At 55.2% G+C, this 54,939-nt stretch carries 58 protein-coding genes, 1 other RNA gene and 1 pseudogene; 19 read left to right on the top strand and 41 right to left on the bottom strand.

The features are described from left to right. A pseudogene (locus tag BIS10_RS01360) lies at nucleotides 1-105 on the top strand (acyltransferase); the annotation flags it as partial. Nucleotides 106-203: 98 nt separating this feature from the next. Here the strand turns inward: BIS10_RS01360 and BIS10_RS01365 are convergent. The 4 genes from BIS10_RS01365 to BIS10_RS01380 form a co-directional block, all read right to left on the bottom strand. Next, on the bottom strand, nucleotides 204-1,160 hold the full coding sequence (locus BIS10_RS01365) for a Nudix family hydrolase (RefSeq protein ID WP_174524459.1): 957 nt from the start codon (nucleotides 1,158-1,160) through the stop codon (nucleotides 204-206). Nucleotides 1,161-1,237: 77 nt separating this feature from the next. Beyond that, nucleotides 1,238-2,467, bottom strand: coding sequence for a bifunctional glutamate N-acetyltransferase/amino-acid acetyltransferase ArgJ (argJ, locus tag BIS10_RS01370; RefSeq protein ID WP_253501690.1), 1,230 nt, complete (start codon nucleotides 2,465-2,467; stop codon nucleotides 1,238-1,240). 36 nt (nucleotides 2,468-2,503) lie between these two features. After that, complete coding sequence (gene secA, locus BIS10_RS01375) at nucleotides 2,504-5,227, bottom strand: preprotein translocase subunit SecA (RefSeq protein WP_253501693.1); 2,724 nt, start codon at nucleotides 5,225-5,227, stop codon at nucleotides 2,504-2,506. 67 nt (nucleotides 5,228-5,294) lie between these two features. After that, a complete protein-coding gene (locus BIS10_RS01380) occupies nucleotides 5,295-5,486 on the bottom strand; it encodes a hypothetical protein (RefSeq protein WP_253501696.1) in 192 nt (63 codons plus the stop codon). A gap of 288 nt (nucleotides 5,487-5,774) precedes the next feature. Between BIS10_RS01380 and BIS10_RS01385 the strand changes: the two genes are divergently transcribed. Next, on the top strand, nucleotides 5,775-6,245 hold the full coding sequence (locus BIS10_RS01385) for a DUF721 domain-containing protein (RefSeq protein WP_253501699.1): 471 nt from the start codon (nucleotides 5,775-5,777) through the stop codon (nucleotides 6,243-6,245). A gap of 108 nt (nucleotides 6,246-6,353) precedes the next feature. Here BIS10_RS01385 and lpxC read toward each other — a convergent pair whose 3' ends face one another. The 17 genes from lpxC to rsmI form a co-directional block, all read right to left on the bottom strand. Continuing rightward, complete coding sequence (gene lpxC, locus BIS10_RS01390) at nucleotides 6,354-7,265, bottom strand: UDP-3-O-acyl-N-acetylglucosamine deacetylase (RefSeq protein WP_253501701.1); 912 nt, start codon at nucleotides 7,263-7,265, stop codon at nucleotides 6,354-6,356. Between the two features lie 158 nt (nucleotides 7,266-7,423). Further along, nucleotides 7,424-8,605: a cell division protein FtsZ gene (gene ftsZ / locus BIS10_RS01395; RefSeq protein ID WP_253501704.1), complete on the bottom strand. Its 1,182-nt coding sequence runs from the start codon at nucleotides 8,603-8,605 to the stop codon at nucleotides 7,424-7,426. A gap of 34 nt (nucleotides 8,606-8,639) precedes the next feature. Beyond that, nucleotides 8,640-9,929, bottom strand: a complete 1,290-nt coding sequence (ftsA, locus tag BIS10_RS01400; RefSeq protein WP_253501707.1) for a cell division protein FtsA — start codon at nucleotides 9,927-9,929, stop codon at nucleotides 8,640-8,642. Between the two features lie 310 nt (nucleotides 9,930-10,239). After that, a complete protein-coding gene (locus BIS10_RS01405) occupies nucleotides 10,240-10,968 on the bottom strand; it encodes a cell division protein FtsQ/DivIB (RefSeq protein WP_062360042.1) in 729 nt (242 codons plus the stop codon). A 25-nt stretch (nucleotides 10,969-10,993) separates the two neighbouring features. Beyond that, nucleotides 10,994-11,929 carry a D-alanine--D-alanine ligase gene (locus tag BIS10_RS01410; protein ID WP_253501710.1) on the bottom strand — a complete coding sequence of 312 codons (936 nt, stop codon included), beginning with the start codon at nucleotides 11,927-11,929 and terminating at the stop codon, nucleotides 10,994-10,996. Then, nucleotides 11,926-13,374 carry a UDP-N-acetylmuramate--L-alanine ligase gene (gene murC, locus BIS10_RS01415; protein ID WP_128082401.1) on the bottom strand — a complete coding sequence of 483 codons (1,449 nt, stop codon included), beginning with the start codon at nucleotides 13,372-13,374 and terminating at the stop codon, nucleotides 11,926-11,928. The genes BIS10_RS01410 and murC overlap by 4 nt, the downstream gene beginning before the upstream one ends. 17 nt (nucleotides 13,375-13,391) lie before the next feature. Then, nucleotides 13,392-14,489: an undecaprenyldiphospho-muramoylpentapeptide beta-N-acetylglucosaminyltransferase gene (gene murG, locus BIS10_RS01420; protein ID WP_392567142.1), complete on the bottom strand. Its 1,098-nt coding sequence runs from the start codon at nucleotides 14,487-14,489 to the stop codon at nucleotides 13,392-13,394. A gap of 18 nt (nucleotides 14,490-14,507) precedes the next feature. Next, nucleotides 14,508-15,704 (bottom strand): putative lipid II flippase FtsW, encoded by a 1,197-nt coding sequence (ftsW, locus tag BIS10_RS01425; RefSeq protein ID WP_253501714.1) that lies wholly within the window; start codon nucleotides 15,702-15,704, stop codon nucleotides 14,508-14,510. Beyond that, entirely contained in the window at nucleotides 15,701-17,080 is a 1,380-nt protein-coding gene (gene murD, locus BIS10_RS01430) for a UDP-N-acetylmuramoyl-L-alanine--D-glutamate ligase (RefSeq protein WP_253501717.1), read from the bottom strand. Before murD ends, ftsW begins: the two co-directional genes overlap by 4 nt. Nucleotides 17,081-17,137: 57 nt before the next feature. Further along, complete coding sequence (gene mraY, locus BIS10_RS01435) at nucleotides 17,138-18,220, bottom strand: phospho-N-acetylmuramoyl-pentapeptide-transferase (RefSeq protein WP_253501720.1); 1,083 nt, start codon at nucleotides 18,218-18,220, stop codon at nucleotides 17,138-17,140. Nucleotides 18,221-18,229: 9 nt separating this feature from the next. After that, entirely contained in the window at nucleotides 18,230-19,585 is a 1,356-nt protein-coding gene (gene murF, locus BIS10_RS01440; RefSeq protein WP_253501723.1) for a UDP-N-acetylmuramoyl-tripeptide--D-alanyl-D-alanine ligase, read from the bottom strand. Then, complete coding sequence (locus tag BIS10_RS01445; protein ID WP_253501726.1) at nucleotides 19,585-21,075, bottom strand: UDP-N-acetylmuramoyl-L-alanyl-D-glutamate--2,6-diaminopimelate ligase; 1,491 nt, start codon at nucleotides 21,073-21,075, stop codon at nucleotides 19,585-19,587. The genes murF and BIS10_RS01445 overlap by 1 nt, the downstream gene beginning before the upstream one ends. Before the next feature lie 16 nt (nucleotides 21,076-21,091). Continuing rightward, on the bottom strand, nucleotides 21,092-22,798 hold the full coding sequence (locus BIS10_RS01450; RefSeq protein WP_253501729.1) for a penicillin-binding protein 2: 1,707 nt from the start codon (nucleotides 22,796-22,798) through the stop codon (nucleotides 21,092-21,094). Beyond that, nucleotides 22,795-23,130 carry a cell division protein FtsL gene (gene ftsL / locus BIS10_RS01455; RefSeq protein WP_044629182.1) on the bottom strand — a complete coding sequence of 112 codons (336 nt, stop codon included), beginning with the start codon at nucleotides 23,128-23,130 and terminating at the stop codon, nucleotides 22,795-22,797. The genes BIS10_RS01450 and ftsL overlap by 4 nt, the downstream gene beginning before the upstream one ends. 2 nt (nucleotides 23,131-23,132) lie before the next feature. After that, nucleotides 23,133-24,086, bottom strand: a complete 954-nt coding sequence (gene rsmH / locus BIS10_RS01460; protein ID WP_253501733.1) for a 16S rRNA (cytosine(1402)-N(4))-methyltransferase RsmH — start codon at nucleotides 24,084-24,086, stop codon at nucleotides 23,133-23,135. A 52-nt stretch (nucleotides 24,087-24,138) separates the two neighbouring features. Continuing rightward, an RNA gene (gene rnpB, locus BIS10_RS01465) (RNase P RNA component class A) lies at nucleotides 24,139-24,498 on the bottom strand. Nucleotides 24,499-24,530: 32 nt separating this feature from the next. Beyond that, the gene (gene rsmI, locus BIS10_RS01470) at nucleotides 24,531-25,388 is read right to left on the bottom strand and encodes a 16S rRNA (cytidine(1402)-2'-O)-methyltransferase (RefSeq protein ID WP_253501736.1); all 858 of its coding nucleotides are present in this window, start codon (nucleotides 25,386-25,388) and stop codon (nucleotides 24,531-24,533) included. Between the two features lie 112 nt (nucleotides 25,389-25,500). On the opposite strand from rsmI, the gene BIS10_RS01475 reads away from it, so the two are divergent. The 4 genes from BIS10_RS01475 to BIS10_RS01490 are packed head-to-tail and all read left to right on the top strand — an operon-like array spanning nucleotide 25,501 to nucleotide 28,603. Continuing rightward, the gene (locus BIS10_RS01475) at nucleotides 25,501-27,009 is read left to right on the top strand and encodes a penicillin-binding protein activator (protein WP_253501740.1); all 1,509 of its coding nucleotides are present in this window, start codon (nucleotides 25,501-25,503) and stop codon (nucleotides 27,007-27,009) included. Continuing rightward, the gene (locus BIS10_RS01480) at nucleotides 26,999-27,370 is read left to right on the top strand and encodes a YraN family protein (protein WP_253501743.1); all 372 of its coding nucleotides are present in this window, start codon (nucleotides 26,999-27,001) and stop codon (nucleotides 27,368-27,370) included. Before BIS10_RS01475 ends, BIS10_RS01480 begins: the two co-directional genes overlap by 11 nt. Before the next feature lie 22 nt (nucleotides 27,371-27,392). Continuing rightward, nucleotides 27,393-27,986 carry a phosphoheptose isomerase gene (locus BIS10_RS01485; protein ID WP_054641051.1) on the top strand — a complete coding sequence of 198 codons (594 nt, stop codon included), beginning with the start codon at nucleotides 27,393-27,395 and terminating at the stop codon, nucleotides 27,984-27,986. A 44-nt stretch (nucleotides 27,987-28,030) separates the two neighbouring features. Further along, nucleotides 28,031-28,603 carry a BON domain-containing protein gene (locus BIS10_RS01490; RefSeq protein WP_044629176.1) on the top strand — a complete coding sequence of 191 codons (573 nt, stop codon included), beginning with the start codon at nucleotides 28,031-28,033 and terminating at the stop codon, nucleotides 28,601-28,603. A gap of 82 nt (nucleotides 28,604-28,685) precedes the next feature. Here BIS10_RS01490 and BIS10_RS01495 read toward each other — a convergent pair whose 3' ends face one another. From BIS10_RS01495 to zapE, 8 genes are all read right to left on the bottom strand, one after another. After that, entirely contained in the window at nucleotides 28,686-29,183 is a 498-nt protein-coding gene (locus tag BIS10_RS01495; RefSeq protein WP_253501745.1) for a ClpXP protease specificity-enhancing factor, read from the bottom strand. Nucleotides 29,184-29,244: 61 nt separating this feature from the next. Continuing rightward, on the bottom strand, nucleotides 29,245-29,871 hold the full coding sequence (sspA, locus tag BIS10_RS01500) for a stringent starvation protein SspA (RefSeq protein WP_253501747.1): 627 nt from the start codon (nucleotides 29,869-29,871) through the stop codon (nucleotides 29,245-29,247). A 150-nt stretch (nucleotides 29,872-30,021) separates the two neighbouring features. Further along, nucleotides 30,022-30,789, bottom strand: a complete 768-nt coding sequence (locus BIS10_RS01505; RefSeq protein ID WP_253501749.1) for a cytochrome c1 — start codon at nucleotides 30,787-30,789, stop codon at nucleotides 30,022-30,024. Continuing rightward, nucleotides 30,789-32,048, bottom strand: a complete 1,260-nt coding sequence (locus tag BIS10_RS01510; protein ID WP_253501752.1) for a cytochrome bc complex cytochrome b subunit — start codon at nucleotides 32,046-32,048, stop codon at nucleotides 30,789-30,791. Before BIS10_RS01510 ends, BIS10_RS01505 begins: the two co-directional genes overlap by 1 nt. Next, nucleotides 32,048-32,647 carry a ubiquinol-cytochrome c reductase iron-sulfur subunit gene (gene petA, locus BIS10_RS01515; RefSeq protein WP_253501755.1) on the bottom strand — a complete coding sequence of 200 codons (600 nt, stop codon included), beginning with the start codon at nucleotides 32,645-32,647 and terminating at the stop codon, nucleotides 32,048-32,050. Before petA ends, BIS10_RS01510 begins: the two co-directional genes overlap by 1 nt. Before the next feature lie 208 nt (nucleotides 32,648-32,855). Then, entirely contained in the window at nucleotides 32,856-33,245 is a 390-nt protein-coding gene (rpsI, locus tag BIS10_RS01520; RefSeq protein ID WP_044629966.1) for a 30S ribosomal protein S9, read from the bottom strand. A gap of 13 nt (nucleotides 33,246-33,258) precedes the next feature. Next, the gene (gene rplM, locus BIS10_RS01525; RefSeq protein WP_044629965.1) at nucleotides 33,259-33,687 is read right to left on the bottom strand and encodes a 50S ribosomal protein L13; all 429 of its coding nucleotides are present in this window, start codon (nucleotides 33,685-33,687) and stop codon (nucleotides 33,259-33,261) included. A 176-nt stretch (nucleotides 33,688-33,863) separates the two neighbouring features. Then, nucleotides 33,864-35,045: a cell division protein ZapE gene (zapE, locus tag BIS10_RS01530; RefSeq protein ID WP_253501758.1), complete on the bottom strand. Its 1,182-nt coding sequence runs from the start codon at nucleotides 35,043-35,045 to the stop codon at nucleotides 33,864-33,866. A 214-nt stretch (nucleotides 35,046-35,259) separates the two neighbouring features. Here zapE and BIS10_RS01535 point away from each other — a divergent pair, with 214 nt between their 5' ends. Then, nucleotides 35,260-35,703 (top strand): ZapG family protein, encoded by a 444-nt coding sequence (locus BIS10_RS01535; protein ID WP_054641297.1) that lies wholly within the window; start codon nucleotides 35,260-35,262, stop codon nucleotides 35,701-35,703. Between the two features lie 78 nt (nucleotides 35,704-35,781). Here BIS10_RS01535 and BIS10_RS01540 read toward each other — a convergent pair whose 3' ends face one another. After that, nucleotides 35,782-36,546, bottom strand: a complete 765-nt coding sequence (locus tag BIS10_RS01540; RefSeq protein WP_392567143.1) for a Nif3-like dinuclear metal center hexameric protein — start codon at nucleotides 36,544-36,546, stop codon at nucleotides 35,782-35,784. 138 nt (nucleotides 36,547-36,684) lie between these two features. Between BIS10_RS01540 and BIS10_RS01545 the strand changes: the two genes are divergently transcribed. Beyond that, on the top strand, nucleotides 36,685-37,932 hold the full coding sequence (locus tag BIS10_RS01545) for a Do family serine endopeptidase (RefSeq protein WP_044629961.1): 1,248 nt from the start codon (nucleotides 36,685-36,687) through the stop codon (nucleotides 37,930-37,932). A 31-nt stretch (nucleotides 37,933-37,963) separates the two neighbouring features. On the opposite strand, the gene hisD is transcribed toward BIS10_RS01545, so the two are convergent. From hisD to BIS10_RS01590, 9 genes are all read right to left on the bottom strand, one after another. After that, nucleotides 37,964-39,280 (bottom strand): histidinol dehydrogenase, encoded by a 1,317-nt coding sequence (gene hisD, locus BIS10_RS01550; protein WP_253501760.1) that lies wholly within the window; start codon nucleotides 39,278-39,280, stop codon nucleotides 37,964-37,966. A 13-nt stretch (nucleotides 39,281-39,293) separates the two neighbouring features. Then, nucleotides 39,294-39,947 carry an ATP phosphoribosyltransferase gene (gene hisG / locus BIS10_RS01555; RefSeq protein ID WP_253501762.1) on the bottom strand — a complete coding sequence of 218 codons (654 nt, stop codon included), beginning with the start codon at nucleotides 39,945-39,947 and terminating at the stop codon, nucleotides 39,294-39,296. 28 nt (nucleotides 39,948-39,975) lie between these two features. Beyond that, nucleotides 39,976-41,238 carry a UDP-N-acetylglucosamine 1-carboxyvinyltransferase gene (gene murA / locus BIS10_RS01560; RefSeq protein WP_253501764.1) on the bottom strand — a complete coding sequence of 421 codons (1,263 nt, stop codon included), beginning with the start codon at nucleotides 41,236-41,238 and terminating at the stop codon, nucleotides 39,976-39,978. A gap of 10 nt (nucleotides 41,239-41,248) precedes the next feature. Further along, nucleotides 41,249-41,500 carry a BolA family protein gene (locus tag BIS10_RS01565; RefSeq protein WP_044629957.1) on the bottom strand — a complete coding sequence of 84 codons (252 nt, stop codon included), beginning with the start codon at nucleotides 41,498-41,500 and terminating at the stop codon, nucleotides 41,249-41,251. Between the two features lie 138 nt (nucleotides 41,501-41,638). Continuing rightward, nucleotides 41,639-41,968, bottom strand: a complete 330-nt coding sequence (locus BIS10_RS01570) for an STAS domain-containing protein (protein WP_044629956.1) — start codon at nucleotides 41,966-41,968, stop codon at nucleotides 41,639-41,641. After that, nucleotides 41,965-42,618: a phospholipid-binding protein MlaC gene (locus tag BIS10_RS01575; RefSeq protein ID WP_392567144.1), complete on the bottom strand. Its 654-nt coding sequence runs from the start codon at nucleotides 42,616-42,618 to the stop codon at nucleotides 41,965-41,967. The genes BIS10_RS01570 and BIS10_RS01575 overlap by 4 nt, the downstream gene beginning before the upstream one ends. A gap of 36 nt (nucleotides 42,619-42,654) precedes the next feature. Beyond that, a complete protein-coding gene (gene mlaD, locus BIS10_RS01580; protein WP_253501768.1) occupies nucleotides 42,655-43,119 on the bottom strand; it encodes an outer membrane lipid asymmetry maintenance protein MlaD in 465 nt (154 codons plus the stop codon). 15 nt (nucleotides 43,120-43,134) lie between these two features. Then, nucleotides 43,135-43,935, bottom strand: coding sequence for a lipid asymmetry maintenance ABC transporter permease subunit MlaE (mlaE, locus tag BIS10_RS01585; RefSeq protein WP_044629953.1), 801 nt, complete (start codon nucleotides 43,933-43,935; stop codon nucleotides 43,135-43,137). Further along, the gene (locus BIS10_RS01590; RefSeq protein ID WP_062373478.1) at nucleotides 43,936-44,757 is read right to left on the bottom strand and encodes an ATP-binding cassette domain-containing protein; all 822 of its coding nucleotides are present in this window, start codon (nucleotides 44,755-44,757) and stop codon (nucleotides 43,936-43,938) included. 269 nt (nucleotides 44,758-45,026) lie between these two features. Between BIS10_RS01590 and BIS10_RS01595 the strand changes: the two genes are divergently transcribed. From BIS10_RS01595 to BIS10_RS01640, 10 genes are all read left to right on the top strand, one after another. After that, nucleotides 45,027-46,013: a KpsF/GutQ family sugar-phosphate isomerase gene (locus tag BIS10_RS01595; RefSeq protein ID WP_253501770.1), complete on the top strand. Its 987-nt coding sequence runs from the start codon at nucleotides 45,027-45,029 to the stop codon at nucleotides 46,011-46,013. Between the two features lie 42 nt (nucleotides 46,014-46,055). Continuing rightward, nucleotides 46,056-46,598, top strand: coding sequence for an HAD family hydrolase (locus BIS10_RS01600; protein WP_253501772.1), 543 nt, complete (start codon nucleotides 46,056-46,058; stop codon nucleotides 46,596-46,598). Next, the gene (lptC, locus tag BIS10_RS01605; protein WP_253501775.1) at nucleotides 46,598-47,170 is read left to right on the top strand and encodes an LPS export ABC transporter periplasmic protein LptC; all 573 of its coding nucleotides are present in this window, start codon (nucleotides 46,598-46,600) and stop codon (nucleotides 47,168-47,170) included. The genes BIS10_RS01600 and lptC overlap by 1 nt, the downstream gene beginning before the upstream one ends. A gap of 8 nt (nucleotides 47,171-47,178) precedes the next feature. Beyond that, entirely contained in the window at nucleotides 47,179-47,682 is a 504-nt protein-coding gene (gene lptA, locus BIS10_RS01610) for a lipopolysaccharide transport periplasmic protein LptA (protein WP_253501777.1), read from the top strand. A gap of 11 nt (nucleotides 47,683-47,693) precedes the next feature. Further along, the gene (gene lptB / locus BIS10_RS01615) at nucleotides 47,694-48,452 is read left to right on the top strand and encodes an LPS export ABC transporter ATP-binding protein (RefSeq protein WP_253501780.1); all 759 of its coding nucleotides are present in this window, start codon (nucleotides 47,694-47,696) and stop codon (nucleotides 48,450-48,452) included. Nucleotides 48,453-48,557: 105 nt separating this feature from the next. After that, nucleotides 48,558-49,973: an RNA polymerase factor sigma-54 gene (locus BIS10_RS01620; protein ID WP_044629947.1), complete on the top strand. Its 1,416-nt coding sequence runs from the start codon at nucleotides 48,558-48,560 to the stop codon at nucleotides 49,971-49,973. Nucleotides 49,974-50,070: 97 nt separating this feature from the next. After that, nucleotides 50,071-50,379: a ribosome hibernation-promoting factor, HPF/YfiA family gene (gene hpf, locus BIS10_RS01625; RefSeq protein WP_027335376.1), complete on the top strand. Its 309-nt coding sequence runs from the start codon at nucleotides 50,071-50,073 to the stop codon at nucleotides 50,377-50,379. Nucleotides 50,380-50,383: 4 nt separating this feature from the next. Further along, entirely contained in the window at nucleotides 50,384-50,851 is a 468-nt protein-coding gene (gene ptsN, locus BIS10_RS01630) for a PTS IIA-like nitrogen regulatory protein PtsN (protein ID WP_044629945.1), read from the top strand. 65 nt (nucleotides 50,852-50,916) lie between these two features. Continuing rightward, on the top strand, nucleotides 50,917-51,840 hold the full coding sequence (gene rapZ / locus BIS10_RS01635; protein WP_253501782.1) for an RNase adapter RapZ: 924 nt from the start codon (nucleotides 50,917-50,919) through the stop codon (nucleotides 51,838-51,840). 93 nt (nucleotides 51,841-51,933) lie between these two features. Next, on the top strand, nucleotides 51,934-52,203 hold the full coding sequence (locus BIS10_RS01640; RefSeq protein WP_253501784.1) for an HPr family phosphocarrier protein: 270 nt from the start codon (nucleotides 51,934-51,936) through the stop codon (nucleotides 52,201-52,203). Between the two features lie 26 nt (nucleotides 52,204-52,229). Here BIS10_RS01640 and pmbA read toward each other — a convergent pair whose 3' ends face one another. Continuing rightward, the gene (pmbA, locus tag BIS10_RS01645) at nucleotides 52,230-53,570 is read right to left on the bottom strand and encodes a metalloprotease PmbA (protein ID WP_253501787.1); all 1,341 of its coding nucleotides are present in this window, start codon (nucleotides 53,568-53,570) and stop codon (nucleotides 52,230-52,232) included. 95 nt (nucleotides 53,571-53,665) lie between these two features. Here pmbA and yjgA point away from each other — a divergent pair, with 95 nt between their 5' ends. Beyond that, entirely contained in the window at nucleotides 53,666-54,187 is a 522-nt protein-coding gene (gene yjgA, locus BIS10_RS01650) for a ribosome biogenesis factor YjgA (protein ID WP_044629941.1), read from the top strand. Between the two features lie 9 nt (nucleotides 54,188-54,196). Here yjgA and BIS10_RS01655 read toward each other — a convergent pair. Continuing rightward, on the bottom strand, nucleotides 54,197-54,939 hold a 743-nt coding region (locus BIS10_RS01655; protein ID WP_253501790.1), incomplete at its 5' end, for a metallopeptidase TldD-related protein.

Consider the following 54,939-nt stretch of genomic DNA (forward strand, 5'->3'; position numbering starts at 1 on the left):
AGCCTGGATATGGCGCGTAGCGAAAACACCCGCCGTATTTGGCCCTACCTGCGCGATCGCCGTGTCGACGCTTATGGCGACCTAACCCGCCGCTACCGCGATTAAGCTTATTCGAGCATCTGAAAATCAAAAACGCCTGCTCAGTTATCAGAGCAGGCGTTTTGCTATCAGCACTTAAGCCGACATCGTTTATTTCCCGGCACTTATTTCCAGAAATCGCGAATCGACGCAATACCCTGAGCACCCACCGCGCGAGCGTGGTTGGCGTCAAAGCGGGTCATACCGCCCAGCGCGAATACCGGCATACCGGCACGTTCCACCAGCTGTTGGAAGTCGTGCCAGCCCATCGGAGCCACTTCCGGGTGTGATGGCGTGGTGCGCAGCGGAGAAAGCGTGACAAAATCACAGCCCAGCACTGCCGCTTGGGAAAGCTGCTTTTGATCATGCGTGGAGGCGGACAGCCACTTGTTTTCCGCAATCGGGCGTCGGTCCAGCTGCATTAAGCGCGCACTGGTCAGATGAATACCATCCGCATCGACCCGATCCAGCAGCGTTGGCTCACCGTTGAGCAGCAACTTCGCACCGTATTCACGGCAAAGCTTGAGCGCTCGCTCAGCACGGGCAACGTAGGCCGCGTCATCTAAGCTTTTGGCACGCAGTTGCACAAGGCGAATGCTGTCTTCGCGCAGAGCGCGCTCCAGCAACGACGCGAAGCGCTCATCGTCAGGCTCTTCACCGGTAATCAAGTACTCGGTGGGTAGCATCACCGCACGCAGAATGGGCAGATTCGCCGCTGGGAACGGGTAGTTCACCAACTCATTCATCGGCACCCAGCGCACCGCCTGGCCTTCACGACCAAACGGTTCGCCAGCAAACTCATGCACCTGCCACACATCGAGCAGAATGTGCTTATCAGGATACTCATGGTGAACGCGAATGAGCGGTTGGGCACGAACAATCTCAACGCCTAACTCTTCATGCAACTCACGTTTAAGGCCTTCCAGCCCAGTTTCATAAGGGGCTAGCTTGCCACCGGGAAACTCCCAAAGACCGCCGTGATCGACGTTGGAAGGCCGGCGCGCGATCAGCACGTGCTTTTGATCGGCGCTGATCATCGCAGCTGCCGCGACATGAACCCGTCGTTTTACCATTACACTCATTACGTCTTATCCACTTTGTGCGCGCCGCCTTTATATTGCACGGCGCTATCTCGCTGCGTTAGCACGTTGCCGCAGCCTTAGCTGCGGTAATCCGCGTTGATGGACACATAGTCATGGGAGAGATCCGAGGTCCACACGGTAGCGGCCTCGTCACCACGCCCCAAATTAATGCGAATTGTGATCTCTTCCTCGGCCATTACGGCACTGCCAGCCGCTTCGGTATAGCTACCGGCGCGGCCACCGTTCTCCACTAGGCGCACATCGCCTAAGTCAATCACGACCCGGCTGACGTCAAACGCCTCAACCGGCGCTCGACCCACCGCCGCCAAAATACGCCCCCAATTAGCATCCGAGGCGTAGAGCGCGGTTTTTACTAAAGGCGAGTGAGCTACAGTAAACGCTACATCCAGCGCCTCTTGGCGAGTACTAGCCTCATTCACCTGTAGTGTGATGAATTTGGTCGCCCCTTCGCCATCGCGAATAATCGCCTGGGCGAGCTCGGTCATCACCCGCTGCAGAGCGTTACGGAAAACGGCAATGTGCTCGTCGCTTTCAATACGCGCGCCCGTGCCGGTCGCCGCTAACATGCAGGCATCGTTAGTAGAGGTATCGCTATCCACAGTGATGCAGTTGAACGAGCGATCCACCGTTTCTCGCAGCAGCGTGGCGAGCAAGGGCTGCTCAATCGCCGCATCGGTGACCACAAACCCCAACATGGTGGCCATGTTGGGTTTAATCATGCCCGAGCCTTTGGTAATCCCGTTGATGGTGACCTGCTGGTCGCCAATATCAACGGTCACCGTGGCTCCCTTTGCGCGGGTGTCGGTGGTTAGAATACCTTCACCTGCCTGCTGCCACGCTTGGCTTGAGTCGGCCAGCGTATCAAACGCACCAGGCAAGCCCGCCAGCAGGCGATCCATGGGCAGCGGCTCACCTATCACGCCCGTTGAGAACGGTAGCACCTGGGCTGTCTCAACGCCCGCCTGCTCTGCCACGGCCGCACAGCTTGCATAGGCATCCTGCAGGCCCGTCTCGCCCGTTCCCGCATTGGCATTGCCGGTATTGATCAGCCAGTACCGGGGCGCAAGGCTGTTGTTAGCGCACGCATCCAGATGCGCTTTAGCGACGACCACTGGAGCAGCACAAAAGGCATTCCGAGTGAATACGCCTGCCACGGTGGCAGTCTCTGGTAGCTCGATCACTACCATGTCACGGCGATCCGGCTTCTTGATGCCCGCCATTGCAGTGCCTAGGCGCACCCCGTTAAGGGGTGGCAATTCCGGAAAGGGAAGGTTTCCCACCGCCATGTTTCTCTCCTCTACGTTCGCTTACGCCATACGTGATTAGCTTAATTTGCCGCAGCACTGCTTATATTTTTTACCCGAGCCACACACACAGGGGTCGTTGCGGCCAACTTTCGGGTTTTCCCGACGCAACGGACGGCCATCAGCCCCGGGCGCTGTCTCGCTAGTACCGGCATCAGGCGCATCGTGGCGGCTGGCGGCAGTCGCTTTTTCACGAGCAAGCTCTTCACGGCGTTTCTGTTCTAGGGCATCCACTTCTTCTGGCTGACGCACCTGAACGTGGCTGAGAATACGCGTGACATCGGCTTTGATGTTGGTCAGCAGATGTTGGAACAGCTCGAAGGATTCGCGCTTGTACTCCTGCTTGGGGTTCTTCTGTGCATAACCACGCAGGTGGATACCGCGACGCAAGTGATCCATGGACTGCAGGTGCTCTTTCCAGCGGGTATCCAGCACTTGGAGCATCACCTGCTTCTCGAAGCGGCGAATCAGTGCCGCACCTGCGGACTCGATTTTAGCCTCATAGGCCTCGCGGTGCATGGTTTGCAGACGTTCACGCAGCTTCTCTTCGCTAAAGCGCTCGTCTTCCTCGGCCCACTGCATCACTGGCGCGTCGAGATTGAACTCGGTTTTCAAGTGGGCTTCCAAGCCAGGCAGGTCCCACTGCTCAGCCAGGCTCTGGGGCGGCACGTACTCGCTAATCGCGTCTTCCATCACCTCTTCACGAATACCCACCACCGCGGCGGAGACATCGTCAGACGCTAGAATTTCGTTACGCTGCTCGTAAATCACGCGGCGCTGGTCGTTGGCCACGTCGTCGTACTCAAGCAGCTGCTTGCGAATATCGAAGTTACGCCCTTCCACTTTCTTCTGAGCGCGCTCTACTGCATTGGAGACCATTTTGTGTTCAATGGCTTCACCACGCTCAAGGCCCAGCGCCTGCATTAAGCGCTTCACTCGATCGGAGCCGAATAGGCGCATCAGGCTATCTTCCAAAGAGAGGAAGAAGCGTGTGGAACCCGGATCGCCCTGGCGGCCTGCACGGCCACGAAGCTGGTTATCGATACGGCGGGATTCGTGTCGCTCAGAGCCCACCACGTGCAAGCCACCGGCTTCCAGCACCGCGTCGTGGCGCTTTTGCCATTCGGCTTTTAGCGCATCAAGCTGTGCTTGGCTAGGGTTTTGCAGCTTCGCGGCTTCGGCTTCCCAGTTACCGCCCAACATAATGTCAGTACCGCGACCCGCCATGTTGGTAGCGATGGTAATCGCACCGGGCCTGCCAGCTTGAGCAATAATTTCTGCCTCACTCTGGTGCTGCTTGGCGTTTAGGACGTTGAATTTAAGCCCAGCCTCACGCATTAGGCGCGCCAGATACTCAGACGTTTCGATAGAGGCGGTACCCACCAGCACTGGGCGGCCCGCTTCGGTCTCTGTTTTCACGTCTTTGATGATGGCTTCGTACTTCTCTTCCGCGCTCAGGTACACAAGGTCGTTGAGATCTTTACGCGCCAGCGGGCGGTTGGTGGGAATGACGATCACATCAAGACCGTAAATCTGACGGAATTCGAAGGCTTCGGTATCCGCCGTGCCCGTCATGCCCGATAGCTTTTCATACAGGCGGAAGTAGTTCTGGAAGGTGGTAGACGCCAGCGTTTGGCTTTCACGCTGAACCGTAACGCCCTCTTTAGCTTCCACGGCCTGGTGCAGACCTTCAGACCAACGGCGCCCCGGCATGGTACGGCCGGTGTGCTCGTCGACAATCACCACCTGCCCTTCGGCAACGATGTAATCAACGTCCAGATGATAGAGATGGCGAGCGCGCAGCGCCGAGTGCATATGCTGTAGCAGGTTGAGGTTTTGCGCTGCGTAGAGCGATTCGCCCTCACCCAGCAGCCCTTCGGCCCGCATGAGCTCTTCGACTTTATTGTGACCCTGTTCGGTCAGCTCCACCTGCTTCTGCTTTTCGTCGAGCACGAAATCGCCGCTCACCGGTGCTTCGTCATCTTCGGAGACTTCACCCTGCTCGAGCTGTTGGGCGAGGCGGTTCACGATGCCGTAGAGGTCGGTGTTCTCGTCTACCGCGCCGGAGATAATCAACGGCGTACGTGCTTCATCAATTAGGATGGAGTCGACTTCGTCCACAATCGCGTAGTGCAGGCCGCGTTGGACTTTATCTTCCAGCGAGAACGCCATGTTGTCGCGAAGATAGTCAAAGCCAAACTCATTGTTGGTGCCGTAGGTAATGTCGCACTGATAAGCATAGCGCTTCTCTTCGCCGGTCTGCCCTGCAAAGATAACGCCTACCGTTAGCCCTAAGAATTCATAAAGCGGGCGCATCCATTCCGCATCACGGCGGGCGAGGTAGTCATTCACCGTCACCACGTGAACGCCTTTACGGGTCAATGCGTTCAAGTAGACTGACAGTGTGGCAACTAGGGTTTTACCTTCACCGGTTTTCATTTCCGCGATACGGCCACGGTGCAGGGTCATACCACCGACCATCTGCACATCAAAGTGGCGCATGCCCATTACTCGCTTACTGGACTCACGAACGACAGCAAAGGCTTCTGGAAGCAAGCTATCCAGCGTCGCTCCATCGTCTAACCGCTGACGCAGCTCAGTGGTTTTCGCTTGAAGTTCCGCATCGCTTAGGCCCGCCAGGGTCTCTTCTAACGCATTAACGCTCTGCACGCTTTTATGCATGCGCTTTACTTCACGGTCGTTTTTAGAGCCGACCACTTTACGTAACAAGTTATTAATCATGAAATTTCCAGATCATCGTGAGCGACCCATCCAGGTGCGCCCTTATATAAGGCAAATAGGCGTAATGTTAACCAATGCGTTGTTCGGCGGGCGGGCCACGAGGGGTCACTACATCGCTGGCAGCAACAAGTCGAAGCGTGATCAGCGGTAGCAATAGAGGACGGCTGCAAACGCTGGGCAATCGGTGCGTTTGGCGACTAACCCAGCGACGAAGCGCACGGCGCTTCTTGGCAATCCAGTGCGATTGAGCCCGTAGCATCGCAGGCACCCAAAAGCAGATGCAGACATTGCGGCCACTGCTTCTCAATGCATCTGAAGGGTGTAAACTAGCGGGCAATAAGCAGCTCACCAACAGGCCAGCCAGCCACCAACGCGCTAAGCCATAGCGTCGTTGACGCCTTGGAGAAGCAGATACTATCTCTGACGTTGATGACATGCTGTGGACTGGCTCCCGAGCGTGTTAGGCTCTTTTCATTGGCGGTCAATCACAGGCGCTGTTTGTATTCGCCAGTACGACGTCACTAGCAACACCCTAGGAATTAAGTTGATGAGTATAAAGGTTAAGCGTTCTCGCGCACAGCCCATTGCCCAACTGCTGACCAAGTCTGGCGGCGTTGGAAAGCTAATGCGCCAATCACGCTTAATTGATCAAGCGCAACGCCACCTTCGCGCCCATTTGCCTGAAGAGATGCGCGAGCACATTTTCGTCGGCGGCTTCAGCAACGGACGCCTTACGCTGATCAGCGGACAAGCCAGCTGGTTAACGTGGCTACGCTACGAGCAGTCGCGGCTACTGTCACTGCTTCACCAATTACCGGGCTTTGAAGGCGTGACAGGGTTTACGCTCAAAGTTCGTCCAGTGCGCCCGATCGAGTCACCTAAGCGTTACACGCGCACACTGTCAGATGATGCGGGCAAAACCCTGGCCGAATGCGCCAAAGACACCGACAACCCCGCGTTAAAAAACGCTCTGGAGCGGCTTGCTTCTCACGCGCGCTCTACAGAACCAAAACCTTAGCAACGCGAGCCCTTAAACGCATAAAGCACCGCCTTAGCGATGCTTTATAAAGTGGGGGGCCGTTTCGTTATTTCAACTCAACTCCCCAACATTTTGCCTTATGCCTAATTACGCCATGGCAGGAGCGGCATAGGAAATAGGCGCCACTGCTTTCTCTTCTTCAAACGTAACGATTTCATACGAATCGGGCTGTGCCATCAGCTCCCGGCAAAGCTGGTTATTCAGCGCATGGCCGGATTTAACACCTCGGAACTCGCCAATCAGGCTGTAACCAAGCTGATAAAGGTCACCAATGGCGTCTAGCACTTTATGCTTAACGAATTCGTCTTCGTAACGTAACCCACCTTCGTTCACAATACGGTAGTCATCCACCACAATGGCGTTTTCTAAGCTACCGCCCAGCGCCAGATTGTTCGAGCGAAGATACTCTAAATCGCGCATAAAACCGAAGGTTCGTGCACGAGAGACTTCTTTCACGAACGATGTGGTCGAGAAATCGATCAGCGCCGTTTGCTTCTGCTGTTCAAAGACCGGGTGGTCAAAGTCGATAGCAAATGACACCTTGAAGCCTTGGTGAGGCAAAAAGGTAGCCTCTTTATCACCATCGGTAACGCTAACCCGACGCTTAATGCGGATAAATTTCTTCGCTGCCTCCTGCTCCAAAATGCCCGCTGATTGAATCAGAAACACAAAGGGGCTGGCACTGCCGTCCATAATCGGCACTTCGGGCGCACTGATATCGACGTAGGCGTTATCAATCCCCAAACCGGCAAAGGCTGACATCAAGTGCTCAACGGTCGCGACTTTGACGCCTTCATGGGAGAGCGCGGTGCATAGCATGGTGTCTTCCACCAATTCGGCACGGGCAGGCACGTGTACCACTGGGTCCAGATCGGTTCTGACAAACACAATGCCGGTGTTGGCCGGCGCCGGGCGCAAAGCCATGTGGACTTTTTTGCCAGAGTGCAGACCCACTCCAGTGGCGCGGATGACGTTTTGTAATGTGCGTTGTCTGATCATGGGTAGTGGTCAAGCTCTGATGACGGCGGCTCGTAGCCTAACGCTACAAAGTCCGCAGGGGGAAAGAAAGTTATCAAACAGTGTTCACTTTAACAGCAAACGAGCGTTTTAACCAATAAAACTCTCGTTTGCTGCCTCAATGAGCCTGATAGCGCGGTTTAATCCGCCTGGCGGCGCAAAAATGCGGGGATATCGAGATAGTCATCAGCATCCGCTGAACGACGTTTTTCTGGACGCGGCTTTGGCGCTGCTTCCGGCGCTTCTGCGCGTGCAGCGGCCTGCTGACGCATGACCGTCGGCTGCTGCAGCTTGCGGTAGTCGGAAGAGGAGGCATCTGCCGCAGAGCGACGCGCAGGTTCGCGAGCTGCTGCTTTTGATTTGCTGCCATCTAGCCCTGCTGCCACTACCGTCACACGCAGCTCGTCGGACATTTCCATATCGATTGAAGTACCGACCACAATCGTCGCTTCTTGAGAGGCGAACTCTTGTACCGTCGCCCCCACATCGTTGAATTCGCCAATGGAGAGATCCGGCCCAGCCGTGATATTGACCAGGATACCGCGAGCGCCATGTAGATCGATATCTTCCAGCAGCGGGCTGCGGATGGCTTTTTCTGCCGCCTCACGTGCACGGTTCTCACCCGTCGCGCCGCCTGTACCCATCATCGCCATGCCCATTTCGGACATCACGGTGCGTACGTCAGCAAAGTCGACGTTGATGATACCTGGGCTGGTGATCAGCTCTGCGATGCCCTGTACCGCACCTAGAAGCACATCGTTAGCTGCGCTAAAAGCCGTCAGCAGCGTGGCATTCTTGCCCAGCACCGATAGCAGCTTTTCATTGGGAATAGTGATCAAGGAATCAACGTGCTCAGAGAGCTCTTTCATGCCCTCTTCCGCAGCGCGCATACGCTTGGGCCCTTCAAACGGGAACGGACGCGTAACGACCGCAACAGTCAGAATACCCAACTCCTTAGCCACCTGAGCCACCACCGGAGCGCCGCCCGTGCCTGTACCACCACCCATACCGGCAGTAATAAAGACCATATCGGCGCCGTTTAACAGCTCAGCAATGCGCTCGCGATCTTCCATCGCGGCTTGACGACCCACCTCTGGGTTAGCGCCAGCACCAAGACCCTTGGTGATTTCGCTACCTAGCTGCAGCACCGTTTTCGCGGATACACGTTTAAGTGCCTGAGCATCCGTATTGGCGCAGATAAATTCAACGCCTTCGATATTGCTCTCGACCATGTGGTTGACAGCATTACCGCCGCCACCGCCAACACCGACTACTTTGATGACCGCACTGCTCGAGGGTGCGTTATCTACCAATTCGAACATAAGCCCCGTCTCCTGAACCGCGCTTGCGGCCCTATCAGAAATTTCCTTTGAACCAGCCTTTGATTCTTGCCAGCGCCGAATGGCCATCCTTGATATCACGCCGGGCTAACTCATTACGTCCTTTATGGGCCGCAACGACTCCCCCGTGGCTTTCTAGGCCTTGCCCATGACGAGTTTCCTGCAGTGCATAATGCAGTAAACCAACGCCCGTCGCATAGATAGGATTGCGAACCACATCTGCCAAGCCTCTGACATTTTGCGGGCAGGCAATACGAACCGGCATATGGAAAATTTCTTCCGCCAGTTCGCTTACACCTTCCATGCGCGAGGTGCCGCCGGTGAGCACCACACCCGCAGCCACCATATCTTCATAGCCGCTGCGACGTAATTCGTCTCTTACTAACGTAAAGAGTTCCTCGTAACGAGGTTCGACCACTTCCGCTAGCGCCTGACGCGATAGATCTCTGGCTGGGCGATCACCCACGCTAGGCACTTTAATCATCTCATCACTTGCAGCAAGCTGGGTTAATGCGCAAGCGTATTTCACCTTGATTTCTTCAGCGTGCTGGGTCGGCGTTCGCAGTGCCATCGCGATGTCATTGGTGACTTGGTCACCTGCAATGGGGATCACCGCTGTATGGCGAATGGCACCTTCTGTGAAAATCGCCATATCGGTGGTACCACCACCGATATCCACCATACATACCCCGAGCTCACGCTCATCTTCAGTCAGCACGGCCATACTAGAGGCCAACTGTTCCAAAATAATGGCATCCACATCTAAACCGCAGCGCCGCACACACTTTTCAATGTTTTGCACAGCATTCAGGGCCGCCGTTACTAAGTGCACTTGTGCTTCAAGTCTTACCCCTGACATCCCCAGCGGCTCACGGATGCCGCCTTGGGTATCAATGGAAAACTCTTGAGGTAACACATGTAACACTCGCTGGCCTTCTGAAATCGCTCGTGCGCGGGCCGAGTCGATCACCCGTTCAATGTCTGAAGGTGTTACTTCACGCTCCTTAATCGCGACAACGCCGTCGGAATTCATGGAGCTAATATGGCTGCCCGCCACGCCCACATAAACCGAGTGGATGTCGCATCCTGCCATCAGTTCGGCTTCTTCCACCGCACGCTGAATGGACAGAACCGTTGACTCAATATTAATCACAACGCCGCGCTTCATACCGCGCGAGGGGTGGGAACCGATACCGGCAATCTCAATCCCCCCATCATCGGTGGGTTGACCGACTATCGCGACGACCTTGGACGTTCCGATGTCCAGCCCGACAACCATATTGGATGCGTTGGGTGAGCCTGCCATGAGTCGGTAAATCTCCTTGCCGTCATTTTAATAGGGTAGGTATTGCCAATTGGCATTAAAACGCCAACGCAATAACCAATTTGCGTTTAATAACTTTAACTAGAACACTATCTAACCAAGCTAACCGCTGACAGGATAATAAAACTCATCCACATCACCGCTAGGGACATAGTATAGAAACAATAGTCGCAATACGACTAGCGCACACCCACGATAATTGGACTGGATGGCAATTTAAACCCCATTCATGGGTTTTTCGGCGTTGGCAACCACTCACATTTACCTACTTTTTGCACATTGCCACGAGCGGTTACTCATTGACCTCTTGCTGTTCACGCTCTTGAAAATCCGTTTCACCATGCCAAGCCACCGCAACACCATTAGGATAGCGTAAATCAATATAGCGGATATGCTCACTAAAGCTTGCAAGTTCGCGCTGCCAAGAAGCAGATAACCGTGCCAAACGCTCTCCATGCTGACGTCTACCTAGCATGACCCAGGCCCCGTCTCCCAGCTGTAAGCGCCAAGCACCGCGAGGCTCTAAGCGTAGCTGAGAAAGCGATAGCGACAAACTGGCAAAATGGGGAGTCAACCGCTGGTAATACGCCAACACCTCTTCACTGTTGCCCGCTGGCCCTGAGAGGTCGGGCAACCCTTCAGGTGCATCTAACGGCGCAAATGCAAACGGCTCCCCTTCAGGATTAAGCAGGAAATCATCGTTCCAACGCGCTACAGGCACCTGCTCCACTAGCTCAAACACCAAAGCGTTAGGCCACTCGCGGGAAATTCGCACTTCATTCAGCCAGCCAATACGTAGCGCACGCTGGCGTAGCTCGCCTAGATCTGCCGATAGCCACGTTGCATCCTGCACAAGCGGCGCTAACTGCGTACGCAGGTAATCAGCACTAACGTACTCCCATTCGCCACGAATCGACACGCGCTCAATGGGACGATCAAGCCATAGCCACAGTGCACGGCCACCCGCACCTAGTAGCAGCGCCAGCAGCACAACGCCCAGCCATGCGTTGCGTTTTTTCATAACGCTCCTATTGCCCAGCTACTCATTACGGCATGCTCGGCTGAACGGCGGTCTGTAAAATACGCATGACCAACTGATCAAAATCGATCCCGGCGTAGGCGGCTGCCTGCGGTACCAGGCTGTGGTCGGTCATGCCGGGCACGGTGTTAACCTCTATCAGCCAACACTTACCAGCTGCGTCACGCATTACATCAATACGCCCCCACCCTTCGCCACCTACCGCTAAAAAGGCCTCTTTACATAGTGCTGCCAGCGCTTGCTCATCTTGCTCAGACAAACCACAGGGCAGATGGTACTGCGTGGTGTTAGCAATGTACTTGGCTTCGTAGTCATAGAGTCCACCCGGCACTTCAACGCGAATAGCGGGCAGCACGTCATCACCCAGGAGCGCGACCGTGTATTCATCCCCGACAATAAACCGCTCAGCCATTACCCGCGCATCAAACTTTGAGGCAGCCGTGTAGGCGGCTTTTAATTCATCCCGGCTTTTGACAATACTGATGCCCAAGGTGGAGCCTTCATGGACTGGCTTGACCATCATAGGCAGCCCAAGCTGGTTTACTACGGCCGCCCAATCAGCGTTTTCACTTAGCATGATGCTTTCAGGGGTAGGCAAGCCAACGGCCTGCCACACCTGTTTAGTGCGCTGTTTATCCATGCCCAATGCAGATGCCAGTACGCCGCTGCCGGTATAGGGCACGCCGAGCAGCTCTAACGCGCCCTGAAACGTGCCGTCTTCTCCACCACGCCCATGTAGCGCCACAAACACGGCGCTAGGCGCCAGACGCTCAAGCCCTGCTAGACCACCCTCTTTAGGGTCGTAGCCGAGCGCATCCACACCTTGACGTTTTAAAGCGGCAAGAATAGCGGCGCCGCTTTTCAGGGAAACATCCCGCTCAGCCGATGTGCCACCGTAAACCACTACGACGCGGTCTAGAGAACCGGTTTGCCCGCTGTTCATAGCGCCACCTCATCCATCTCAAGTTTTGCCTGAGCAAGGCGCAGCGAAATACCGCCAACGTCGCCGGCCCCTTGAGTAATCAAAATATCTCCAGGCCGTAGCACATTATTCAACAAGGCAGGCAGCTCCTGCTTGTGCTCGACAAACAGCGGATCGACTTCACCACGCTGTCGAATAGAGCCCGCCAGCGTTTTCCCTTCGGCTCCCGGCAGCACGGCCTCACCTGCGCTGTATACATCCAGTAGCACCAGGGTATCCACCTGAGAAAGCACACGCACAAAATCCTCAAAAAGATCCCGCGTACGGCTGTAACGGTGGGGTTGGTAAAGCATCACAAGGCGTCGATCAGGCCAACCTGCTCGCACCGCCTGGATTACCATATCGACTTCACGAGGATGGTGACCGTAGTCATCCACTAGCATGATATCGCCACCGCCGGAAGGTGCTGGAAAGTGTCCATGCACTTGAAAGCGTCGCCCTACCCCGGCGAACCCAGTTAGCCCGCGCTGGATCGCATCATCACTTACGCCTGCGTCAGTGGCCACAACGATAGCCGCCATCGCATTGAGGGCGTTATGACGGCCCGGCATAGCGAGCCGAATGGCCAGCGGTGCCGCATCACCAGGGCGCAGAGCGGTAAACGAGACTTCTCCCGCCTGTTGAGAAAAATCAACGATGCGGTAGTCGGCATCTTCATCAAAGCCGTAAGTGACAAACTGGCGTTTAACTTGGTCACACAGCCCACGCACATGAGGATCGTCAATACACAGCACCGCAAGACCATAAAACGGTAGATTGTGCAAAAATTCGATGAAAGTGCTTTTCAGGCGCTCAAAATCGCCGCCATAAGTCGCCATGTGGTCAGCATCGATATTGGTAACAATCGATACCATGGGCTGAAGGTGAAGGAACGAGGCATCGGATTCATCAGCTTCAGCGACTAAGTAATCACCTTCACCTAAACGAGCATTGGCGCCTGCGCTCGTCAGTTTTCCGCCAATCACAAATGTGGGGTCCAGGCCACCCTCGGCCAATAGTGTTGCTGTCAAGCTAGTGGTGGTTGTTTTACCGTGAGTCCCCGCGACGGCAATACCGTGACGGAAGCGCATCAGTTCTGCCAGCATTTCGGCACGGCGCACTACCGGCACGCGGTGCTCATGTGCCCAGCGTATTTCAGGGTTGGTTTCATCGATTGCGCTGGAGACAACAACCACGTCGGCCCCCTGCACATGCTCTTCAGCATGACCAATGGCCACGCTTACTCCGCACTGGCGCAGCCGCTCAACCACGGCGGAGGCTTTCATGTCGCTACCGCTAACTTGGTAGCCCTGGTTGGCTAATACTTCGGCAATACCGCACATGCCTGCACCACCGATACCTACAAAATGCAGCCGCTTAATACGACGCATACCGGGGCCAGTTGGGCGAGCCCCCTGCGGCGACATGTTAGTCACTGAATCGGTCACGCAGTTTCTCCTTGCTTCACTAATCCCAAACAGCCTGCTGCAAGACGCTCGGTGGCATCTAAATAAGCGGCTTGGCGCGCTTTAGACGCCATTTCCGCCAGCCTGTCGGGATGAAGTAATTCGTCTAATAATTGAGTTAAGCGCTCAGGCGTGAGGGCTGATTGGATGACACACTGAGCCGCTCCCGCCTTCACCAGCACATCAGCATTGACTCGCTGATGGTCATCTACTGCAAATGGAAATGGCACTAACAGCGCAGGCTTTGCCGCTGCAGCCAACTCGGCAACCGTTAACGCACCAGCGCGACAAACCACAAGATCCGCCCATGAATAGGCGGCCGCCATATCATCGATAAAGGGGCTAACATCGGCCACAATGCCAAGTTCTGTATATGCCTGGGCGGTGGCTACGTCGCGCTCTTTACCGGCTTGATGGCGCACATCCGGGCGCCGCTCTGGTGGTAGCGCGGCAAGCGCTGGCGGCAGTCGCTCGTTTAGTGCTACAGCACCGAGCGAGCCACCCACAACCAGCAGCCTAAGCGGCCTATTAGACAGCTCAGCCACCTGCTTAGGGCTCTCGCCTAGCGCCGCAATATCTTCACGCACGGGGTTACCAATAACTACTGCACGACTGCCAAACGCATCCTCAAAGGCGGCGTAAGTACGCGTCGCCAAGCGCGAAAGCACTTTATTGGTGAGGCCTGCGACGGCATTCTGTTCATGAATGACCAGCGGCACACCCGACAGCCGCGCCGCCAGCCCACCCGGGCCACTGGCAAAGCCCCCCAGGCCGACCACAACATCAGGTTTAAAGCGTTTAATGATGCGTCGCGCCTGCATCACCGCTCGGGAAAGATTGATGGGCGCTTTGCACCAGCCTGCCAGCCCTTTGCCCCTCAGCCCTTCAATGGCAATCGTGTGTAGCATAATGCCAGCATTAGGCACTAGCCGATTTTCGATACCACGCGGGCTTCCCAGCCATTCAACGTCGACACCCTTGGCCTGTAAAGCATGCGCCAAAGAGAGCGCAGGAATAACGTGCCCACCGGTTCCACCGGCCATAATCAATATCCGTCGACGCGAGTTCGTCGCCACAAACGACTCCTTGAATAATTACGATAAACGCGGTTCTCGGCGTGCTCGGTAGGGGGTGGGCGTACGCCGGGGGCGGTGCCGAGTCTCAGCATCCACACGCAGCAGTAGCCCAATCATCATCCCCGTCACTAACAGACTTGAGCCGCCATAGCTGATTAGTGGCAGAGTAAGCCCTTTTGTGGGCAGCAACCCAGAGCTTACGGCCATGTTAATGAACGCCTGAGCCGCCACAATAAATCCAATGCCGTAGCTAACGTAGGCGCCAAACAGGTGTCCTGCCAGCTCCGCGCGGCGGCCGACCCACATGGCGCGTACAATAAATAGGGTAAACAGTAGCACCACTAAAATGGCACCAATCATCCCTAGCTCTTCGGCCACTACGGCAAAAATAAAGTCGGTGTGGGCTTCCGGCAGGTAGTGAAGCTTTTGAACGCTATTGCCAAGACCGGTACCTGTTACATGCCCACGACCAAACGCAATCAACGCCTGGGTTAACTGATAGCCGGTGGCAAATTGATCGGCCCAGGGGTCAAGAAAGCTTGTCCAGCGGGCCAAGCGGTAGGGCTCCATCACGACCATCATCACCGCCCCAACCCCCAGCACGCTTCCACTGCCGAGCAGTAAGGTCAGCGAGGCGCCGCTCATCATTAACATGCCAATGACACATACGGTGTAAACCACCATGCCACCGAAATCTGGAGCTAAGAACAGCAGGCTCGCGGGCACGGCAAGCACGGCCAATGGCCGCCACATGGTAAACGCCCGCCGCCGCAGCTCGTAGGTAAAGCGCGACATAAATGCCGCCATGTAAAAAATAAGGCCCACTTTCGCCAGTTCCGACACCTGCAAACTCGGCAGCGGCCCAGGCAGTGAAATCCAACGCTTACTGCCGTTCACCTCTTGGCCAATAACTAGCACCACCACCAGCATAAAAATGCTGACGAGTAGAATAAGCGCTGCGTTCTGCCGCCACAGCTCCAAAGGCACGCATAACATAAACAGGCAGGCAACAATGGCTAATAATAGAAAGATGCCGTGCTGACGGGAGTAGTGGTAGCTGTTTTCCAGCAGCCCCACCGACGCAGAGCTGACCATAATCCAGCCAAGCCCCGCCAACGCCACCACCGCAACAATCAGCCAGATATCACAAGGCAGGTGCTGGGTCGTTAAGGCAGCGCGCAGGCGCTGTACTCTACTGAGAGATTCATCGCTCATGGCGTCAACTCGCTGCGTTTGTGCTCAACCCAGTGACGAAAGGCGTCACCGCGTGCCTGATAGTTGGCGAATTGATCCAAACTGGCACAGGCGGGTGACAGCAGCACGCAATCACCGGGTTTGGCCATGGCGAAAGCAACCTCCATGGCTTGCGTTAAGTGTTCTACACGCTCAACCGGAATCGCCTCATTAAGCGCTTCGGCAAGGCGCGGCGCATCGGCCCCAAACACAATAGCAGTGCGAGCGCTATTCGCTAGCGGCGCAGCCAACGGAGAAAAATCCGCACCCTTACCAACGCCGCCTGCCAAAAGAAGCAGCTTTCCTTGCAGGGTGGTGCCAATCCCGTTGATGGCAGCCAGCGTCGCGCCCACATTGGTACCTTTGGAATCATTGACCCAGCGAACGCCGTTTAGCTCGGCAATGGTTTCACTGCGGTGCGGCAAGCCTACAAACGCTTTTAGGGCACCGCACATACTGGCTTTATCAAAGCCTAGTGCGCGCCCCATCGCCAGCGCCGCTAACGCATTGGCGTAATTATGCTGCCCAGTTATACGCAGTTCATCGGCCAGCAGCCATGGCGTTTTGCCCTGCATTAGCCACCAATGGCCCTGTTGCTCGACCAGTCCCCACGCAGCATCACGGGGAGCATGTACCCCAAAGTGCTCGATATGCTCTAGCGGCTGATCCGGCCATGTTTGCGGATCGTCAGCATTCACCACGGCGTGCTCTGCGCCGATAAAAATACGCTGCTTGGCCTGTCGATAGCCCTCTAGATCGCCGTGGCGATCAAGATGGTCATCGCAGAGATTTAAGAAGGCCGCCGAGGCCGCGCCTAAAGAGGGCGTGGTTTCCAACTGAAAGCTGGATAGCTCTAGGATGTATAGGTCGGCATCTGGCTGTTGCGCCAGAAGATCAAGCGCGGGCGTACCTAGATTGCCGCCCACGGCGGCATTAATGCCAGATGCGGCAGCCATCTCGCCAAGTAGCGTCGTCACTGTGGACTTAGCATTGGAGCCCGTAATGGCCGCAATGGGTGCTTTCACGGCACGCTTGAACAGCGCGATTTCGCCTACCAGCATGGGCTCGCCAGTGGCAGGGTTATGGCGCTCAAGCAGCCCCTCCAAACCAGCCGTGCGAGGATCTACACCTGGGCTAATCACGACCTCGTAGGCCCGACAAAAATCCAAAGCAGCCAGAGAGCCACAATGCACCTGAACATCCGGGTACGTTTGGCGAAAAGCCTCCACCCCTGGAGGCGCTGCACGGGTATCAGCCACCATAAACGGCCTACCCAGCTGGGTAAGATGGCGGCAAATCGCCTGACCAGAGAGCCCTAGCCCAACGACTACCGTAAATCCGTTCGGTACCTGCACCATGTGGCTCCTTCTGCCATACGCCAAAGGCGGCCTGTGCGCCGCCTACTATTTCTTTGATTAACGAACTTTGAGCGTGGCCAAGCCTAGCAGCACAAGTACCACGGTAATTATCCAGAACCGCACGATAACCCGCGGCTCTGGCCACCCTTTCAGCTCGTAGTGGTGATGTAGCGGTGCCATGCGGAAGATGCGGCGTCCAGTTAGTTTGTAGGAGCCTACCTGGAGGATCACCGAGACGGTTTCCAGTACAAAAATACCGCCCATGATAAAGAGCACGATCTCTTGACGGACAATGACCGCAACTACCCCTAACGCAGCCCCTAGGGCAAGGGCACCTACGTCGCCCATAAATACCTGGGCGGGATAGGTGTTAAACCATAAAAAACCAAGACCTGCACCCGCGATGGTGGCACAAAATACTGCCAACTCGCCGGTGCCGTGGATAAAAGGGATATGCAGGTAGTTGGCAAACACCGCATTACCGCTGGCATAAGCAAATACAGAGAGCCCCATCGCCACCAGCACAGTGGGCATAATCGCCAAGCCATCCAAACCGTCGGTAAGGTTGACGGCGTTGGAGCTGCCAACAATAACGAAATAGCTCAGTACGATGTAGAAAACGCCCAGCGGCAGAGCGACATCTTTAAACATCGGAATTAGCAGGCTGGTTTCCGCAGGCGTGGTCGCCGTGGCATAAAGCACTACTGCGGCACCAATACCAACCACCGACTGCCAGAAATACTTCCAACGGGCAGGTAGGCCGCGCGGGTTCTTCTCGACGACCTTGCGGTAATCATCCACCCAGCCGATAGCACCAAAGCCCAGCGTTACCAGCAAAACCACCCACACGTAGTGATTGGTTAAATCTCCCCATACCAGCGTGCTAATCGCAATCGCCAGAAGAATCATCGCCCCACCCATGGTAGGCGTGCCTGCTTTAGAGAGATGCGACTGCGGGCCATCATCGCGTACCGCCTGACCAATTTGGCCTTCCACCAAGCGGCGGATCACCCATGGGCCTAACCAAAGACAGAGCATCAGCGCAGTGAGCGCTGCTAAAATAACGCGCAGTGTCAGATAGTTAAAAACTTGAAACACAGACTGGTATTGGGCTAAAAAATTCGCCAAGTGAAGTAACATGAACGGCGCTTACCTTGTTTCATCCGCACGCAGCGCAGCAATGACCGTTTCCATGCCTGCACTACGTGACCCTTTCACCAGCAGAGTGGTGTTAGGCGGAAGAGTATTAATAACATGACGCACAAGCGTCTCGTGGTCGTCAAAGTGTTGCCCGCGACCAAAGGCACTTGAGGCCGCGCGCGCCGCCTCGCCAAACGTTAATAGCGTATCGATACCTAACGACGCGGCGTAGCGGCCAATCTCTGCATGTAAAGCTTGGGACTCGCTGCCCAACTCACCCATTGCCCCGAGTGCACACCAGCGTGGCGCTGGGAAGCTAGCAAGCGCATCCAAGGCAGCTTTAACCGCCCCTGGGTTTGCATTGTAAGTGTCATCCAACAACGTTGCATTGCGTAACCCTGGCACCACGCTTAGCCGCCCGGAAAGCGAGGTTAAACCGCTTAATCCTGTCACGACGTGCTCTGGGGTTACTCCTAGCGCTAGCGCTGCTGCCGATGCGGCCAAGGCATTACTGACATTATGTTTGCCGATAAGCGGCAACTGCACTTCACCCATGATTTGGCCGTGCGCAACAAGCGTGAAAGCATACCGCCCCTGGGGGTCGCAGGAAAGTGCCCTCGCGTGAACGTCCGCATCGTCATGTAAGCCATAACTTACAATTTGCCGAGGGGCAGCACAGGCGGCCCAAAAAGCGTAGTAGCGGTCATCCCTATTAATGACGGCAGTACCATGACCGCTAAGACCCGAGAAAATTTCACTCTTCGCCTGAGCAATTTGGCCCATGCCGCCAAACTCGCCCACATGAGCGCCAGTCACGTTAGTGATAATAGCGACCTGCGGTGCAGTGAGCTGGCTAGTCCAGGCGATCTCGCCTAAATGATTAGCGCCTAGCTCAATAACGCCCGCTTGATGTTCGCTCGATAAGCGCAGCAGGGTTAACGGCGCACCAATATCGTTATTCAAGTTGCCTGCTGTCGCCAACACGCAACCTAGCGGTGCTAGCAGCGCAGCAGTCATCTCTTTTACCGTGGTTTTACCGCTATTACCCGTCACCGCCACCAGCGGCAGGATAAAGCGCTGACGCCAAGCCCGCGCGACCAGCCCAAGTCCTAACCGCGTATCGGCGCACACCAACTGAGGTAGAGCGCTATCCACCTCACGCTCTACCAGGGCTGCTGCGGCCCCTTGCTCTTTGGCATGCTCTACAAACTCATGGCCATCAAAGCGCGGCCCTTTTAGCGCGATAAATAGACAGCCCGGCACAATTTTACGCGTGTCGGTCACTACCGCTGAAATGGGCAAGCTGGCGCTCTCAGACGAGATATCGCAGCCAAGGGCGGCGGCTACTTCTGCCAACGCCCACATTAGGGGGTTCCCCGTGTGGCAAGGGCGTGGAGCACCTGCTCGTCATCTTGATAAGGGTGGCGAACTCCGTCTATCTCTTGATAGGTTTCATGACCTTTTCCTGCGACGAGAATCACATCGTCAGGAGCGGCTTGATGAACCGCGTGAAGAATAGCTTGTCGGCGGTCACCTCTATCATCTACTGGCACACCACCGGCAAAGCCTGCGTGGATTTGCTGACGAATCTGCTCGGCAGACTCACTGCGTGGGTTGTCATCGGTGACGACCACGTGATCAGCCAGTTGCTCTGCTACTTTCGCCATTTCAGCGCGCTTCCCTGTATCCCGCTCACCGCCGCAGCCAAACAGGCACCATAGCTTGCCTTGACTGCCCAAATGGGCACGCAAAGCACCCAACGCACTCTGCAGTGCATCTGGCGTGTGGGCATAATCTACCACCACGCTAGGGGCGTTATCACCACCGTAGCAGGCCATGCGTCCCGGCACAGGAGAAAGCGCTGCTGCTGCTTCAAAGATCGCATCCAGCGGCTCACCTAATCCGTAAAGTACGGCCATGGCAAGTAGTACATTATCCAAGTTGAAACGCCCCACAAGCCCTAGCTGCAGGGCTTTTTCGCCTTCTGGGGTGGCTATCAGCGCCTGCTGCCCAAGGGCATGGGGCTGCCAATCCAGAACGCGCAGCGTCACGGCTTCATCACTGCCAGTGGCCAATACACGTACGTTCTCGTCGCATCCTGCCAACATTAAACGCGCCAAGGGGTCATCACCATTAACGACCGCAAGGGCTAATTCTGTACGGCGAAATAGCTTGGCCTTTGCCGCCGCGTAGGCCGCCATGCTGCCGTGATAGTCCAGATGATCTCGGGTGAGGTTGGTAAAGACGCCCACATTCACATTCACAGCATCTAAGCGCTGCTGATCTAGTGCATGGGACGAGGCTTCAAGCGCGACGCGCTTTACACCTTGGCGAGCCAGCTCGCCAAGTGTCGCCTGCAGCGCCAGCGGGCCTGGCGTCGTTAAACCGCTTTCCAAAAGTTTACCCGGACGGCCGACGCCTAAGGTGCCAATCACGCCAGCAGCGGTACCCAACTGCTCACTTAGCTCCGCAATGTAGTGAGTCACAGAGCTCTTTCCGTTGGTGCCCGTGACCGCAATAATTTCCAGGCCGCTTGGTACATCAAATAGCGTTCGGCCTAGCTCACCTAGGCGTAGCGAAAGATGCGGCAGGAACAGCACCTGTCCTTCTAATCGCACGTCACTCTCTTTGGTGTGGGCCAGTACCAACGAGGCACCGCTCGCTAATGCCTGCTCGATATACTCTCGCCCATCACGCTGGCTGCCGGGGACGGCGACAAACACATCACCTTCCGTCAGCTTGCGAGAATCAGTGATCAAGTTGAGCTGCTGAGGAAGGTCAGGTAAGGCTGGCAAACTGGCGCTTGGCCATACGTGGTGCAACGCTTTCCGTAACTGTTCTGGGCATATGGTCATGCCATCTCCTTAAACACTATTCGACCTCGTAGTCAGGCGGCACATCCAGTAGCCGCAACGCATTACCGGTGACACTAGAGAACACCGGCGCTGCCACCGCTCCACCATAAAATTCGCCTGCTTTGGGATGGTCAATCATCACCACCGTCACGATACGCGGGTCCGAAATGGGCGCAATACCCGCAAAGACGCTGCGATAGGCATCAGTGGCGTAGCCTTGCTGGCCCGTTTTACGCACGGTGCCGGTTTTTCCGCCAACGCGATACCCTTCTACACGGGCACGTCGCCCACCTGTATAGGCGCCAACCGAGGTTTCTAAGATTTCTAGTAAGTCGTTGGCAACACTCGGCTCAATGGCCGGGATACCTTGGGGCGGCTCTGACAACCTTAACAGCGAAGGGGGTAAGCGTTCACCATTATTAGCCAACGCAGTATAAGCACTGGCTAGCTGAACGGCCGTTACCGATAAACCATACCCATAAGAGAGAGCTGCTCGCTCACTTCTAGACCACTGAATCCGAGCCGGTAGATTGCCCGTAGACTCCCCTGGGAAGCCTGTTCCAGGGCTTTGCCCCAGGCCGAGCTGGTTATACTTCTCCCAAATAGCCGTATCGCTTAGCTGCAGAGCCAAGCGAGACATCCCAATGTTAGAAGATTTTTCAAGAATACCCGCGAGATCCAGTTCACCATAGTTACGGAAGTCTCGGATCGTAAATTGATCAAGCCTCATCCATCCAGGCGATGTATCTACCACAGCATCACGGCCAACAATACCGCTTTCAAGCACCGCTGCCATGGCTAACGGCTTCATGACCGAACCAGGCTCGAATACATCCACCAGCGCTTGATTACGCAAACCACGAGGATCTAAGCCCGCTCGGTTATTGGGGTTGTAAGACGGCAGATTGGCCATTGCCAGGACTTCACCTGTACGGGCATCCATCATGACCAAAACACCACCATCTGCTTGATGTTCAGCCACTGCAGCGCGCAATTCGCGATATGCCATGTACTGGATACGCTGATCAATCGCCAGGGTCAGCTCTCCGCCTGGCTGCGCTTCACGAATCACGCCCAGCTCTCGCACCAGCCGACCACGACGATCTTTAATCACACGGCGCTGCCCAGGATGACCCGCTAGATAGGGCTGGTAAGAGAGTTCCAACCCCTCCTGACCTACATCATCAACGTTGGTCACACCCAACAGTTGGGCGGCTACTTCACCAGCGGGGTAGTAGCGCTTGTACTCGCGCTGGGGGTAGACACCTGGGGTGCGCAAATCAAGAATGCGTTGTGCGGCTTCCGGCGTCATTTGGCGGCGTAGGTACATGAACTCTCGGCCGCTATAACGAGCCACGCGGGACTCAAAATCATCCAGCGTCATCCCTAGCGCCTGAGCCAACATTACTCGCTGAATGGCATCGGAAGGCAGCTCTTGGGGGTTTGCCCACAACGTGACGACCGGCGTGGATATTGCCAGTGGCTCGCCGTTACGGTCAGTGATCATTCCGCGGTGAGCAGGAATAGCTTCATGGCGCAGCGTGCGGGCATCACCCTGGCTCTGCAAAAATGGGCGATCAATCACCTGTAGCAGTGTAATTCGCCCAATCAAAATGGCAGAGGCGAGACCAACTGCTAACAAAATAAAGAAAAAGCGCCCACCAGCAAGCGGCGGCGCGATAGGATATTGGCGGGACTTCCCTCCCCGACCTTCACGCTTCATGGCCGAATCACCTCGACATCATTTACGTCAGGAATACGCATCTCTAGCCGTTCCGTGGCAATTTGTTCAATGCGGGCTGGCGTTGCCCAAGCCCCCTCTTCCAACAGCAGTTGGCCCCACTCGGTCTGGAGCTGGTTTTCTTCCTGCTCTAACCGCTGAAGCTCAGCAAACTGTACCCGCGTCATATGGGTGGTGGTCACTACTGCTAAGCCGGTCAATAAACAGGCAAAAAACAGCACAATCATGGTGATGGGCCACAGGCGAAGGCGCAGTTTAAACGGCCACTCCGCCCTCAGCGTGGAAGCCCAATGCTCTAGCCGTTCAATGCTCATTGTTAGCCTCGCTTACGGGCCGCCCGCATAACGGCACTACGCGCGCGGGGGTTAGCATCCACTTCCTCGTCGCTCGGGCGACTGCCTTTGCCCAGTGCTTCAAGGCGACGATTCAACTGATCATCACGAATGGGCACACCCCGTGGCAAGTGGGTGTCACCGCGCACATGATGGCGGATAAACCGCTTCACACGGCGATCTTCCAAGGAGTGAAAGCTGATGACCACTAGATGACCGCCCGGCGCTAGCGCTTCAAGCGCTGCCTCTAAGGCGGCATCTAGCTGGTCAAGTTCCCCATTAAGATAAATACGCAGCCCCTGAAACGCTTTGGTCGCCGGGTGCCGACCTTTTTCCCATGCTGGGTGGGCGGCTTTCAGCACCTCCGCCAAATCCACCGTGTGGGTAAAAGACTTCTCCACGCGTCGTTTCACCACGGCGTTAGCTAGGCGCTTGGCGTAGCGCTCCTCACCGTAGGTTTTAAAGACGTTGGCAATATCGGCTTCACTGGCTCGCGCCAAAAACTCGGCGGCACTTTCCCCTTGCGTGGGGTCCATGCGCATATCTAGCGGGCCGTTGCGCATAAAGCTAAAACCGCGCTCAGGATCATCAAGCTGCGGGGATGAGACGCCCACATCCAGCAAAACACCAGAGAGTTTGCCGTAGAGCCCCTGCTCTTTGGCAAATTCAGCCAAGTGAGCAAATTCACGCTGAGTAATGTGGAAACGGGAGTCTTCTATCTCAGCAGCGGCGGCAATGGCCTGAGGGTCGCGATCCATGGCCAACAAGCGACCCTGCTCGCTTAAGCGCGAAAGAATTAACCGGGAGTGACCGCCACGGCCAAAGGTACCATCTAGGTAGATACCTTCAGAATCATGGACCAGTGCATCTACCGCTCCTTCCAATAAAACGCTGGTATGACGAAAACGGGTGACCTGATCAGCGTCAGCAGAAGGCATGTTACTCTCACACATAATTTGGGAAGGCGTGCTTGGCACGCCTTTCATGGAAATGGGGAGTCGGCCGATAAGCCGGGTTCTGTCGTGGACAGTCATTCCTCTAGGCGCTGCGTCACCGCAGCGCTCAAGCAACCTACCCGGACCCAGCGCGGGCCACGCCGTTGGGTCCCTATTTGGTCTTGCTCCGAGTGGGGTTTACCATGCCACGCACTGTTGCCAGGCGCGCGGTGCGCTCTTACCGCACCCTTTCACCCTTACCGGCCCCGAAAGGCTTAGGCGGTCTACTCTCTGCTGCACTTTCCGTCGGCTTACGCCGCCCAGGCGTTACCTGGCACTCTGCCCTATGGAGCCCGGACTTTCCTCCCCTAACGGCCCTTACAAGCGCATTAGCGGCGACTGTCTGGCCAACTCCGGCGGCAAGCATACCAGTGCCCTGCGCTCGCCTCAATGCTGACCTTTCATTGCCTGCAACCGGGCATACCACTCCTGCTTACGGCCACCCAGCATTCTGGCCGCAATCGAAGCCCCCTGTTTGACACCCACCCCCTCTGCCAGCAGGGCAGCTAACAACTCATTGGCCTCTATCGACTGCTCATCCCCCTGCACCGCCGGCGGGGCGCCCGAGATAATCACAACAAACTCACCCCGGCTCTGGTTAGGATCTTCAGCGAGCTGATCACGAAGCGCTGCCGGTGATCCCTGAAGAAAGGTTTCAAAGGTTTTGGTTAGTTCTCGTGCCAGCACCACCGAGCGTTCGGGCATTTGCTCGCATAGCGCCTCCAGGGTATGCACAATGCGATGGGGCGACTCGTAAAACACCAGCGTTTCTTCACGGCCCTGCCACTTCTCTAGCGCTTGGCGGCGAGCGCTGGGCTTGGCGGGCAGAAAGCCCCCAAACGTGAAGCGGTCTGTTGGCAGCCCGGCACCTGACAGCGCAGTGACCAACGCACAAGGCCCAGGCAACGGCACAATGTGGCGCCCTCTGGCGCGTAGTTCACGCACCAGCACGAAACCGGGGTCGCAAATCAGCGGCGTACCGGCATCACTGATCAGTGCAATACTTTCACCAGCTGATAAATAACCATCGAGCGTATCGACCCGCTGGGCTTCATTGTGCTCATGCAGCGATATCATGGGCGTATTCACCCCTAAATGGGCGAGTAGCCGTCCGCTATGTCGCGTATCCTCTGCTGCGATACGCGACACATCGGCTAATACCCGAGCAGCACGCGGCGTTAAGTCGTCCAAATTCCCAATTGGCGTGGCAACCACGTACAATGTGCCCGGATGTTGGTGTGTCATCGTGACTCCCGATTTGTTAATAGCTTGCCCTGACGGTGCGCTATGCTTATGGAAAACCACGCTAACCTGCTGATTGACCGCGACAGCGCAAATGGAAACTAAGGAAGGATACATGAAACAGTCACTTCGTGGCCTGTTGGCCACTGCCTTCATGGCACTTCTCATCACCGGGTGCGCCATGCAACCGCCGAGCGTGGTTGACCGAGTGCCCGACCAGGATGCCGGCCGCTTGCTCAGTCAAGCGGAACAGCAAGCCCCAGAGCAGGCTGCTCGCACACGTCTGGAAGCCGCCAATATTTTGGCCCGCCAGGGCCAGCGTGAAAACGCCTTTGATACCGCCAGCAGCATTGATGAAACGCTGCTTAACGACACCGATCGCGTGCGCTGGGCCATGCTATTTTCAGAGCTTGCTCGCGGGTTAAACGACCCACGCGCCGTGTTGCGCGCAACGCAAGTCTTGGACGATGAGCTGCCTATGCAGGCAAATCAGCAGCAAACCCTTGCTGAGCGCCAACAGTGGGCACAGCAAACGCTTGATCAGCAGCCGGGGCAAGTTCAAGTCACCTTACCTGAACTTGAGGGCACCGAAATTCGTCGTATTGTGATTGCACTACCGGAATCTGGCCCGCTAAGCAGCGTTGCCAACACACTTGCCACCGCCATACGCCGCCATAACGAGATTAGTGCTGACGGCGTTCAGTTAAGTTTTATCGATGCTGCCCAGTACTCGCTCGACGAACTGTATAGCCGCGCTCAGCAAATGAATGCCCAGCTAATGATTGGCCCGCTCGATAAGGATCAGGTGTCTCAGCTTGAGCAGCGTGACAGCGTACCGCTGCCTACACTAGCGCTGAACTATGGCAGCGGTGCCAACAATCAAGCACAACGTCTACTGCAGTACGGTTTATCTGCAGAAGATGAAGCCCGGCAGGCAGCGCGCCGTGCTTATCAGGATGGCCAGCGCCAAATGTCGGTGATGGTGCCGGATAATGATTGGGGCCGCCGGGTAGGTGAAGCTTTCTGGAATGAATATCAGCGCTTAGGCGGTGAAGTCACTAATGCAGTGCGCTACAATCCGAGCAGCCCAGTTTCCAACGCTGTGCAAACCGCGCTGAATGTTAGCGGCGAGCGCGCCCGCCTTGGCAACATTGATGCCCTCTTCCTACTAGCGCTTCCCGATTACGCACGCCAGGTGCCGCCCACGCTGGATTATTACTACGCTCCTGACCTGCCCATCTACGCCACCTCGCACCTACATGAAGGCCGGCTGCAAACGCGCTTGGATCAGGATCTGAACGATGTGATGTTCATGGACATTCCCTGGCAAATTCCAGATGCAGCAGTAGGCGGAGAAGAGGTACTACCTTTTTACCCTACCTACCAGCAGTTGCGCGATGAGGCAGATGCCTCGATGTTCCGCTTGATGGCCATGGGTGTTGATGCTTATGAACTTGCTAAACGGATGTCGGACCTGTCCAGCCTAAACGGTTTAAACGGCAGCACTGGGACGTTATCGCTATCAAATGATGGCCGCATCCACCGCGAACTGCCCTGGGCCAAGTTTCAAAATGGCACACCGTCACCCATTTTAATTCCTGGCCTACTGGGTAATGAGCAATAATCCCCAAACTGCCCGTTATCGAGGTGCAGCCATTGAGCGGTTAGCCGCTCAATGGCTGCAGCAGCACGGCCTTCGCCTGGTCACCAACAATCACCATGTAAAAGGCGGAGAGCTTGATCTTGTGATGTATGACCAGGATATTTTGGTCTTTGTCGAGGTCAAACATCGCGCCACAACGCGCCATGGACACCCGCTAGAAATGGTAAACGCGCAAAAACGTCGTCGGTTAATTCGCGCGGCGACGCTTTATATTGCCAAACACAACCTTTCCTGTCCCTGTCGCTTTGATATTCTAGCCATTACAGGCACGCCGCCCACTCTCGAGTTTCAGTGGGAGAAAGCGGCTTTTGACGCTTATTAATACTCTTAACTAGGAAGCCCTGATGGACTTTCAATCCCGTATACTCAGCCATTTCAATGCCAGCATTGATACTAAAACCTATGCCAGCGAAGTACTGCCTCCTTTTATTGAAGTCGCCAGCCAAATGATGGTGCAGTGTCTGGTTAATGAAGGGAAAATTCTTGCGTGTGGTAACGGCGGCAGCGCCGGTGACAGTCAGCATTTTTCTTCTGAGTTACTGAACCGTTTTGAGCGTGAGCGCCCTAGCCTGCCTGCTTTAGCACTAACTACCGACACCTCGACCCTGACATCTATTGCTAATGACTATAGCTATAACGAGGTGTTCTCCAAGCAAATTCGCGCACTGGGCCAGCCAGGCGACGTACTGCTGGCTATTTCAACTAGCGGCAACTCCGCTAACGTTGTACAAGCGATCCAAGCGGCTCACGACCGCGACATGACCGTAGTAGCACTAACCGGGCGTGACGGCGGTAATATGGCCTCTTTACTGGGGCAAGACGACTGCGAGATCCGTGTTCCCGCCACCTCTACCGCACGCATCCAAGAAGTTCATTTGCTCGTTATTCACTGCCTTTGTGATTTAATTGACGAACAGCTGTTTGGTGGCGCTGAGTAATAGCGCACGCCTTGCGAATAATTACTGATCAAGGAGTCATCCTCATGGCCCTGCACTTTTCATCCAAAACACTATTGGCTGCCACGCTCTGCGGCGTGATAGCACTAAGCGGTTGCGCCAACAATAGCGCCTCAAACCCCTCTAACTACGGCCAGCGTAGCAATGACGTAGAAGCTGTCGACGCCACGATTGAACGCGAAGTAGAGCGCGCGCTAGCTCGTGCCGATGCCCGCCTAGGCGATGCACGCATTCGCGCCCACAGCTATAACGGAACGCTGCTGCTAGTTGGACAGGTACCAAGCGAAGAGCTGAAAAACATGGCGGGTAACGTTGCATCGAACTTACGCGGCGTGGACAAAGTTCATAATGAGCTTACCGTCGCCGCCAACCTGCCCGCCACCCAGCGGCTAACAGATACGTGGCTGACCACCAATGTCATAAGCTACCTGGCAACGAATGACCGCATTGACTCTTCCAAACTGAAGGTCACCACGGAAAACGCCAGTGTCTATTTAATGGGCATGGTGACTCGGGAAGAGGCAGACCGCATTGTGAATGCAGCCTCCTCCGTGGGTGGCGTGCAACGCATTGTTAAGGTTTTTGACTACCTTGACTAACGCCTAGATGCTAGAAAACAGCCTCGCCAAATAGTTGGCGAGGCTGTTTTGTATTTGGCTACCGAGACTGCTATCTGACTGATTACTTCACAACGCGCAGCGTCGGTTTTTTCTTGGGCTTGTCATCGCCAGACGCCTTATCAGACGACTGGCTGGACGCTTGCTCAGAGGTTGGCTCAGTGAGTGTCAGCTCAGGCTTTGCCGATTCTGTGTCAGTGTCTGCTTCTCCAGCTTCATCATCCTGCTCTTCAAACCCAGCAGCATCAAGCTCAGGCTCGTGACCGAACACCATACCCGCACCATTCTCACGGGCGTAGATGGCGATAAGCGCAGGCGTTGGGATCATCACCTGCATAGGCTGGCCACCAAATCGAGCATTAAAACCAATAGCCTGATTTTCCATAAACAGGCCACGCACCGCCGTCGGCGCTACATTGAGCACAATTTGCCCATTCTGAACAAATTGCCGTGGTACTTCCACCCCAGGCTGCGTGGCGTCAACCACGAGGTAGGGCGTTAATTCATTGTCTAACAGCCACTCATAGAGGGCTCGGGCGAGATAGGGACGGCTCGATTTCATAAGACTCCCTCCTCCTAACAAATATGGCCTCTTGCCCACAGAGCTAAGAGGCCGAATGAATTCAAGCGCGCATCTCTTTTTCACGCTCATTCAAAGATGCTTTAAACGCTTCGCGCTCAAATACCCGCGACATGTAACCTAACAGCGGCTTCACTTGCTTCTCGGGCAACTCAATATTCAGCTCAGGTAAACGCCACAGGATCGGTGCCAAACAGCAATCTACCAGCGTAAACTCTTCACTCATGAAATAAGGCATATCTTCAAAGATGGGCGAAATGCCAATTAGGCTTTCACGCAGCTCTTTACGCGCCTTATCGGCCTCTTTCTTACCACCGGTACGAATCTGCTCTAACATCGGGCACCATTCGCGCTCAATGCGATGCATCCACAGACGGCTTTGAGCACGCGCTACAGGGTAGACCGGCAGCAAGGGCGGATGAGGAAAACGCTCATCCAGATACTCCATCATTACCTTGGATTCATAAAGCACCAAGTCACGATCCAGCAGCGTCGGAACGCTGTTGTACGGATTGAGGTCTGCTAACTCTTCAGGCGGCTGCTCCTCAGCGACATCGACGATGTCGACCGCTACTCCTTTTTCAGCCAGAACAATGCGCACTCGATGACTGAAATGATCATCACTACCCGAGTAAAAGATCATTGACGACCGCTTGGCCACAACACCCATGAAAGCATCCTCGCATCAAAACAATTCTCGATAATAACATGCCAGCACCCTCTTATGGGAAGGTAGCCAACGATACATAATGACGCCGCAAACAAACAAAAGGCGCACGGCTTTCGCCGTGCGCCCGAACCGCCTATCCTACTTTACTGATTAGTGGACGTCTCGCCAGTACTCACGTTTGAGCAGGTAAGCAATCACACCAAAAATAAAGATAAAGATAAGTACTTTAGGTGCCAGGGCTTGCGCCTGCAGCTTGGAAGGCTCACCCACGTAGGCCAGGAAGTTGGTCAGGTCATACACCGCTTCCTCAAACTCCGCAGGTTCCATAGCGCCAGGCTGAGTGACTTGCAGCACATCACAAGACTGGTACTTACCGGAAAGCGGATCCGGCTCGTGGCCAGCCACCGGCTGATCGGTCTCAGCACACACCAACTCCTGAACACCCTGGAGGGGCTCCAGCACGTTAGGCATAGCCACCAAATCGAAAACGGTGTTATTCACACCAGTGGGACGACTCGGGTCTTTGTAAAAGCCCAACAGATAGGAGTAGATCCAGTCAGTGCCACGTAGGCGCGCTTCCAGCGTCAAGTCGGGCGGCGGAGCACCAAACCAAGACTCTGCATCGCCACGATCCATCGCAATGTGCATCTGGTCGTTGAACGCTAAATCTGAGGAGAAGATTAAGTTCTCTTCTACCAGATCCTGGGGGATACCCAGATCATCAGCCGCGCGCGCAAAGCGCTGGTGCTCAAGAGAGTGACAGCCCATGCAATAATTGACATAGAGCTTCATGCCATTTTGCAGAGACGCCTGATCCTGTAGGTCAGGATCCATGCTGTGAGGCACACTTGCGCCACCAGCCGCCATCGCGGTTACCGGCACTATTGCGAAGAGCAGTGCTAATAGTTGCTTTTTCATTAGCCAGTCACCCTTTCCGGAACGGGTTTGGTCTTCTCCAGCTTGGTGTAGAGCGGCATCAGCAGGAAGAAGGCGAAGTAAATGGCTGTACACACCTGCGCTAGAATTGTGCGGCCTGTTGTGGACGGCAGCACACCTAGAATACCAAGAATTACAAAGCTGATGCAGAACAGCAGCAGCATAACTTTTGACATCCAGCCTTTGTAACGCATAGAGCGCACAGGGCTGCGGTCAAGCCACGGTAGCACGAACAGCACAGCAATCGCCGCGCCCATGCAGACAACACCCAGGAACTTAGCATCAAGCCCGAACAGCGAGAAGGTAATCGCCCGTAGAATGGCGTAGAACGGCGTGAAATACCAAACAGGCGCAATATGGTCAGGCGTTTTCAGCGGGTTAGCCGGTTCAAAGTTCGGCTTCTCGATGAAGTAACCACCCCCTTCCGGGAAGTAGAACACCACCACGCAGAAAACAAACAGGAAGACCGCAATACCCACCAAATCTTTCACGGTGTAGTAAGGGTGGAAAGCAATGCCATCAAGCGGCTTACCGGTCTCATCTTTCTTCTGCTTGATATCGATGCCGTCGGGGTTATTAGAGCCCACTTCGTGCAGCGCAATAATGTGCAGTACCACCAACGCCAAAATGACGATGGGCAGCGCGACGACGTGCAACGCAAAGAAACGGTTCAGCGTAATACCGGAGATCAGGAAGTCACCACGCACCCACTGAGCGAGGTCCGGACCAATGCCAGGGATCGCTGAGAACAGCGAGATAATAACCTGGGCACCCCAGTAGGACATCTGTCCCCAAGGCAGCAGGTAGCCCATGAAGGCTTCTGCCATTAGCGCAAGATAGATCGCCATACCAAAGATCCATACCAGCTCACGCGGGGCTTTATAAGAGCCATACATCAAACCGCGGAACATATGCATATAGATCACTACGAAGAAGGCGGACGCCCCCGTGGTATGCATGTAGCGAATCAACCACCCCCACTCTACATCACGCATGATGTATTCAACTGAGGCAAACGCGCCTTCAGCTGAAGGGTTAAAGCTCATGGTCAACCACACACCGGTTAAGATTTGGTTTACCAGCACCAGCAGCGCCAGCACACCAAAAATGTAGAAGAAGTTGAAGTTCTTCGGCGCGTAGTACTTGGTCAAGTGGTCCTGCATCATTTGAGTGGCAGGGAAACGATCATCCACCCAACGCATGATACCGCTTTCGGCCTTTGCCTTATTTGGATTAGCCATTAGGCACTCTCCTCGTCTTCGCCGATCACGATGATGTCATCGCTTTCAAAGCGATAGGGCGGCACTTCAAGGTTAGTCGGCGCAGGAACGTTACTAAAGACGCGACCGGCTAAGTCAAAGCGAGAGCCGTGGCATGGGCAGAAGAAACCACCCGGCCAATTATCGACGCCCACCCCTTCCGCATCCGGCTCAGGCCGGAACAGAGGAGAACAACCCAAATGCGTACAGATACCGATCAATACGCCAATTTCAGGCTTAATGGAGCGCAGGCCACCCTGAATATAAGTAGGCTGCTGTGGCACTTCTGATTCTGGATCCGCCAGGCTATCTGCCCCTAGCGCTTCAGTACGCTCGATCATCTCAGGCGTACGGTTGATAATCCAAATCGGGCGACCACGCCATTCGACGGTCATACGCTGCCCCGGCTCAAGCTTGGAAATATCCGCTTGAACCGGCGCGCCTGCCGCCCTTGCCTTGGCACTAGGCTGCCAAGATGCCACAAAGGGGACCGCAACCCCGACAGCGCCCACCGCCCCCACAACGGAGGTGGCGCCTACGAGGAAACGGCGCCGGCCTTTGTTTACGCCGTTATCTGCCATTTCTGGTTTCTCCCATCAGCTTACCCGTTCCGTCGCAAAGGCGTCTTGCGACGACGAATATCAAATACAGTCTATGTTAAAAAAACAAAGCGCTCTGCACAAGAACAACCGCCCCGGACCATGGTGGTACGAGCGTTATAATTTTTTGATATTCCAATAAAAAACGCCCAGGTCTTTGACCTGGGCGTTTTTGCCGCATAGCGTAAAATTAACGCTTGGAGAACTGCGGACGACGACGTGCTTTACGCAGACCGACTTTCTTACGCTCAACCTGACGAGCATCGCGGGTAACGTAACCAGCGGCACGCAGCGTAGGACGCAGGTCTTCGTTGTAGTTCATCAGGGCACGCGTGATGCCGTGACGGATAGCGCCAGCCTGTGAAGAGCCGCCGCCGCCTTCAACAGTAACGTAGACGTCGAACTGGTTTAGGGTTTCAGTCAGCTCTAACGGCTGACGAACAACCATGCGACCGGTAACACGACCGAAGTACTGGTCAAGCTCACGGTTGTTGACGGTAATTTTGCCGGAACCCGGCTTTAGGAACACACGAGCGGTGGAAGTCTTGCGGCGCCCGGTACCGTAATACTGCTGTGTCATGGCGAAGATTTCCTCAGATGTTCAGTTCAAGCGGCTGCTGGGCAGCATGCGGATGCTCGGCACCGGCGTACACTTTTAACTTGGAGTACATGGCGCGACCCAACGGACCTTTCGGCAGCATGCCTTTAACGGCAGACTCGATGATACGCTCGGGAGCGTGGTCGAGCATTTTGTCGAATGTCATGGAGCGCAGACCGCCCGGGTAACCTGTGTGGCGGTAGTAGGTTTTAGCCTTCGCCTTGTTACCGGTTACTTGGACTTTCTCTGCATTGATCACGACGATGTAGTCGCCGGTATCAACGTGAGGGGTAAATTCGGGCTTATGCTTGCCACGCAGGCGGCGAGCAATCTCGGTTGCCAGACGACCGAGCGTTTTGTCCGTAGCGTCGACAATGTACCAGTCGCGCTGGACGGACTGCGGCTTAGCACTGAACGTCTTCATGGATGAAATCACCAGATTAAGTGTGTTGGGTGACTCACACCGCCAAGCGGTGAAGCACCATCCCTATTTTTTTTGGTTGCTGACTTTAGCCAGCAACATGTAGCGAGGCGGCATTCTACAGTAAGCATGTGCCCAAGTTAAGTGCCGTAGCTATTTTTTTGATGCATGCGCAGGCGCTAGGGTTTATGAGCCAGCGCCAAGTACTCGCGAGACTGCATCTCCTGGAGCCGCGACAGAGTACGCTGAAACTCAAATGTGAGCTTACCGTCGCTGTACAGCGACTCCACCGGCACCTCAGCGGACATCAACAGCTTTACGCCACGGTCATAAAACTCATCCACCATGTTGATAAAGCGCCGCGCCTGATCATCCGTTTTACCATCCATTCGCGGGACGTTGGCTACCAACACTGTGTGAAACTCCCGAGCAAGCTCGATATAGTCATTTTGGCTACGAGGGCCATCGCACAGCTCGGCAAACTCAAACCACACCACATCATCATGCAAGCGGCGAGTTTTCAGCACTCGGTGATTCACCTCCAGCGGCGCGCCCTCCTCACCCGGCTGTCCGGCAATTTCTCTGAAGCTGCGTGCCAATTCCTGCTCGGCAGCGTCATCTAAAGGCGCATGGAAAATTTCTGCACGCTCAAGAGCACGCAAGCGGTAGTCGACCCCTGAATCAACGTTGACCACCTCACAGTGACGGTTCACCAACTCAATAGCAGGCACAAATCGTGCACGCTGCAAGCCGTCTTTATAGAGGTCATTGGGTACAATATTCGACGTCGCCACCAGCACAACACCACGTTCAAACAGTGCTTCCAGCAAATTGGCCAGAATCATCGCGTCGGTAATGTCTTTAACAAAAAACTCATCAAAGCAGATTACCCTCGCCTCTGCCGCAAATTTACCGGCGATGAGCGTAAGCGGATTTTTCTCGCCCTTATAGTGTGTCAGTTCGTTGTGCACCCGCTGCATAAAGCGGTGGAAATGCGTGCGCATCTTCTCGGGAAACGGCAGTGCTTCATAAAAGGTATCGACTAAGTAAGTTTTTCCACGCCCCACGCCACCCCAAAAATAGAGCCCTTTCACCTGCGGTACTGGGGGTTTGGCCGGTTCATTTTTCTTACCCAGCAAGCCTGCCATTTTGGCCTTGATGCCTTTACTGGCGACTATCGCTTTGGGCACCGTGGTCGGCGCTGACACCAACTCATCATAGAGGCGCTGCAGATGCTTCACTGCTTGTTCTTGGGCAGAGTCATATTGGAAATCGCTACGCTTGAGGTCTTCTTGATAACGCTCAAGCGGCGTTGGCCGGCGCGTTTGATCAGACGCCTGACGTGCAGATACTGATGCCATTAATGTGCTCCCGCAACGCATTGTCCAAGCCGTATCCTCGACGCGCCACCGCCCGCCAGATAAAGCTTGCTCAATAAAATGGGGCTAATTATACGCCGCTTAAACGCTAAGCGCATGAGTGGATTGACCCAACCGACTTAGACGCGCCTATAATGGGGCTGTTTTTAAAGCCACGCCCTGTGTTCAGTGGCGCGCATTACTTAGGGAGAAGACTGTGGAAGCAAGCTCGCCATTCACTTTTGCAATCATTGGATTAATCGTCGGTTTTATCATCGGCTTAGTGTGCTATCGACTTTTCAGCAAAGGTGCGCGGGATGCCGCTTCACTCAAGCAGACACTGCTTGAACGTGAACACCAAATCGCTGAACTAAAGAAAGGCATGAGCAGCCACTTAACGAGCATTCAGCAGCGCTTAGAAAACATTCGCCACGAAGCTGATCAGCTTGAGCAACAGGTAGAAAACGAAGCAACTCAGTGGAAACTATCCAGCGTTAAGCCGTCATCCAGCACCACCACAAGCGACACTGAAAACGACAGCAACGTGGCAATGCCTAGAGACTACGCAGCGGGCAAAAACGGTACGCTGTCAGAAGATTTTGGCTTAAAAGAGAGCCACCAACCTACTGAAGGTACAGCAGCACAACCTCCCCGCTACTAAGGCAAACGCCGCCATTACTGCCGCGTATCGCCAGCAGGGCACCCGATCAATGAGCGACAGGTGCCCTGCGCCCTTGAGTTAGGCAGGATTATCAATATCCACAAAACGATGCTCCACACCGAACTCACTGCCTAGCCACTCACCAAGTGCTTGGACACCATAACGCTCAGTGGCGTGGTGGCCCGCCGCAATATAGTGAATCCCCATTTCACGCGCCAAATGCGTGGTACGCTCAGATATTTCTCCAGACACAAACACCTGCGCCCCTGCTTCGTAGGCAGCGGTGATCATATCCTGTGCTCCGCCCGTACACCATGCGATTCGCTCTATAGGCTGCTCAGCAAACGGCGCTTCCACAACAAGAGGAGACCGCTGAAGCGTGGTGCTTATTTGCTCAGCAAGCTCACCTATACTTTGGGGCGCAACCAAACGCCCCGACCAGAGCAGCCCTTCCCCCAGCTCCCCATCCAAACAGCCTTCTACTTTCCAACCGAGCCGCTTAGCTAACTGAGCATTGTTGCCCATCTCCGCATGGGCATCTAATGGCAAATGATAGGCAAGAAGGCTTATATCATTGGCGAGCAACGTTTTAATGCGGCGCTGTTTCATCCCTGTAATAGGCACTGGCTCGTTTTTCCAAAAATAACCGTGATGCACCAACACCATGTCAGCCTGCCATGCTACCGCCTCATCCAACAGCGCCTGGCACGCCGTCACTCCTGACATCACTCGCTTGACGGTATCACGCCCTTCAACTTGCAACCCATTAACCGTAAAGTCCTTAAATTGCTCGGCTCGCAGCTGATGGTCACAAGCGGCGACAAGTTGATCGCGATGATTCACACTCACTCCTTAACAGTTTAAACAGCCACCGTGAGGCACAGCGGCATTCAGTGTTACCATAACGCCATTGTAAAACTCGCTCCGCATTATCGCGAACCTCGCGACTATTTAGACTGCCACCCGCTGAGGAATCCTCGCATGCACCGTTCTGTGCTGCCCTATTTATGGCCCATTACCACGGGGCTCTTGCTAGCTGCCGTGCTACTGCTCGCGTTCCCAGAGCAGTTGCCAAACCCGTTTCGACAGACTCCGCCCGCAGCGGTGGAAACCCCCCCGGCACTGGTACCCACTACCAGCAACGAGCAGAGCACTAACCGACCTGCGCCCGACATTCGCCAAGCAGAACCTCTTGCCCGCAACCAGGGCCCGGCTAGCTACTCCGATGCAGTTAACCAAGCGGCGCCTGCGGTGGTGAACATCTATTCATCCCGGATTGTTGAGCGCGACCAGCATCCACTGATGTCAGACCCCTTTTTCCGGCAGTTCTTCAGCGGTGACGATGCCACAACCCATCAACGGATGCTCTCCAGCTTGGGATCTGGCGTCATTGTCAGCAAGGATGGCTATGTACTGACTAACCATCATGTGATTAATGGCGCGGATCAAATCCAGGTTGCCCTACGCGATGGGCGTGAAACGCTGGCCGAAGTGATTGGTACAGATCCAGAAAGCGACTTAGCAGTGCTGCGCATTGATCTTGAAAATCTACCGGTGATTGAGCTTGCCGACTCAGAACAGGTCGCCGTCGGCGATGTGGCACTGGCAATTGGCAACCCCTTCGGCGTTGGCCAAACCGTCACCATGGGCATTATTAGCGCCACAGGGCGCAGCCATTTAGGGCTTAATGCATATGAGGATTTTATTCAGACCGATGCGGCCATTAACCCCGGCAACTCAGGCGGCGCACTAGTTAATCCTGATGGCGCTCTAGTGGGAATTAATACGGCAATTTTCTCACGTTCAGGCGGCTCTCAAGGTATCGGCTTCGCAATTCCCGCCAACCTTGCCCACAGCATACTCAATGAGCTGGTGACTCGCGGTCGCGTAATTCGCGGCTGGCTGGGCATTGAGGCTCAGGCGCTTTCGCGAGAGCTCGCAGCCTCGTTTGGGCTACGCACCCCACAAGGCGTGATCGTGGCAGGCGTGGTAAGCGGCGGACCTGCCGCACAGGCAGGCTTACAACCGGGGGATGTGCTGCTCTCTATTGATGGCCAGGTCATTTTAGATGCACGCGCTACTATGAGTGACATTGCATCTATTCCTCCCGGCACGTCACTGCCTCTGACGATTGTCCGCGGCGGTGAGCGAATGGAGATGACGCTGGAGGTAGGCGAGCGCCCTGTGCCGACCAACGCAACATCAGCCGACAGGCAGAGCGGCTCTTAAAGCCGCCCTGCTGCACTAAACACACTGCCCGTTAATCGCGAATCCGGTACTCGGCAGAGCGAGCATGGGCAGTGAGGTACTCCCCACGGGCCAACACCGAAGCGACTTTACCCAGCTCAGACGCCCCTTCAGGGGAACAGTGGATAATGGAAGAGCGTTTCTGGAAGTCGTACACCCCGAGCGGTGATGAGAATCGCGCCGTGCCGGATGTCGGCAGCACATGGTTCGGCCCCGCGCAGTAATCCCCAAGCGCTTCCGACGTGTGGCGCCCCATAAAGATAGCGCCCGCATGGCGGATATCGTCTAGCCATGCCTCAGGCTCAGCAACCGACAATTCAAGATGCTCAGGAGCGATACGGTTAATCATCTCAACCGCTTCGGCCTGATCTGTACACAGAATCAGCGCGCCGCGACGGTTCAGAGACGCGCGGGCAATCTTTTCGCGCTCTAGCGTTGGCAGTAGCCGCTCAATAGAAGCCGCCACCGCATCGAGGTGCGCGGCGTCCCAGCTCACCAAAATCGCCTGGGCATCTTCGTCATGCTCCGCCTGAGAGAAGAGGTCCATGGCGATCCAATCCGGGTCGGTTTGCCCATCCGACACCACCATGATTTCGGAAGGTCCGGCAATCATATCGATGCCGACCTGGCCGAACACGGCCCGCTTGGCAGTGGCCACGTAGATGTTGCCGGGTCCCACAATTTTATCGACCCGAGGAACGCTTTGCGTACCGTAGGCAAGCGCGGCAACGGCCTGGGCGCCACCAATAGTGAACACGTAGTCCACGCCCGCTAGGTGCGCCGCCGCCAATACCAGATCATTCAACACACCATCAGGGGTAGGTACTACCATGACGATTTCACGCACACCTGCCACGTGGGCAGGAATGGCATTCATCAGCACGGACGACGGATAAGCCGCCTTACCGCCTGGAACATAGATGCCTGCACAATCAAGCGGTGTTACTTTTTGGCCTAACACCGTGCCATCGGCTTCTTCATACTGCCAAGAGGTCGGTTTTTGCCGCTCGTGGTAGCGCTTAATACGCTCGGCAGCCATTGCCAGGGCATCACGCTGCTCGGCAGGCAAACCGTCATACGCCTTCTTTAACTGCTCTGGCGTTAGGCGCAATTGCGCCATCGATTCGACCGATAGACGGTCAAAGCGGTTGGTTGCCTCAATGACCGCCTGATCACCGCGTTGCTTAACGTCTGCCAAGATTTCCTCAACACGAGCCTGGACCGCTTTATCAGACACGCCCTCCCAATCCAACAGCGCATCGAGGCGCTGATGGAAAGCCGTTTCACTGGTCGAGAGGCGGGCAATAGTGGCTGTGGTTGTATCGCTCATGATGAACCTCGTGTCATTCGATAGGCTGCGTCTGACGCTTTTTTACGGCACTTTCCAGGCGCGCTAGCAGCGGCTTAATACGGTCGTGCTTCATGGTCATGGCCGCTTTGTTGACCACCAAACGCGTGCTGATATGGGCAATGAGCTCGCGGGGTTCCATACCGTTAGCGCGAAGCGTATTACCAGTGTCGACGATATCGACGATCTCATCGGCCAAGTTCATGAGCGGAGCCAGCTCCATCGCCCCGTAGAGCTTGATGACCTCTGCCTGGATCCCCTGCTCGGCGTAGTAGCGACGCGCTACGTTGACGAACTTGGTCGCCACTCGGCGGCGTGCTTTGGCAGGGGGCTGCCCGGTAACACCCGCAGTCATCAGCTTGCAGCGAGCAATCTCCAGGTCTAGCGGCTCATAAAGGCCTTCCGCGCCATGCTCAAGCAGCACGTCTTTACCTGCAATGCCCACATCGGCGGCACCTAATTGTACGTAGGTGGGCACATCGGTGGCGCGGATGATCACCAGCTTGACGTCCGGAAAGTTAGTATCAAAAAGCAGCTTGCGGCTTTTACTTAAGTCTTCAGCGGGCGTAATGCCCGCATCTGCCAGCAGAGGCAGCGTTTCATCCAAAATACGCCCTTTTGAAAGGGCTAAAATCAGTTGCTTACTCATGGTCTAAGGCCAGTGTTGTCCGCGTGGCTTAGCCGGGGATACGGCGAATTTTCGCCCCCAGCAGCTGTAATTTTTCCTCGATACACTCGTAGCCACGATCAATATGGTAGATGCGATCGACCAGGGTCTCTCCTTCGGCCATCATGGCCGCAATGACCAGAGATGCCGAAGCACGAAGGTCCGTTGCCATCACCGGGGCTCCAGAAAGCTTATCAACGCCCTTAATTAACGCGGCGTTACCCTCCAGTACGATATTCGCGCCCATCCGGTTCAGCTCTTGAACGTGCATAAAGCGGTTTTCGAAGATCGTCTCCACCACCCGTGAATGCCCTTCTGCGACGGCATTCATAGCGACGAACTGCGCCTGCATATCGGTGGGGAATGCGGGATAAGGCGCCGTACGGATATTGACCGCCTTCGGGCGCTTGCCATGCATATCCAGCGAAATCCAATCGTCACCGCTGTCGATCTCCGCACCCGCCTCCTCCAGCTTAGCGAGTACCGCTTCAAGAATATCGGCCCGGGTACGCTTCACTTTCACCCGCCCGCCGGTCATTGCCGCCGCGACCAGGAAGGTGCCAGTCTCGATACGGTCGGGCATGACATCGTGCTCGCAGCCGTGCAGCGAGGCAACGCCATCGATAACGATGGTGTCCGTGCCGTGACCACGAATCTGCGCGCCCATCTTGATCAGGCACTCGGCCAGATCGACGACCTCAGGCTCACGGGCGGCGTTTTCGAGAATGGTGCGCCCCTCTGCCAACGTTGCAGCCATCAGCAGGTTTTCCGTACCAGTGACAGTCACGGTATCGAAAAAGATCGTTGCGCCTTTTAAACGGCCGTCGACACGGGCACGAATATAGCCCGCTTCAACGTGGATCTCCGCCCCCATGGCTTCCAGGCCACGCAGGTGCAAATCCACCGGGCGTGAGCCAATGGCACAACCACCAGGCAGTGAGACATCCGCCTTACCAAAGTGCGCCAGCAGCGGCCCCAGCACCAGAATAGAGGCGCGCATCTTTTTCACCAGTTCGTAAGGCGCATGGCATTGAGTGACCTGAGAGCCATCCAGTTGAATGCTCAGTTTTTCACCCATCACAGGCTCAACGCCCATTCGTCCCAGCAGCTCAAGCGTGGTGGTAATATCCTGCAAATGCGGCAGGTTACCGATAACCACTGGGCCATCTGCCAATAGGCTCGCGCATAGAATAGGCAGCGCGGCATTTTTCGCACCGCTTGCCCATACTTCGCCATCCACCGAGCCATTGCCCGTAATAATGAGTTTATCCATGGAGCGGCCGTTACTGAGCGTTTTCCGCCGCAGTTTGCCACTGCGTCGGAGTAAACGTTTTAATGCTGATAGCGTGCAGTGCACCCGAAGCGATTTCCTCGCTAAGCGCTGCGTATACAAGCTGTTGACGCTTCACTGGAGAAAGACCTTCAAAGGCTTCACCAACTGCAATCACCTGAAAATTGCAGCCTTCACCCTGGATGTGAAACTCACACCCATCGATGCGGGATTCAAGCAGTGCTTTTACCTCGTTGGGTTGCATGAGACAGGAAACTCCTTTGGGGTCGTTGAAATAGTAAGCAATAGGCGAACATGATAAAGAAAAGCGACACGCTTGGCGATGCCGTGCAAGCCACCAATAAATAGAGCAGCCCGTGGGCTGCTCTAAAGATCGCTCAGTTCAAGCTGAAACGGATGAGGAAGTAAGCGCATCCAACTCCGCCAAAGAGGCCAGCCGCTTGAGCGGGGCCGACAAGACAATCGAACGAACCGTGATCTGCAGCGCTTGGCAAGCACGCAGCCATTCAAATAAGACACTAATAGCAACGCTGCTGGCCTTACTGACTTGCTCAAAGTCAAAGCAGACCTCTAAACACTTGGCACTGCGTAGCCATTTCACACCTGCAGCGGCCACCTCAGTCGCTACATTCATTGTCAGGTCGCCAGCAACCATGAGCGCATCACCCTGAATCGTTAGGGACACCTCTGAACGAGACAGCAGCGATGTCACGCGTCGCCTCCCTGCTCTAGCTCGTCCACACCTATTTCTGGTGCCCAACCACGGATGACCGCATCATAATCGCGGTTATTGTCACGCATGGCTTGGTCGAACTGATTACGGAAGGTCAAGCCCAGGTTAATGCCGTTGACAATCACGTTCACGACACGCCATTGGCCGTCAGAAAGACGCAGGCTATAGCTCACCGGGTAGACTTGACCATTGCTCGCCACGACTTCCATATCGACGCTGGCTTGATCTTCATAACGCTGGCCGCGCTGCTCGTTCAGTACACGCAACTCATCGTAATCAAAGGTCACCAACCCACGGGTGTAGGTATCGATCAAGGTTTGGCGAAATACATTGGCAAACTGGCTACGCTGTTCGGGCGTCGCATTACGGAAATAGCTGCCCATCACGCTGGCACCGATATAGCGAAAATCAGCCACTTCATTAAGGCTATCGTTTACTAGCGCTTTCAGCTCATCCAGGTTGTTAGCGTAGTAATCCTTTCTGCCATTGACCTGACTCATGAATGATTCGATATTTTCACGAATCATCGCCTCTGGAGACTGCGTTTGCGCCTGGGCTAGCAGCGGGGTTATCAGCAGCATTACCGCGAAAGCCATCCGCTGAACGAAAGCAGGTAAAACGTTATGCATCATACTGACCTCTTTACTGAAGATAACTGAACGCATTTAGTTGCTGACCATATTGGATACGAATTGCTGAATAAGTTCTTCAAGCACCAAAGCAGACTGCGTATCGCGAATAACATCGCCCTCCTCTAGCACGTCGGGCGCGCCGCCTACGCTCAAGCCAATGTACTGTTCACCCAACAGGCCTGCTGTCAATATCGCAGCGGTGGTGTCCTGAGAAAGCTGGCCTTCAAGCTCGCTATTAAGGCTTAGCGTCACGCGGGCATCATACCACTCAGTATCCAACTCTATTGCCTCTACCCGGCCCACCGTGACACCCGCCATGGTAACGCGTGCACGCGGTTTCAAACCGCCGATGTTGGCAAAGTTTGCCTCAAGACGGAACGTATCAGAGGGCGCTGAGAGCGTTAAGCCGCTGACTCGCAGGCCGAGAAATACCAGCCCTATGATGCCAGCCAACATAAACAGGCCAACGCCAAACTCCATGGTTTTGCTGCGCTTCATGACATTACTCCACCCTTAAAGGCCGCCGAACATAACGGCGGTTAAAACGAAATCCAGCCCTAGCACCGCTAACGAGGAGTAGACCACCGTACGGGTGGTAGCTCGAGAAATCCCCTCAGAGGTTGGTACTAGGTCATAACCCTGAAACACAGCAATCCAGGTCACCACCAGCGCGAACACCACGCTCTTGATCATGCCATTGCCGATATCATCGATGAACGACACGCTGGCCTGCATATTGCTCCAATAAGAGCCCTCAAACACGCCCAGCCACTCTACGCCCACCAAGTAGCCACCCCAGATGCCTACCACGCTAAAGCCCACAGTAAGAATAGGCAGCGCCACAAAGCCTGCCCACAGCCTTGGAGCTACCACGCGTCGCAGCGGGTCTACCCCTATCATTTCCATACTGGTGAGCTGCTCGGTGGCCTTCATCAGGCCAATTTCAGCCGTTAATGCAGACCCTGCCCGCCCGGCAAACAGCAGTGCTGCCACTACAGGGGCCAGCTCACGTAGTAGCGAAAGCGCCACCATTTGGCCCAGCGCCTGCTCGGCGCCGAAATCCACCAAAATGGTATATCCCTGAAGCGCCAGCACCATGCCAATAAACAGCCCTGACACCAGCACAATGGCCAACGACAGCACACCAACAAAGTGCATTTGACGCAACCAAAGCGACCACCCTTCTCGAGAAGGCACGCCCACTGCCGATTGGGCGAGAAACACCGTGGCGCGCCCCAGGGCCTCGACCACATCGCACCCTTTCCGACCCAGGCGGGTAACCCGCGCCGTGTAGTGAGAAAATTTAGACTGCATCTACCCTGCCTTAAGTGCTAAATCGTGACCGAGAATATCCCGGTAGAGCGTCTCTGCGGGATAGTGAAACGGCACCGGACCATCTGGCTCGCCGTGCATAAATTGGCTCACACGAGGGTCTTGATTCACCTCTAGCGAGCTCGGAGTGCCGTGCGCCACCACCTGCCCATCCGCAATCAGGTAGAGGTAGTCGGCAATACTCAGCGTTTCCTTGATATCATGGGAGACCACTACCGAGGTCAGCGACAGCGCCTGATTGAGCCGCTTGATCAATTGCACCAGCACGCCCATAGAGATAGGGTCCTGGCCTACAAATGGCTCATCATAAAGGATTAACTCAGGGTCAAGTGCGACTGCCCGCGCTAATGCCACCCGCCGCGCCATACCCCCTGATAGCTCAGCGGGAGTTAAATGCCTTGCCCCCCGCAACCCTACTGCCTGCAACTTTAGCAACACTAAGTCGCGAATCATGGTATCGGGCAAGTCAGTATGCACCCGCAGCGGGAAGGCCACATTCTCGAAAACATCTAAGTCCGAAAACAGCGCGCCGCTCTGAAACAGCATTCCCATGCGCTTACGTAGCGTAAACAACGCCTTGCGTGACAGGCGGTGAACATCCTGCCCATCAATTAAAATCCGCCCACGGTCTGGCGTTAATTGGCCACCAATAAGCTTCAATAGCGTTGTTTTACCCGTGCCGCTTGGCCCCATAATGGCGGTGACTTTGCCACGCGGAATGGTCATATTAACGCCACGGAAGATATCGTTATCTCCACGGGAAAAGTAAACATCTTCAACCTGTATGAAGGGAACATCCGTCATAAGCTGATTGACCTTCATCGTGTTGCCAGAACGCGTCAGTATAAACCGACTGGGCGCGGGGCAGTTTAGAAAACAGTGTTTTCGAAATATTATCGAACATCGTATCCTAACGCTACTCTTAGTAACAGTCGCGCAAATTATTGCCGTACAAACCATTCGTCAATAGAACTCGCTAATACCGCGGGTACTTGCTGCATGCTTTAGCTAAACACTGCTTCAAGATGTTATTCTTACTAGTCACCTATTCACATCATGAAACGAGACACGCCATGCGTCAGCCACTCTCCACACCCAGCCAACTGCGTGAAAGTGCGCTGCGCACCTTGCAAATCGAGCAAGCGGCTATTGGGGGCTTGCAAGCCAAGCTAGATGAAGGCTTTGACCACGCCTGTCAGCTTATGCTTGCCTGTCAGGGACGCGTGGTAGTCACCGGCATGGGAAAGTCAGGTCATATCGCCGGCAAAATCGCAGCCACCCTAGCCAGCACAGGCACTCCAGCCTTTTTTGTTCACCCAGGTGAAGCCAGCCATGGCGACTTGGGCATGATTACCCGCGCCGATGTGGTTTTGGCACTCTCTAACTCCGGTGAAACCGCTGAAGTAACGGCCCTACTTCCGCTACTCAAGCGTCTTGGCACACCGCTGGTCAGTATGACTGGCCGCCCAGGCTCCACTCTTGCACAGCACTCAGACGCCCACCTGGATAGCGGTGTAGAACGAGAAGCCTGCCCGCTTGACCTAGCACCCACCAGCTCCACCACCGCCGCCCTTGCCCTAGGCGACGCCCTTGCTGTTGCCCTATTGGAAGCACGGGGCTTTACCGCTGAAGACTTTGCCCTCTCTCACCCTGGCGGCAGCCTCGGTAAGCGCTTACTACTGCGTGTTAGCGACTTAATGCACGATGGCTCACGGCTCCCTCAAGTAGCGCTGGGCAGCCCGCTGCGCGATGCACTACTTGAGATAACCCGCCAAGGGCTGGGCTTTACCTGCGTGGTGGATAGCGAAGGCCGTCTTGCCGGGGTCTATACCGACGGCGACTTGCGTCGCACGCTAGACCAATACCACGACCTGCGCGATGTTCAGGTAGATGACGTAATGACGCGCCCCGGCAAGCGCATTGGTCCAGACATACTAGCTGCCGAAGCGGTGCGCATTATGGAAGATAACCGTATCACTGCACTGGCTGTTGTTGATGAACAGCAGCGCCCCATCGGCGCGCTGCATATGCATGACCTGCTTGCCAGCGGCGTTATTTAACGACTTTATACTGCTTTTTTGGCAATAGATGATGGAGGCTTTATGGCCCTACCTGATGCACTACTCGACCGGCTTCGCCGCGTAAAACTGCTTGCGATTGATGTAGACGGTGTACTTACTGACGGCCGTCTCTATTTTCAGGCTGACGGTATCGAAATCAAAGCGTTTCACACCCAGGACGGTCATGGCCTGAAGTTACTCAAGCGTGTCGGCATCCATGTGGCGCTGATTACCGGCCGTGATTCACCTATGGTGAGCCAGCGCGCTGCTGCCTTAGGAATCACTCACGTGCACCAGGGCTGTGAAGACAAACTCACTACCCTGAGAGCGCTTTGTCAGCGGCTTGATATCACCTTAGAACAGGTCGCCTACTGTGGAGATGACCTACCTGATCTTGCTCCGATCAAGCGCTCCGGTGTCGGTATTACGGTCCCCAATGCTCCGGACTACATGCACACCCATGCCGACTGGATCACTGAACGCCTTGGCGGACACGGGGCTGTGCGTGAAATTTGCGATACGCTCCTAACGTCTCAAGGGCACTGGGATGCCGTACTCGATACGTATCTGCACGGACAGTCATAATGCGCTTTAGGGTAAGAAAACGGGGCTGGATCACGGCAATGGTCATCGCCCTAGGCGGCGTGCTGGTTTGGCTAGACCCTCGCGGCCCCCAGGAGACTGAGATTGACTCTGAAGCTCGTGCCCAGGAACCTGGGCACGTATTAGAGAATGCCGAAATTACCCTATTTGGCGAAACAGGCACTATTCAGCAGTCTCTGGTAACCCCACGGCTGGTGCATACTCCGCAAACGGCAATGACTGACGTGCTGTCACCCCGTGCCACGCTGTTTGATAGCGAACAACGTGAGTGGCTCGCCACGGCGAACACTGGCACCCTCAATACCGAAACCCAAGCATTAACATTGGCAGGCTCCGCGCGGCTACTAGCGCCTGAAGAGGGGTGGCAGCTTGATACCGAACTATTAAACTACGACGGGACCACCCGGCATGCTTGGAGCGACACCCACGTAGTGTTGCAGCAGCCCCCTCAGCGTATGGAAGCCTCTCGAATGGATGTATGGCTGGATGACAGCCAAGTCCGTTTAACCAACAACGTGCGCGGCGTTCATCCGCCGGCCACCCGTTCCCCTTAGGAGTCGCGATGAATGCTCTAATCCGCACTGCACTTTTTGCCCTAGCCGTGCCGCTTGTCACGACTGCACTGCCTGTAGCGGCACAAAACCAAGCGCCCATTCATGTGGAGGCCGACCGGTTAGACCTTGACCAACGAGCAGGGACAGCCGTGTACACCGGTAACGTTGACATTCGCCAAGGCAATATGCAGCTACGCGGCGAGCGTGTCGAAATTCAGCGTAACGATGCTGGCGAGTTGTCTCGCGCCATCGCTACGGGCGAGCGTGCTTACTTGCGTAACCAAATTGAAGACCAAGAAACCCCTATAGAAGGCTGGGCGCGTCGGATTATTTATCACGTTTCCGAACGCCGGGTTGAGCTGATTGACCAAGCTGAGCTGACCCAGCAAGGAGATCACTTCCAAGGTGGACGTTTAGAGTACTTTATCGATCAAGAAGTAGTACAAGCACGCTCTGACGTTAGCGGCAGTGAAAATCAGCGTATTCGTATGACCCTTCAGCCCGAACAATAGGAAGTGGCCACGTGGCAGCATCAACATCCCCAGAACCCACACCAGTAAAAACGCTCTACGCCCATCATTTAGCGAAGAGCTATAAGCGCCGCCGTGTGGTTAAAGATATTAATCTGGAAATCACTCAAGGTAGCGTGGTTGGGCTACTTGGCCCTAATGGTGCAGGTAAAACCACCTCGTTTTATATGATTGTGGGGTTGGTCAAATCGGATGCGGGCAAAGTAGGCATTGACGACCTTGACCTCACTCATGCTCCTATGCATGAACGCGCCATGGCAGGGATTGGTTACCTACCCCAGGAAGCTTCCATCTTCCGCAAGCTCTCCGTGGCCGACAACATTATGGCCATTTTAGAGACACGCAAAGAGCTTGATCGAAGCGCCCGGGAAGCACAACTTGAGTTACTACTTGAAGATTTTCACATCACTCATATACGCGACAACTTAGGCATGAGTCTTTCTGGGGGCGAACGCCGCCGTGTTGAAATCGCCCGCTCTTTGGCCACCGAACCGGCCTTTATCCTGCTGGATGAACCTTTTGCCGGGGTTGACCCGATTTCCGTTGGGGAAATTAAAACTATCATTCGAGCGTTAAAGAAACGCCACATTGGTGTATTGATCACCGACCATAACGTTCGTGAAACGCTGGATATTTGTGATATTGCCTACATTGTTGGCGACGGTCACATCATTGCCAGTGGAAACGCCCAGGAAATCCTCAACAACCAGAAGGTTCGAGATGTCTATTTAGGCGCCGATTTCCGCCTTTAAACAGTGACCTGCAGAAGCATTTCTTTTAGTGGCATGCTTATTGCACTTGCACCAAGCCATAACTCGCTCTAGGGTGGAGCTTTCTGATTAACGAGTGGTTCTCAGATGGTCATGAAAGCTTCTCTCCAATTGCGTATCGGCACACAGCTGACCATGACACCTCAGCTGCAGCAGGCTATCGCCCTGCTTCAGCTATCGACGCTGGACCTTCGTCAAGAAATTCAGCAAGCGCTAGATGCCAATCCCATGCTTGAGCAAGAAGATGAGTTTGGCGAGCAGGCTGTCAGTGAGCCTCAAGAGGCTGAGTGGTCCGAGAGCATCCCCAACGAACTCTCCGTCGACAGTGACTGGTCAGATACCTATCAAGACATAGGCAGCCTGGGTGGCAGCAGTGAAGGCCCCGACTTCGAGCGCCAAGCCGCTGGACAAAGCCTACATGGCCACCTGCTATGGCAACTGGCCATGACAGACTTTAGCCCGCGAGAATACGCCATCGCGGAAAGCCTGATTGATGCGCTGGATGCCAACGGCTATCTCACCCAGCCGCTTAATGACATTCGGGAAGGATTAAAAGCCCAAGGCCATGACAGCTTAAGCCAGCGGGAAGTGGAAAATACCCTGCTGCGCTTGCAGCAATTTGAGCCCACCGGCGTCTTTGCCCGAGACCTGCGTGAATGCCTGATGCTGCAACTCGCCTCACTACCCGAGGACACCCCGCTGCTAATGCCCGCCAAGCGGCTGGTTCGCCAGTTTTTGGAAGCATTAGGCAAAGACGATATGCGGCTTCTCAAGCGCCGTTTAAGCCTTGATGACGAGCAGCTTGACGATGTCATCCGTTTAATTCGCAGCCTTGACCCACGCCCTGGGAGCACCTATGGCGTTACCGACGACAGCTACATCACCCCCGACCTAGTCGTTCGGCATGACAATGAAGGCTGGCATTTAGAGCTCAATCCAGAAGCACTACCACGCTTGCGTATACAGCCCGACTACGCCAGCTTGATCAAACGCGCAGACAAAAGCCAAGACAACCAGTTCCTCAAAGAGCACCTCCAAGAAGCCCGCTGGCTGATCAAAAGCTTATCGAGTCGCAATGACACGCTGCTACGAGTTGGGCGTGAAATTATTGCACGCCAAATTGGCTTTCTGGAGCATGGCGAAGAAGCAATGAAACCGCTGATTTTAGCGGATATTGCTGAAGCGGTAGAGATGCACGAATCCACCATATCTCGTGTGACCACGCAGAAATTTATTCACACGCCGCGGGGCGTTTTCGAGCTTAAGTACTTCTTCTCAAGCCAGGTAAGCGGCCAAGACGGCGGCGACAGCCACTCCAGCACAGCCATTCGTGCCCGCATCAAAAAGCTGATTCAGGATGAGCCCTCAGGAAAACCGCTCTCCGATAGCCGCTTGGTGACTCTACTTGAAGAGGGGGGCATTAGCGTTGCACGGCGTACTGTCGCAAAATACCGGGAGTCAATGGGCATTCCCTCGTCAAGTGAGCGCCGTCGTTTACGCTAGTTAAACGGTAAGTATGAACAAACTCAACGCAAGGGCTTTGCAATAGCGTAAAAAGGGTTACAATCGAAGTACAGTCCGATGGATAAGGAGCACGTCAATGCAAGTAAACATCACTGGTCATCACGTTGAACTGACTGACGCCTTGCGTGACTACGTTAACGAAAAGCTGGAACGCGTTGAACGCCATTACGACAACATTACCACGGTGCAAGTGACCTTATCTGTTGAGAAGGAGCGCCAGCAAGCAGCCTGCACACTGCACGCTGCCGGTGCAGACCTTCACGCCGAAGCGCTTGATAACGACATGTATGCCGCTATTGATGCGCTAGCAGACAAAATCGATCGTCAACTCGTTAAACATAAGGAAAAAGCACAAGCTCGCGCCCAGGGCGCTGGTGTGCGTTAACTCAATGACGTTGGAAACCATCCTCCCCCCGGAGCGCGTGCTTTATGACGTTCCCGGGGGCAGCAAAAAACGGGTGCTGGAGTTTTTCAGCACCTTTATCGCCCAAAATACACCCAGCCTAGATAGCCAAGAGGTGTTTAGCCGCCTCATTGGCCGCGAGCGACTAGGCAGTACGGGGATAGGCAACGGGGTTGCCATCCCCCACGCTCGCAGTCCTCACTGTAGCGCACCCATTGCTGGCTTTTTAAAGCTTGCTGAGCCAGTAGACTTCGACGCCATTGATGGCGACCCGGTGGATCTTGTGTTTGTGCTGCTGGTACCAGAAGAGGCAGATGACACCCACCTAGCACTGCTTGGCCAAGTGGCTACTATTATGAACGACGCCCATACGCGTCAGCAGTTGCGTAAAGCCGATAGTCAGCGCGAACTCTTAGCACTTATTACCGCCAAGATTCGCGAACAAGCCGCCTAGGCTTTATGGGCGGTGGCCACTGCACGCAGCGATAATTTCCTCCTATGCAAGCCAAGAGAGACGCTATGCAACTGGTGATCATTAGCGGCCGTTCAGGGTCCGGTAAATCTATCGCCTTACAAGCGCTAGAGGATCTTGGCTACTACGCTATCGACAATTTACCCGCCATGCTGCTGGGCTCATTAGTTGATGAACTACGTGAGCAAGGCGAGCGCACTCACTTAGCAGTGAGCATTGACGCGCGCAACCTTCCTACGGCGCTTGAACGCCTCCCAGCTTTACTGGAAGAACTACGCCAGCGAGGAATTCGTTTTCAGGTCATCTATCTGACCACGGATGCGCGCATTCTTTTGGAGCGTTACTCAGCCACCCGCCGTCGCCATCCCCTTACCCGGGATAGCGAAATGACGTTGGAAGAGGCCATCAATAAAGAAGAAGAGACGCTGCTTGAAATTCGCGATCTCGCTGACTTGTTGATCGATACGTCGCGCTTATCCGTGCATGATCTGAGACGCCGCATTACTGATCAAGTCGCCCACCAGCGAAAAGATCAGCTAACGCTGACGTTTGAGTCGTTTGGCTACAAACGCGGCGTACCCATGGATGCCGACTTAGTCTTCGATGTTCGCTGCCTGCCCAACCCTTATTGGGACCCTACTCTGCGCCAATTTACAGGGCGTGATGCCAATATAGTGGCGTTTTTAAGTAGCTACCCAATGGTCGAGGCAATGACCAATGATATTCAGGAGTGGTTGGAAAAGTGGCTTCCGGCTTACCAAAATAGCCAGCGAAGTTATATGACCGTGGCTATTGGCTGCACCGGCGGGCAACACCGCTCTGTTTATATGGTCGAACAGCTTGCTAAAAAGCTGGTTAAACAGACCGGAGAAGTACAGTTGAGACACCGTGAGCTGGGGTTACAATACACGCTGAGCGAAGAGCCAGCGGTGCCATGCGTTACCACACCCGCCGCTGCCAGCACGCCCTGAGTGTCAGGACCTAATTTTTAAGGCCTAAGCTTCTCAAGACCTAAGTTTTTTAAGACCTAAGTTTCAAGACCCACTCGGCAAAAAGGAACCAGAGTGCCCGAAAGAACCTTAACACTTACCAACCAGCGTGGTCTTCATGCCCGCGCGGCCACCAAACTGGTGAAATGTGGCCAGCAGTTTTCCGCGAACATCGTGGTTTATAAGCAGCAGCAGAAAGCCGATGCCGCCAATATTATGTCGCTGCTGATGCTGGCCGCCCCCTGCGGCACCGAGCTTACTGTCGCCGCTGAAGGAAGCGACGCCGAACAGGCGCTAGATGCCATTGAAGCTCTATTCGACGCACGGTTTGACGAAGACCAGTAGCTAGTTTACCAAGCCAGCACTGTCGATTAGGTTCCTGCCACTGTCATCGCATCAATCAGCCAGCTACCCGTGTGAATACTGCCACGGGTATCCGTATCACTTCCCACACCGCTCAGCCCCGCGAACATCTTGTTGAGGTTACTAGCAATAGTGAACTCCTCAATGGGGTACTGTACTTCGCCATTCTCAATCCAGAAACCCGCCGCTCCCCGGGAATAGTCGCCAGTGACGCCGTTAACACCCTGCCCCATGAGCTCGGTCACCCAAATACCACGCCCCATCTGTTTTAACAGCTCTTCCCGCGGCGTTAACGGCGCTAACAAGCGCAGGTTGCGCGCGCCGCCCGCATTGCCCGTGGACTGCATTCCTAAACGACGCGCGCTGTAGGCAGAGAGCATGTAGCTCGCCACCTGCCCCTGATCAATAAACCGGTTGCTACGGGTTTGTACACCCTCCGCGTCAAACGGTGAACTAGCCGTTGCTCCCACTTCCAGCGGGCGCTCTTCTAACCCAAACCAATCGGGGAATAGCGGGCTACCCAAGCGGTCACATAAAAACGAGGCTTCTCGATAAAGCGCGCCGCCCGCCAGAGCACCCATAAGGTGGCCGATAAGGCCGCTAGCAAGGGAGGGATCAAACAGCACGGGAAATGTACCCGTCGGGGGACGTCGCGCCCCTAGACGCCGCAACGTTCGCGCTGCTGCCTCGCGCCCCACCTCCTCTGGGTGGTGAAGCTGCTGCGGGTTACGCGCAGATGTATAGTCATAATCCCGCTGCATACCTTGCTCATCTTGGGCAATCAGCATGCAGGAGAGTGAGTGACTGCTCCCCTTTTGAGTCCCCAAAAAGCCGTGGCTATTGGCGTATACTCGCACGCCCTCACCGCTTGAGAGCGAGGCACCTTCTGACTGGTGAATACCTGCCACCTCGCGGCCAGCCTGTTCGCAGCGCAGGGCAAGGTCAATCGCTTCATCGGTTGAGAGCGGCCACGGATAGTGCACCTTCAAGTCTGGCAAATGGGTCGCCATCAGCTCTGCTTCAGCGAGGCCTGCAGCGGGATCTTCCCCGGTATAACGTGCAATAGCCAGCGCCTTTTCAACCGTGGCACGAATGGAGGCACTACTGGCATCCGTTGAGGAAGCGCTACCTTTACGTTTTCCCACATAAAGTGTGACCGCAATACCCTGATCACGAGATAGCTCAACGGTCTCCACTTCACCAAGTCGCACGCTAACGCCCAACCCTTGGTCAACGCTCGCGCCGACTTCGGCGGCATCCGCCCCTAGCTGTTTTGCCAGGGCAAGCGCCTCTGTGGCGCGCTCCGTCAACTGCGCCTGCTGCGCCGTTGCATCAAATGCCTGTGCCATATGGCCTCCTTTTCGCCTGAATCGCATTGGCGAATCAATGTTGTGGTCGCAGCCTGATATAATGCTGCAAACGAATCTAATCTGTGAGTTCTTATATGCCGAAGCAACGCCCCGAGCCTATCGATATCGATGAACAAGAAGAGCGCCCGAGTAAATCTCAGCTAAAGCGTGAAATGCATGCTCTGCAAGCGCTTGGCGAAACATTAATTGCCATGAAGCCTGCCGAGCGGGCGCGCTTTCCTTTATCAGACGATATGCTGAGAGCGATTGAAGAGACTTCTCGCATTCGCTCTCATGAAGGCCGCCGTCGCCATATGCAATACGTTGGCAAACTTATCCGTAAAGAGGATCTAACGGCCATTCAGGGCGTTTTCGATGCCATCGAACAAGAGAAAGAGCAGCGCGATCATGCGTTTCATCGCCTGGAAAAATGGCGTGACCGCCTAGTAGATGAGGGCGACGACGCCGTTGACCTGTTTATGGCCGACTACCCTAACGCCGATCGTCAGGCGCTGCGCCAGCTAGTGCGCAACGCCCGCAAAGAGCGCGAACAGGGCAAGCCCCCCACCAGCTCACGCAAGCTTTTCAAACACCTGCGCGATACGCTAGCGCTGTAAATCACAGTCTCAAGAAGACTGCGTGCCGCCCACGGTCAGCTCATCCAGTTTCAGGGTGGGTTGGCCAACCCCCACCGGCACACCCTGGCCCTCTTTACCGCAAACGCCAATCCCGGTATCCATCGCCATGTCGTGGCCAATCATCGACACCCGGCCCATGGCCTCAGGCCCGTTACCAATCAGCGTTGCACCTTTCACCGGCGCGGTAATTTTACCGTCTTCAATCATGTAGGCTTCGCTCGCCGAAAACACGAATTTTCCCGAGGTAATATCCACCTGCCCTCCGCCAAAACTCACGGCGTAGATTCCCCGCTTAACGCTTTTAATGATATCGGCAGGGTCATCTTGACCAGCCAACATCACCGTATTGGTCATACGCGGCATCGGCAGATGAGCGAAAGACTCGCGGCGGGCGTTGCCGGTAGGCTCCATCTTCATCAATCGCGCGTTTAACTTATCCTGCATATAACCAGTTAAAATGCCATCTTCAATCAGCGGCGTATATTGGCCGGGCGTGCCTTCGTCATCCACGCTCAACGCGCCGCGACTATCAGCAACAGTGGCATCGTCAACCACTGTGACCCCCTTGGCGGCAACCCGCTGCCCCATTCGCCCTGCAAAGGCAGAACTGCCTTTACGGTTAAAGTCACCTTCCAAGCCATGACCTACCGCTTCGTGCAGCAGAATGCCCGGCCAACCGGCGCCTAACACCACTGGCATCTGCCCCGCTGGCGCATCAATGGCTTCAAGAT

This window comes from Halomonas sp. 707B3 (genome assembly GCF_024158645.1).
GTDB lineage: Bacteria > Pseudomonadota > Gammaproteobacteria > Pseudomonadales > Halomonadaceae > Vreelandella > Vreelandella lionensis.

Excerpts from the sequence above, each read along its gene's own strand:
- BIS10_RS01365 (WP_174524459.1), bottom strand. The coding sequence starts at position 1,160 with ATGAGTGTAATGGTAAAACGACGGGTTCATGTCGCGGCAGCTGCGATG.
- argJ (WP_253501690.1), bottom strand. The coding sequence starts at position 2,467 with ATGGCGGTGGGAAACCTTCCCTTTCCGGAATTGCCACCCCTTAACGGG.
- secA (WP_253501693.1), bottom strand. The coding sequence starts at position 5,227 with ATGATTAATAACTTGTTACGTAAAGTGGTCGGCTCTAAAAACGACCGT.
- BIS10_RS01380 (WP_253501696.1), bottom strand. The coding sequence starts at position 5,486 with ATGCTACGGGCTCAATCGCACTGGATTGCCAAGAAGCGCCGTGCGCTT.
- BIS10_RS01385 (WP_253501699.1), top strand. The coding sequence starts at position 5,775 with ATGAGTATAAAGGTTAAGCGTTCTCGCGCACAGCCCATTGCCCAACTG.
- lpxC (WP_253501701.1), bottom strand. The coding sequence starts at position 7,265 with ATGATCAGACAACGCACATTACAAAACGTCATCCGCGCCACTGGAGTG.
- ftsZ (WP_253501704.1), bottom strand. The coding sequence starts at position 8,605 with ATGTTCGAATTGGTAGATAACGCACCCTCGAGCAGTGCGGTCATCAAA.
- ftsA (WP_253501707.1), bottom strand. The coding sequence starts at position 9,929 with ATGGCAGGCTCACCCAACGCATCCAATATGGTTGTCGGGCTGGACATC.
- BIS10_RS01405 (WP_062360042.1), bottom strand. The coding sequence starts at position 10,968 with ATGAAAAAACGCAACGCATGGCTGGGCGTTGTGCTGCTGGCGCTGCTA.
- BIS10_RS01410 (WP_253501710.1), bottom strand. The coding sequence starts at position 11,929 with ATGAACAGCGGGCAAACCGGTTCTCTAGACCGCGTCGTAGTGGTTTAC.
- murC (WP_128082401.1), bottom strand. The coding sequence starts at position 13,374 with ATGTCGCCGCAGGGGGCTCGCCCAACTGGCCCCGGTATGCGTCGTATT.
- ftsW (WP_253501714.1), bottom strand. The coding sequence starts at position 15,704 with ATGAGCGATGAATCTCTCAGTAGAGTACAGCGCCTGCGCGCTGCCTTA.
- murD (WP_253501717.1), bottom strand. The coding sequence starts at position 17,080 with ATGGTGCAGGTACCGAACGGATTTACGGTAGTCGTTGGGCTAGGGCTC.
- mraY (WP_253501720.1), bottom strand. The coding sequence starts at position 18,220 with ATGTTACTTCACTTGGCGAATTTTTTAGCCCAATACCAGTCTGTGTTT.
- murF (WP_253501723.1), bottom strand. The coding sequence starts at position 19,585 with ATGTGGGCGTTGGCAGAAGTAGCCGCCGCCCTTGGCTGCGATATCTCG.
- BIS10_RS01445 (WP_253501726.1), bottom strand. The coding sequence starts at position 21,075 with ATGACCATATGCCCAGAACAGTTACGGAAAGCGTTGCACCACGTATGG.
- BIS10_RS01450 (WP_253501729.1), bottom strand. The coding sequence starts at position 22,798 with ATGAAGCGTGAAGGTCGGGGAGGGAAGTCCCGCCAATATCCTATCGCG.
- ftsL (WP_044629182.1), bottom strand. The coding sequence starts at position 23,130 with ATGAGCATTGAACGGCTAGAGCATTGGGCTTCCACGCTGAGGGCGGAG.
- rsmH (WP_253501733.1), bottom strand. The coding sequence starts at position 24,086 with ATGCCTTCTGCTGACGCTGATCAGGTCACCCGTTTTCGTCATACCAGC.
- rsmI (WP_253501736.1), bottom strand. The coding sequence starts at position 25,388 with ATGACACACCAACATCCGGGCACATTGTACGTGGTTGCCACGCCAATT.
- BIS10_RS01475 (WP_253501740.1), top strand. The coding sequence starts at position 25,501 with ATGAAACAGTCACTTCGTGGCCTGTTGGCCACTGCCTTCATGGCACTT.
- BIS10_RS01480 (WP_253501743.1), top strand. The coding sequence starts at position 26,999 with ATGAGCAATAATCCCCAAACTGCCCGTTATCGAGGTGCAGCCATTGAG.
- BIS10_RS01485 (WP_054641051.1), top strand. The coding sequence starts at position 27,393 with ATGGACTTTCAATCCCGTATACTCAGCCATTTCAATGCCAGCATTGAT.
- BIS10_RS01490 (WP_044629176.1), top strand. The coding sequence starts at position 28,031 with ATGGCCCTGCACTTTTCATCCAAAACACTATTGGCTGCCACGCTCTGC.
- BIS10_RS01495 (WP_253501745.1), bottom strand. The coding sequence starts at position 29,183 with ATGAAATCGAGCCGTCCCTATCTCGCCCGAGCCCTCTATGAGTGGCTG.
- sspA (WP_253501747.1), bottom strand. The coding sequence starts at position 29,871 with ATGGGTGTTGTGGCCAAGCGGTCGTCAATGATCTTTTACTCGGGTAGT.
- BIS10_RS01505 (WP_253501749.1), bottom strand. The coding sequence starts at position 30,789 with ATGAAAAAGCAACTATTAGCACTGCTCTTCGCAATAGTGCCGGTAACC.
- BIS10_RS01510 (WP_253501752.1), bottom strand. The coding sequence starts at position 32,048 with ATGGCTAATCCAAATAAGGCAAAGGCCGAAAGCGGTATCATGCGTTGG.
- petA (WP_253501755.1), bottom strand. The coding sequence starts at position 32,647 with ATGGCAGATAACGGCGTAAACAAAGGCCGGCGCCGTTTCCTCGTAGGC.
- rpsI (WP_044629966.1), bottom strand. The coding sequence starts at position 33,245 with ATGACACAGCAGTATTACGGTACCGGGCGCCGCAAGACTTCCACCGCT.
- rplM (WP_044629965.1), bottom strand. The coding sequence starts at position 33,687 with ATGAAGACGTTCAGTGCTAAGCCGCAGTCCGTCCAGCGCGACTGGTAC.
- zapE (WP_253501758.1), bottom strand. The coding sequence starts at position 35,045 with ATGGCATCAGTATCTGCACGTCAGGCGTCTGATCAAACGCGCCGGCCA.
- BIS10_RS01545 (WP_044629961.1), top strand. The coding sequence starts at position 36,685 with ATGCACCGTTCTGTGCTGCCCTATTTATGGCCCATTACCACGGGGCTC.
- hisD (WP_253501760.1), bottom strand. The coding sequence starts at position 39,280 with ATGAGCGATACAACCACAGCCACTATTGCCCGCCTCTCGACCAGTGAA.
- hisG (WP_253501762.1), bottom strand. The coding sequence starts at position 39,947 with ATGAGTAAGCAACTGATTTTAGCCCTTTCAAAAGGGCGTATTTTGGAT.
- murA (WP_253501764.1), bottom strand. The coding sequence starts at position 41,238 with ATGGATAAACTCATTATTACGGGCAATGGCTCGGTGGATGGCGAAGTA.
- BIS10_RS01565 (WP_044629957.1), bottom strand. The coding sequence starts at position 41,500 with ATGCAACCCAACGAGGTAAAAGCACTGCTTGAATCCCGCATCGATGGG.
- BIS10_RS01575 (WP_392567144.1), bottom strand. The coding sequence starts at position 42,618 with ATGCATAACGTTTTACCTGCTTTCGTTCAGCGGATGGCTTTCGCGGTA.
- mlaD (WP_253501768.1), bottom strand. The coding sequence starts at position 43,119 with ATGAAGCGCAGCAAAACCATGGAGTTTGGCGTTGGCCTGTTTATGTTG.
- mlaE (WP_044629953.1), bottom strand. The coding sequence starts at position 43,935 with ATGCAGTCTAAATTTTCTCACTACACGGCGCGGGTTACCCGCCTGGGT.
- BIS10_RS01590 (WP_062373478.1), bottom strand. The coding sequence starts at position 44,757 with ATGACGGATGTTCCCTTCATACAGGTTGAAGATGTTTACTTTTCCCGT.
- BIS10_RS01595 (WP_253501770.1), top strand. The coding sequence starts at position 45,027 with ATGCGTCAGCCACTCTCCACACCCAGCCAACTGCGTGAAAGTGCGCTG.
- BIS10_RS01600 (WP_253501772.1), top strand. The coding sequence starts at position 46,056 with ATGGCCCTACCTGATGCACTACTCGACCGGCTTCGCCGCGTAAAACTG.
- lptC (WP_253501775.1), top strand. The coding sequence starts at position 46,598 with ATGCGCTTTAGGGTAAGAAAACGGGGCTGGATCACGGCAATGGTCATC.
- lptA (WP_253501777.1), top strand. The coding sequence starts at position 47,179 with ATGAATGCTCTAATCCGCACTGCACTTTTTGCCCTAGCCGTGCCGCTT.
- BIS10_RS01620 (WP_044629947.1), top strand. The coding sequence starts at position 48,558 with ATGGTCATGAAAGCTTCTCTCCAATTGCGTATCGGCACACAGCTGACC.
- hpf (WP_027335376.1), top strand. The coding sequence starts at position 50,071 with ATGCAAGTAAACATCACTGGTCATCACGTTGAACTGACTGACGCCTTG.
- ptsN (WP_044629945.1), top strand. The coding sequence starts at position 50,384 with ATGACGTTGGAAACCATCCTCCCCCCGGAGCGCGTGCTTTATGACGTT.
- rapZ (WP_253501782.1), top strand. The coding sequence starts at position 50,917 with ATGCAACTGGTGATCATTAGCGGCCGTTCAGGGTCCGGTAAATCTATC.
- pmbA (WP_253501787.1), bottom strand. The coding sequence starts at position 53,570 with ATGGCACAGGCATTTGATGCAACGGCGCAGCAGGCGCAGTTGACGGAG.
- yjgA (WP_044629941.1), top strand. The coding sequence starts at position 53,666 with ATGCCGAAGCAACGCCCCGAGCCTATCGATATCGATGAACAAGAAGAG.